Genomic DNA, 57,053 nt, shown 5'->3' with positions numbered 1-57,053 from the left:
ACATTATATCTGTTTGGTTTTTCTGAAATCTGGGAAACAGACGCACTTCAGGTATTTGATTCGCTTTTGCTAGTGATAGAAAAGTCTAACAATTATGTCATAATTTTTAACGTATATTTAAGATTTCTTCTCTGCGAGGCCTTAGCCATGAGCGAACCAGCTGTTGAGACTCCGGTGTTAGACCGCTACGAGTGTCGCGCCTGCGGTTATGTTTACGAACCTGAGAAGGGAGATGACAAGCATGATATTCCTTCCGGGGTACTCTTTGCAGAACTGCCCATAAATTGGCGCTGTCCAGTTTGTTCTGCTAAAAAGACCGCTTTTGCCAACATCGGCCCTGCCGGTACTGCATCCGGCTTTAAAGAAAATCTCGGTTATGGTTTGGGTGTTAACAACCTAACGCCAACCCAAAAGAATATCCTAATTTTTGGTGCTTTGGCTCTTGGGTTCTTGTTTTTTATCAGTCTTTACGGCTTACAATGAGAGCCTTTAAGCAATTCCAAATAACGCTCTCTACCAGAGGCTTTACACTGCGCTAACAAAATTCAAAATCAAAAAGCCAGGATTTACAGCATCCTGGCTGCCAACTCCTACAAAAATTTAGAAATAACTAAGAAATACTGATGCATTCAATTGTGAAAGGTTGGCAACGAATATTTGCCTTGTTAATAGTAGTCTTGATGTGCATAGGTTGTAGCCAAGTTCCCTCTGTTAGCTACAACCCTTGGAAAGTAATTTCTGTGCCAACAGACTCGAATTTATTGGATATTGCTTTTACTGATAACCTTGAGCATGGCTATTTAGTCGGTAGCAATGCCACCCTATTGGAAACCAATGACGGTGGTAATACCTGGAAACCAATAACACTGCAACTGGATGAGCAGAAGTATCGCTTTGACTCAGTAAGTTTTGCAGGCAAAGAAGGCTGGATTGCCGGAGAGCCTGGACTGTTACTACACACGACCGATGAAGGTGCTTCTTGGTCGCGTATCCCCCTGAGCGAAAAGTTACCAGGTAGTCCGATCGCAGTTAAGGCGCTAGCAGACAATACAGCTGAAATGGCTACTGATGTGGGGGCCATATATAAGACCACAGACGGTGGCAAAAACTGGAAAGCCCAGGTGGAATCAGCAGTGGGTGTGGTGCGTAACTTGGAACGTTCTGCTGATGGGAAATATATTGCTGTTTCTGCTAAAGGTAGCTTCTACTCGACTTGGGAACCAGGGCAAGATGCTTGGGTTCCCCATAACCGCAATAGTTCTCGGCGTTTAGAAAACATGGGTTTTACGGAGAATGGGCAATTGTGGTTACTAGCTAGAGGAGGTCAAGTTCAGTTTAGTGACCCAACTAAACCTGAAGAATGGCAAGAGGCAAAATATCCAGAGTTATCCACCAGTTGGGGTTTGCTGGATTTGGCATATCGTACACCCGATGAAATTTGGGTAGGTGGCGGTAGCGGTAATTTACTACGCAGTGGCGACGGTGGTAAAACCTGGGAAAAAGACCGTGACATAGAAGAAGTTGCGGCTAATTTGTACAAGATTGTGTTCTTAGAGCCAGAGCGGGGATTTATAATTGGCGATCGCGGCGTATTGCTAAAATATCTCCCAAATCCTGAAGCAACTTCCTCAGAAGCAGCTTAGTGAGTAAGAGGGAGTAGGGAGTGGGGAGATAAGGGAGATGAGGAAGAAATAAGCAATTCTAAATACCCAATGCCCAATGCCCCATGCCCAACGTACAATTTCTGAGAAGAACGTTGCAACTTGTAACTCTTTCTTAACTTTGTAGGATAATAAACTCTATAACATTCTTTGTGGAGGTAGGGATCTAAATGTCAGGTACCACTGGAGAACGTCCGTTTTCAGACATCATTACCAGCGTTCGTTACTGGGTAATTCACAGCATCACCATCCCGGCATTGTTTATTGCTGGTTGGCTATTTGTGCAAACTGGACTGGCTTATGATGCCTTTGGCACACCTCGTCCCAACGAGTATTTCACACCAGCACGCCAAGAAGTGCCCATTGTGAAGAACCGTTTTGAAGCGAAAAAACAAGTTGAACAATTTATTGGAAAGTAGTTTGAGATCATGACTAGCGGCAATAACATCAATCAACCAGTTACCTATCCAATTTTTACCGTTAGATGGCTGGCAGTTCACACTTTAGGTGTACCAACTGTATTCTTTTTGGGCGCGATCGCCGCAATGCAATTTATTCAACGTTAGGAGCAATTATGGTAGAAAGATCGCCCAATCCCAATAATCAGCCGGTTGAACTAAACCGGACTTCGCTATACCTGGGACTACTACTAGTTTTCGTTCTGGGGATTCTGTTTTCCAGTTACTTCTTTAACTAATTGGAACTACTGTTGTTAATCTTTGTTTATTGAACGTGTGTTGATTTGTTGTTAAGGGAGGAGAGAAGCTGTGTCTGGAAGTGGGAGAATTCCCCTGTGGGTCGTCGCTACGATCGCAGGTTTAGGTATAATTACAGTCTTGGGCATTTTCTTTTATGGTGCCTACGCCGGACTCGGTTCTTCGATTTAACATTAGTTAGTTTGAACCGAACACTATAAGTCAGAATTTTCCAGCATTTGTTGAGAAATCAACGTTAAAAAAACCGCCTGTCTCTATGAGATAGGCGGTATTAATTTTGCTTGATAGTCATTTGTCCTTTATCCTTTGTCATTTGTTTCTTGCAAATGACTAATGACTAATGACTATTGACTACATCAGCTGATATCGTCGCTTTCAATGTATAAAAATAGAAACGCGAAGGTTATAGCTGGTAAAACCCAACCAATGATGGGAACGAAGATAGAAGGCAAAAAGGAAGCTGCCATAGTAAAAGTTCCTGTTAAATAACACTACAATTCAAAATGAGCTTACTGCAAATCCTGCCAGATTTTTGAAATTCTTTCATATTTTTAACACAGCCCATGTTGAGAGTGGGGGAAATGAGGGAGCAGGGGAAGCAGGGGAAGCAGGGGAAGCAGGGGGAGAAGAAGCAATGCCCAATGCCCAATGCCCAATGCCCAATGCCCAATTCCCAATTCCCAACGCCCAATATCTAAGTTACATACCCAGGAGTTCATCTAGCTCTAAGTTTGGCAAGTCTGGAGGAATTACAGTTCGCACTATTGTAACTTTGTGACTCTCCTGCTGGGTTGTCAGATCAAGTGCGATCGCTTCCAAGCGAATTTCCAAACAGCCAAAGGGAATGTTTAATTGCGTAATTACTTCCAACCCTCCTGATGCATTAGGTAGTAAATTTGTCAATAAATGAGGCCCATCTAGTAACCAGCGAGTTTGATAATCTTCAAGCCATAACTTGACAACAACTTGCGGAGGTACTTCAGGCAGTACTACGCGCACTATGACAAACTTGCCAGCAATTAGTTCGCCTTCTGGCACATGCAACTGTGGAATTGGCAAAGGCTTATTGGTTGCTGCAATCATAGGTAAGGAAGGGGATAAATCTAATACTGCTTGCTCCTTTTCTTCAAAGAGGTAACTCCTGGTTGCATCGGCTTCTAGTTCACTATATGTATCATCTACAACGATTTCTTGCGCCAACCAAGCTGACGCTATATTTACTTTTATCGGAGGAGGGGGGGGCGGTAGTTGTGTTACCAGAGCCGATGAGAGTGTTGCTTCTTCTAATACTTTTTCTAGTTCCGTATTTACTCCTATCCCCAGATCCGCTTCCTCTGCTGTGTCTACATCTTCCCCAAAGTTCCTCAGTTCGTTAGCCAACTCTTGATCTTCTTCCCATGTTTCCTGTTCGTGCCATGTCTCAGTCAGGATAAGTTCTGAGTGACCCCAATCTTCGCTCAGATTATTCTCCGTCTTGGTATCTAGATTTAACGGCAAGTTGATATCAAGATTCGTAGTTTCTGCACTAAGAGAAACGGGTGTCTGCTGCCCTGAAACATAGTTATCGTAGTCTTGAAGTTGCAGATCATTGATGGATTCAGGCAAAGAGTATCCTTGGCTCTGCATCCACTTCCTGAGTAAAGGAGATGAGTAAAGATTGCCTGTTGTAATGAATTGTGCATTTTGCTGGGCTTCTACTTCAGCAACGGATTCTTCCTGAAATTGTGTATTTGATTGGGCTTCCACTTCAGCAACAAATTCTTCCTGGAATTGTGTATTTTGCTGGGCTTCCACTTCAGCAACAAATTCTTCCTGGAATTGTGTATTTTGCTGGGCTTCTACTTCAGCAACAGATTCTTCCTGGAATTGTGCATCACCTACTACTAATTCAGGTGTATTTTCATCTTCAGCTACAATTGCATCCAACTGTGGGAAGTCTTCAGCCGCCTTAACTTCCAAGGCATCTGCGGGGACATTGTTTTTTACTTCTTCTTCTGGATCACTTGGCAAAGCTTGTAGCCGTTTCAAGTATGGCAAAGTAGTGTCGAGTATTGGCATTCGACGTTGCCTGATGACCAACTGCCCTAAGTTGATGGCAGCTATAGTAGCATCCTTTTCTAAAAGCTCCTCCTGTATAGGGGGTTCTGCAACAACATCTGTGGGAGAGTTGGCATCAGTTTGAATAGGAGGCAGTTTCGGCAATTGAGGCGAAGTGCCTGAAGCTTTTAACTTAGATGTTGTCCGCAGGGTGGCTTCTCGCAGAACTTGCAGATTTATTTGCGGTGGTAGGGGTGTGCTTGGGGATGGATTAAGTATCTGTGGTTGGTCTGTTTTTGGAATTTTGACCAGATTGAATAGTTTCAAATCGAGCCTAACAGGTGTCTCTGGTTCTGTGAAAGCAGTAGATGAGTCTGATGGTGTTATGGGGTCATTTAAGGATGTACTAGATTTTGCTGCGGCTGTGATTGCCAGTAATTCCGTTACATCTGCTGTAATGGTGAAGGACTGACTAGCTAACTGGATAACTTCACCAGCATCGGTGAATTTACCATACAAACTAATATCTGCCAAAATTAACTTGGATTTACAGTCAGCAGGAATATCAATTGAGGTATTGATGGTGAAGGGTAATTCCTGATCTGGCAAGGATCGCCGTACCTGGGTCAAGATTTTCGACTCTAGGGGCGATCGCAGTTCAATTCCTAGTTCAATTGCTCGCAGGCTTTCTGGAGATAATGTTTCAGCCTGATCTAGATTTGTCTTTTCTTGGAGTTCTATGTGTCCATTGATTGTAAGAGCGTGTCCCCAACGAGCAATGTAAGTATCCTGATCTAAAGTTAGCTGTAATAGTGGCGGTGGTTGTGTTGCTAGAGAATCTGTAACCTTTTCATCTTGGGGCAGCAGTTCAGAGGTGGGTAAAGCTAAATCTATTAAATTTTGTAAAATCTGCTCTGCCGTCTCACCTTTGAGCCACACAGGACTCACAGGCTCATTGATAACTATATCTTCATCTTCTTCCGTTTCATCTGACAGAACAGTGGTAGAGGGGTTGCTGTATGTAGTAATTGCCAGTTCTGTAGAAACAGCGATCGCATTATCAAACGTAATTGCGGGTTCTGCTGGGGCAGTGTATTCTAAGTTCTCTTCTGGGATAACAGTGATAGTGGGGTTGCTGTGTAGTTCTGTAGAAACTGCGATCGCGTTATCGAACGTAATTGCGGGTTCTGTTGGGGCAGTGTATTCTAAGTTCCCTTGATCAGGGAGAACAGTGATAGTGGGGTTGCTGTGTAATTCTGCGGGAACAGCGATCGCGTTATCGAACGTAATTGCGGGTTCTGTTGGGGCAGTGTATTCTAAATTTTCTTCATCAGGGAGAACAGTGATAGTGGGGTTGCTGCGTAATTCTGCTGGGACAGCGATCGCGTGATCAAACTTAGTTACGGCTTCTGCTGGGGCAGTGTATTCTAAATTTTCTTCATCTGAGAGAACAGTGATAGTGGGGTTGCTGTGTAATTCTGCGGGAACAGCGATCGCGTTATCAAACGTAATTGCGGGTTCTGTTGGGGCAGTGTATTCTAAGTTCCCTTGATCAGGGAGAACAGTGATAGTGGGGTTGCTGTGTAATTCTGCGGGAACAGCGATCGCGTTATCAAACGTAATTGCGGGTTCTGTTGGGGCAGTGTATTCTAAGTTCCCTTGATCAGGGAGAACAGTGATAGTGGGGTTGCTGTGTAATTCTGCGGGAACAGCGATCGCCTTATCGAACGTAATTGCGGGTTCTGCTGGGGCAGTGTATTCTAAGTTCTCTTCTGGCAGAACAATGGTAGTCGGGTTGCTGTATTTGCTAATTGCCAGTTCTGTGGAAACAGCGATCGCGTTATCAAACGTAATTATGGGTTCTGTTGGGGCAGTGTATTCTAAGTTTTCAGAAATAGTATTTGGGTGAGCGAGTGAATTTGATTCTACATTCTTCCTCTGCTCCTCTTCCACCTGTGACAAGACTTGCACTTGGACTCTGTATTGCCAAGATTTACCGAGCAGTTCCGACATCAAATCGCCGGAACAGCGCAACTCCCAAACTCCCGCCTGGAAGTAGGTAAAAGGAATTACCGCCATTAAGCCTTCTGAGTTAGTGCGACGCGATCGCTTGAAAATTCGCCGCGTTGGTTGAACTTCCTCAGTTGAAGAGTGAGTTACCCGAACTTCCACATCTGTATTGGGAAGGTTAGAACGAACTAAAACTCTATACTGTCCTTCCAAAATTTCCAAATTTGGCGATTCTAGGATATGCCACGAGCGAGCGCCTTGTTTCTGTATCAGAAATTGCCAGTGTTCCATTGTAAGTGATGCCCAGACCGACGAGCCGCTGAGTAATATTGTGTATTAACTTGCTTGCAAGTTTACCTCAGTATTTTGGAAATGCCCCACTTAAATGGCTATCAAATTAACTCAGTTTTACTTACTTGACTTCTCTTGCTTTAACTAGCCACGTTAAGGTTACTTCAAGAGGTCGCCTTATTGCTTGTGCGTAAAGCTTTTGTTGTTTTCTGAATATTAAGTTTGACACTCTCCAGTGCTCAATTACCAGGGATACAAGAGATAGTATTAGCTATCTCTGCTCAACTTAGCGCCAATACTTTTGTATTATTTTTTACTAAATATTCAATTTACCATAGACACAACATACAATAAATTAAAATTCACTTGACAATTTTTATTAAATTGTGATTACCCACATTTTTGCTACAAAGAGGTAGGATGTGGCTCTTAAGTGTCCTCTGCGATCGCCCAGGCTGGGCGCAAAGCGGCATCATGAAGAGTGCTGAGTTCCAAGTACTGTTAGCGGTAGCGGGGCGTTTAGCACTCAGCACTGAGTGGGTAAATCACAACACTTAACCCTAGATATATCTATGGGGTCAATCCAAAATCCAAAATCTAAAATCCAAAATTGTTTGACAATGAGGATTTATAGGAGGGATTCGATGCTAGTCATTTTAATGGACGATCAAATCCTTGCCCCTGAGCAAGTTTGCCAGTCTTGTTTACTCGCTGACGGGAGGGGTCAACCTCGTTGGCGTGAGGGTCAACTGCGCTGTGGTCAAGCCATTCACAAACTTACTCAACAGCAGCCAGACCAGTATGAGTGCATGATGGGCTTTCGCATCGCCCATATAGAATAGTCGAATTTATCAGCAAGACCAAGCAACTGCGTTATCCTAAGCTCAAGTAACTATTGAAATTTAACCACAGGAGAACGCATAATGTCTTGGCGCGGGTCTACAACGGTTTCAGATCGGATTTTTGCTTCCTTGCCTTATTTGCTTCCTCTAGTTGAAGTTTTTGTATTTGGTAGATATTTGCTCTCAGAATTTCCACCACTACAACTGCTGTTTCTGCCGCTCGTGCCATTGTTAAATATTTACTACGGCGTGCGTTATGCAGGAATGATTATTTTCTTTGCTTTATTTTTGCTGGTAGTGAGAAACGAAAAAATTAGTCACTTTATTCGTTTCAACACCATGCAAGCAATCCTTTTGGACATCATTATCTTTTTGTTTAGCATCCTTACTGATGTTGTGGGGCTAGTTCCCGTTGGTGGTTTTGCAATCCAAACCCTATCCACAACCATTTTTATCGGCATAGTGGGAGCAGTTGCATATTCAGTCATCCAGTCTGTAAGCGGACGTTATGCGGAAATTCCGGCGATTTCCGATGCAGTGTATATGCAAGTGCGTTAGAAGTTAACGAGCCACTACGGTGTTTTCCAGGCGACCAATACCTTCAATTTCTACGCGGACGCGATCGCCTGGTTTCAATGCGCTTACACCCTCCGGTGTACCTGTAAGCACTAAATCACCAGGTAGTAGCGTCATCACCTGACTGATATAGGAAACTAAAACATCAGGCGAAAACACCATCTGATCGATACAGGCACATTGGACTGGATTAGCGTCGTCATTCACAAAAGTCTGCAATCTCGCTCCTGGATTTAATTCCCGCACAATCCAAGGGCCCAAGGGACAGAAAGTATCAAAACCTTTAGCTCGCGTCCATTGACCATCCCGTTTTTGTAAATCCCGCGCTGTTACGTCATTGGCAATGGTGTAGCCCCAAATTTTAGTTTGGGCTACTTCTGGTGTGCATTCAAAGGCGTAATCACCAATCACTAGTGCTAACTCTCCTTCGTAATCAACTCTTTGTGATTGGGGAGGATACTTAATTTCCCTTTCAGATGGAATAATCGACGTGGGTGGCTTGAGAAAGATTAGTGGCTCAGAAGGTACTGAAGTTCCCATTTCGGCTGCATGTTCTGCATAATTCTTACCCACTGCTACAATTTTTGAGGGAGCACAAGGAGCCAGAATTTGGTAATTTTCTGGTGTCAAAGTCAAATCAGTGGGTTGTCCTTGTAACCAGGGCGGAGCATCTAGCACCTGGACATTAAGGGATAGTTGGAGTATCCCATAATAAATCTGTCCTTCTTGATTTTGAATTCGCACATAGCGCTGCGCCATAACCTTGACGAATATCCTTTTATTTGATTTTTTGTTGCTGTGAGCGGGTAGCAATCATCAGTTAGCTTTTTAGCGAACCGATTGAACCTTGAGCATGAAAGCGATCGCTATAGATGCTCATAGGGTAAAGATACCCGTTGGCAAAGCTAATAGCTTGATCAATCTTGGTAAAGAAATATCAGGGTTACTTCCCACCTAGTTTTCATTGGGGACATCCCAAAAATCCAAACTCCGGCGATTTGGCTAATGATTCAAATTGAAAACTGGTAAGATTATAATTCCTTGTTGCTTCAGATGTTGATTAATACTGGCATTTTTAATTAAAACCAGGTATAAATTAACATCAGCAGCCACTTTTGTCCATGAGGAATCGGAAAAATATGACTACAAGTTACGAAACAATGTACATTCTTCGTCCTGATCTGGGAGAAGAACAGGTAGAGCAAGCAATTACTAAATATCAGAATTTGCTTCGCGATCAAGGCGCCGAGGATATCCAAATTCAAAATCGTGGTAAGCGTCGTCTCGCTTATGAAATCAAAAAACACCGTGATGGCATCTACATCCAGTTAAACTACGGTGCGCCTGCAACTGCGATCGCCCCCTTTGAACGCGCCATGCGCTTGAGTGAAGAAGTGATTCGCTATTTGACCGTTAAGCAGGAAATCGCCGAAGAAAAACCTCCTAAAGAGGAAAAAGAAAAGCCAACTAAAGTAGCTGCAACTGCAACAGTGTGATGAATGGGGAGTAGGGAGTAGGGTACAGGGTACAGGGTGATGACGAAAAAATCCCCAATGCCCAATGCCCAATGCCCAATGCCCAATGCCCAATGCCCAATCCCATTCAATAAAATTTTGTCTTTTTCTTTTCTCATGACTTGTTTGGGAATGCTAAATTAACAAATACTTGCCAAAGGTAGTACTCCCGCAGTTATACCTAAGAGTGGACAAGATTCTGAATGGGAGCTTTAAGCTACTGTGATCCAATCTGATACACCCAATATTCAAGTTCTCTCTACGGAAGTATCGCAGCTACGCCAAGAGTTGCAACTTCGCGATCAATTAGTACAACAACTATCTCAAGAACTCTTCCGGCTGGTAAAAGGTAATACTAGTTTTATGCCCCAGCCGGAGCTTGAGCGTGATTTCACCCAGTTACACGCTTTACAAGAACAACTCCAGGCTGTAGAGCAGCAGGTAGCGTTCTACCAAGAGCAAATTACCACTCGTGACTCCGAAATTTACCAATTGCGACAGTCAGTCCAAGAACTCACCGATCGCACTCGGATGTTGGAGCAAGTCGTGCAAGAGTTGCCTCAAATTTACCGTCGGAAGTTTGAGGAGCGGATGACGCCAGTGAGAGAAAAGGTAGCAATGCTACAACGGGAAAACCGCCAACTACAAGCAGAACTGCAAAGTGTGAGTTACCGTTTAGCTCTCAAAACTCGTAATGCTAGTCACAGCGGCATTGATTTACCAAATTTTCCTCGTCCAGCATCCGAACAAGCGAATATTTCAACTCCCCAGAATGCCTAAAATTACCATTATGGTGGAATCTTAAGAGGTAAGAAATTGGTGCGGCAAAGTATCTTGGAGACATCCAAGTAGCACATCAAGGCAAAAATAAATATAGAGTTAGAAATAACGCAAAATCTGATATTTTAGCCTTTCTTACCTCCTGCTTCCTTACACTAGCTACGTCGGATATATAACAGTTAGCTCAAATTGACTTCTCCCACGGCTAAAAGCCAATGGGATTATTTATACCCAGAGCGGTGCAGGCTGATTTAACCAGCCTATACCAACTTGTCACTAAGTACTTGTGCTTACTTACTTTTAAAGATAGAGAAAAAAGAAAATCAGCCTGCTAGCACCAGACTGTTATCTTTAGAAAATGTGAAAAAATGCAAATGTAGCTTGACTACGCCATCCTTCTATAGGTAGATTTGTTATCTAACCTGCTAGCACCAGACTGTTATCTTTAACGGTAGTAAAAATATCTTCGTAAGCGTGAAAAATTTCAAACACTGTATCTAGTTGGGTAAGTTCCAAAATTAACCTTACAGGAGTTTGGACGTTGCATAGAACCAAGCGGCAACCACTCTGACGTGCAGCTTTTAAACCTTTAACTAAAGGCACTAACCCAGAACTGTCCATGAAATTGACTTCTGATAGGTCGATAACCCAGAGCTGATGAGCTTGAGGCACTACTTCAGCCATCTGTTTACTCAGAGCCTTACCGCCTTCCAAATCTATACTTCCCTGGGGTTTAAACAAAATCACTTGAAGTTCTTGTGTAAGAGCCATAAATTTAAGAGGGTAATTGGAACACTTGACAAAAAATTGAAAAAAGACATCAATACGTATTCTCTTTCAACGGCAAAATGACTGTTTTACCCAGATATTTGGGCCATTTCAGCCATACAGTTGAGAGAGACTATTTCAGTATTCATGCCGTATAATTTGTGATAACTTTCATCAATATAGGCATAAGCGCCTAACAATTTCGGTATCAACCGTATCTTTTACAAGATTTTCACAATTTAAATGGATTTTTATAAACTTTCTATAAATTTTTTATTTTCTTCGTAATAAATATTAACTTGTGGTATCAAATTCGAAAAAATGTATAGTTAATAGTCAATAATTAATCGCTACCATAGATTAGAAGCTATGGATTATTCAGAATTACACTAATGACTTAATGACTCTATGTATTAGTTTGATTGACACCCCACCCAAAAACAAGCAAAGATATAGTAAAAGTAAAAATTTGTAAAGACGGCGGTGCGGAATGTCTTTAGAGGTGATTTCCCTAGAAAATATCCAGGAAGTTGCTCACAGTTACGGGTATTGGGCAATTTTTTTGGGAATTTTGCTAGAAAATTTAGGCATTCCCCTTCCTGGTGAAACCGTAACCTTAGTGGGTGGGTTTCTAGCTGGCAGCGATGAACTAAATTTCTGGCTGGTTCTCGGTGACGCAATCATGGGTGCTGTCATTGGTGGTACTTGTGGCTATTGGATTGGTAGGGTTAGCGGTTGGCCTTTCCTGGTAAAAGTTGGTAGCATTTTTCGGATTTCGGAAGTGCGATTACTGACGATTAAAGATCAATTTAGTCAAAATGCTGCTAAGGCGGTATTTTTTGGACGTTTTCTGGCATTATTACGAGTTTTTGCTGCACCACTAGCTGGTATAGCTGAAATGCCCTTTGGAAAATTCTTTTTATACAACTTTTTAGGAGCAGTTGCTTGGGCTAGTTTGATGGTGACATTAGCTTTCTTTGCTGGCAAAATTGTCTCCCTAGAACAATTGGTTGCTTGGGTGGGTCAATTTGCGATCGCAGCTTTACTGATCCTCACTGCTTTAATTGTTGTGCCCCTGTGGCTCGAATCTCGTCAAGTCAAGGGTGCAGCAGAAGAGTAAATAGTCGAAGTGGGGAGATGAGGGAGAAAATTTTTCCTTGTCTTCTCATCCCCCTTATCTTCCTAACCTCTAACTTGCTGTGACCAAATGCGAGTTGGTAGTCCCCAAACATAGATAAAGCCTTCAGCGGCTTTGTGGTCAAATTGGTCTTCGGCTCCGTAAGTTGCCAAATCAGGAGTATAGAGGGAATTATCGCTCGAACGCCCAACTATTGTAGAGTTGCCCTTGAACAACTTCACTCGCACAGTTCCAGAGACTCGCTCTTGTGTCTTTTGAATAAAGGCATCTAGTGCAACTTTTAGCGGACTATACCACAAACCGTTATAAACGATTTGGCTGTAAGTTTCTTCAATCCCACGCTTGTAATGGGTGACATCTGCCGTCAAAGTCAAGCTTTCTAAATCCCTATGTGCTTGAATTAGCACCAACATCGCGGGAGATTCGTAGATTTCCCGCGATTTAATACCTACCAGACGGTTTTCAATCATATCAATCCGGCCGATACCGTGATTTCCTATCACCTGATTGAGTTCTTCAATTAGTTCAACTGGCTTTTTAGCTATACCGTTGATGGTTGTGGGAATACCACGGTGGAAACCAATTTCGATGTACTCTGGCTGGTTCGGAGTATCAGCGATCGCTTTGGTCATCTCATAAATTTCTTCTGGTGGCTCAAATGAAGGATCTTCGAGTAAACCAGCTTCAATGCTACGACCGAGCAAATTCTTATCAATACTGTAGGGAGAAGATTTTTTGACTGGTGAGGGGATACCAAACTTCTCACCATAAGCGATCGTTTCCTCACGGCTCATTCCCCATTCTCTAGCTGGTGCGAGAATCTTTATGTTGGGGTTGAGCGCAGTTACAGAGACATCAAAGCGAACCTGATCGTTACCTTTACCGGTGCAACCGTGAGCGATCGCATCAGCACCATATTTTTCAGCTGTTTCTACTAATATCTTAGCAATCAGTGGACGAGCAAGAGCGGTTCCGAGAGGATAACGATTTTCATAGAGGGCATTGGCTTGAATCGCTCCAAAGGCGTAATCTTTAACGAAGCTGTCTTTGACATCCGCCACAAGTGATTCACTTGCACCCGATTTCAGAGCTTTTTCTCGAACTGGCTCTAATTCATCTCCCTGACCTAAATCTGCTGCTAGGGTAATCACCTCTTCCACACCCCACTCCTGCTTGAGGTAAGGGATGCAAACAGAAGTATCCACTCCACCAGAATATGCCAGGACAACCTTTTTGGCGCGACCCATTAATTTCTCCACTTAGGACAACAAAGAATGAGTCATTATTATATCTAAACTAATCCATGTATATTTTCTTCATGCAACTGAATAATAAAAATCCCGACTTCTTAGAAAAGTCGGGAATCTGAGCCTTGCAATTTTCTTGAAGAAGAATTCAGGAGTCAGAATTCAGGAGTCAGAATGAATCAGTGGATTCATCCACTATGAAGTTAAAAATACCCAACAGAATTCTGGCTCCTGACTCCTGAATTATGTTTCGATAAATTAAATAAGATTGTGATCGTTTCTAGATAAAACTTTTTTTATATGGCTTTGTATCAGTTTTCACCAGACTAAATAAATATTAAAAATCTACAGGGTGGATAATCCCACCCTGTTTTAGATAGATGCAAATCAATCACCTAACAGAAGTTGATTCTTGATAATCTGGTTTAAGCTTTTGTGCTTGATGGTTTAGAAGATACTGTCTTTTTACCCAAGAATAAACCCAACCCGAACACAGACAATCCAAGCATCAAACTTGGTTCTGGAACGCTAGTGCTTGTGTAAGTAACGGTCTGAACACCTGCGTCAGTTGAATCATTCAAATTGATAAAACTTTCGCGGAAGACGTTAAAAGTGCCAGGTGTAAAATACAACCCTAACCCCGCTTCGTTCAAAATTGTTCCCGAAAAATCGGTGAAAACTGAGGCTAAAGGATCATCAGCTTCAGTGTATAACTGTCCACCAAAGGTAGCAGAAATCTTTAAACCTTCGGCGATCGTTACTTCTTGATCGTCTGCTGCTGCTGCTTGGTCGAATGAAAAAGTGCCTATGAGAGTTTTATCGTCATTAGAAAAATTATAAGTTAGGGCTGCTGCTTGGGCGGGGATAGCCTCGCCTAACGAAAAAATCAAAGCAGTTCTTACCGTTGCAGCTGCTAACTTCTGGAAGATGGAGTCAGTCATTTTTTTTCCTTGATAAAAGAACTGGAGCAAAAATACCGCAATAGTTTTGTGAAACAGAGATGTGTGTTATCACATCTCTGCAACACAAAGTTTTTCAGTTAGTGTTTAGTGAAGCGGTGTATTTAATTCACGGACTTGCGATCGCCGAAGGCGGGGCTTCTCTCCGAGAGGCTTTGCCAACGCCCATCGCAGTTTTCATAGCCTGGAAGATATGACTTTGGTCAACCACACCCCGAACACCAGGTACAGTGTAAGTACCAGAGCTATCTGTAATCTGGAAGCCTTGTCCTAGCGATCGCGTCAGAGCTGATGCGTAAGCGCCCTGATAGTAAACAGGTACAACCCGACGGCTATGGCTACCCCAAAGATATTTGTAATTTGGATCAGACCCCCAGAAATGACCAGCATCAGTAGGATTGTGCTTGACGAAAGTGATGTCCTTGGCGTTATACTTCAAGCCTTTAGCCTTATTTGGGTCAGGATTAGGAGTCAATTTAGAGGCAAAGTCATTATTCAAAGTTAGATAGTGATCATGGTCAGCAGTAACTAGTAGTAGATTCTTACTCCAACCACCATGATTTTCTACCCAAGTAATGACCTCCTGAACTGACTTATCAAAATCATTCATGGTACCAATCAGGTTATCCATGTTGTTGTCATGAGCAGCCCAGTCTACATCACCTCCCTCAACCATCAGCCAGAAGCCATCTTTGTCTTTACCTAAAACGGTTAAAGCTGCTTTGGTCAGATCAGCCAAAGTTGGATTTTCGTTAATTTCTTTAGTGATAAAGCTAGCGTCGGTTTCACCAGGAGCCAAAGGACGAACAGTATCGGGTGCAGGAGCATTAGGAGCGATGGGATTACCAGCTGCATCGATGACAGGAACACAATCCCCAGCAGTACCAGTAATTATCTTACCGGATGGGCAGGTTGCTGGAGTTCCACCGCCTCTAACAACAGAGCTATAGAGGGTGAAGGTGTCTAGGCCTGTTAAGCTGTAATCTCCCTTAGAAGAACTAGCAGGAAGGTTGCCGTTTTGTCCACGGGCACCATACAGACCAAATAATTTCTCTCCCTTATTTGGGTCGATTTTAGCAGCCGTGTTTAGCAGTGTCGCAGTTGCATTTGGGCCACGTTCCAAAAAGGTATAACCGTAACGATTTGACGTAGGGTTATTCTTCAAATGTTGGTAAGTGTCTTCTGTAATGTACGTATATTTCAAGACGCCATCAGCAGTACTTGCAATATCTCTATTTTCAAGGTCTTTAGGATGACCGCCACCCAACAACACATTAGGCTGAAAGTTCAGCAATGTCTGTTGCAAAATGCTGTCTTGGTTACTCTTGCTAGGGTCGTAAACACTATCGTATTTGCTACGACGATTTACGAAAGAAGCAGCAGCACCAGGCGTTGCGTGGCTAATAGGTACAGAAGTTACCAAGCCTGTAGACTTACTATTTTCCTTAGCAATTTCCAGGATAGTTTTCAATCTCTTCTCGTAAATGTCTACCCCCATCGCGTTGTTGAAGCTCTTTACTCCCGTGTAAAGAGTTGTAGCGGTATTAGCAGAGTCAGGATAACTGTACTTAATGTAATCTTTGTCATAAGTACCAGGATTTGCAGGGGTCAGAGGAACCCAAGGAAGAGGGCCACCTTTACTGATGTCATAACCCGCCAGATTTCCACTCGCTAAACTATTGCCATCAACTCTATTACCAGGATTAAAAGGAGTCGGCTGGAATGAGAAGTTGGGACGAACAGGACTTGCACCTGTGAGTGGATTAGAGTTATCTAGAGCAGAGTTACCTGTTAGATGAGGCTGATCTGTTGGATTGGCTGGTGTATTTCCCTGAATTGTTGTGCCGTAAGTAGTTACCAATCCATATCCAGTTAGCTTTTGGAAACTAAGACCAGAGCCTTTACCACTAGTGTAAAAAGGCGCACCTTTGGCGACGGCTGCGGCTCGTGCCATCTCCCAACCCATACCATCGCCAATCATGATAATTACGTTAACTCCATTACCAGCAGCCAGGGTGGGCTGAAAAACAGAATTACCAAATATCAGCAGAGCAGTACAGAGCAAGCCAGCCATAGTTAAGGCTAGAAATCGCTTGTACTTTTGCAAAAATGAAATCATTGCAGTGTGCCTTAAAGTTAATTGAGCAAGTGTTAGCCGTTAATACTGATAAAAATTTGGTTCTAGATGACTAGCACCAAAGTCTGAGTATGTTGCAGTCACATCTACCTGATTAGGGGCTGCGGCATAACTTGGATTAGAGGCGGTTGCTGGTTGTTGATTTGATGTTCCTAAAAACAATAAAACTGCCAAAACCAGACCAGACATGAACCAAGCCAAGGTGCGCTTGTACTGTTTAAGTAATGAAATCATTGGGGATTGTTGAATGAAACTCATCATCAGGAAACCTCCTAGTAAATAGCCGATCGCTATGCTTTGACAATTAAAATGAATGTCAATAAGCATTATTTCTAAAGGTTAATTTAATTAATTTCGGTATAAAATTGAGAGAATATATTCTGGTTCTAATGTGTTTTGTTAGCAGACAACATTAAAACTAAATCTTGATTAAATAAAGGATGTTTTGGTAGTATTGAAGGATTTTTATAGCTGGTTAGCTGCAAAGTTATCTCAGCAATTTGAAAAGTTTTTCGGATGTGATTTTCCAACTTATTGAGTAAGCGATCGCGTTCTTGGATAGTTGTACATTCAACTGTCAAATTGGCACAAAGCATTACCTTATTTAAGCTAAGTGTCCAGATGTGGAGTTTTTCTACTTGCACAACACCAGGAAAAGATTGGAGAGATATTTCCACCTCAACAGGGTCGATTGATTCCGGTGCATACTCCAAAAAAATCTTTAAACTTTCTTGTACTAAAGGGAAAGCACTTAGACCCGTAAAAGTTGCAACTACTAAACTAATAGCAACATCTGCCCACCACCAATCCCAAAGATGAACTGCTAAAGCAGCTATAATTACGCCAACAGAACTAGCAGTATCAGCAATGACATGAAGCAAAGCTCCGCGCAGATTTAAATCGTTGTGAGTGTGGGGATGAAGCAAAGTAATATTGAGCAAATTGACGATTAAACCTAAGACGGCAATCCCTAACATTGGTAAGCCCAAAATTGTTGCTGGATGTTGCCAGCGTTGAATTGCTTCCTGTATGATAAAAGTTGCGATCGCAAGTAAACCTAATCCATTCAACAAAGCTGCTAAAACTTCGATCCGCTGATTTCCAAAGGTTGCTTTTTTCTTAGCTGGTTGCTGTGCTAAAAAACTAGCAAGTAGCGATATTGCCAAGGCTGTAATATCCGATAGAATATGCCCTGCATCCGCTTGTAATGATAAACTTTTACTCCATAAGCCCACACTCCACTCAGCAATAAAAAAAACAGCAAGTAAACCTACTGTTATCCACAAAACTTTGGCTTTTTGCTGATTATTAAATATTTTTACCGAATCATCTTCACATCCACACCATTGAAGTGAAAGCATTACTAAAAAAACCTTTTTACAGTATAGTAAGCTGTTACGCAGCTAAATTTAATAAACAGCATTACCTTTATTTTTAATTTTGCGTTCCCATTTAATAATAAGACCTCCTTCATTTAACAATTTATTTAACAACTCTTCTAGCTGTGATACTGACTCGAACAATCTATGAGCTATATATTCTTTTGCTGAATGCCAAACCAATTCAATCAAATTATAATCTGGACTATAAGGTGGTAGAAATTCCAGGATAATATTTGGCATTTCTGCCTTGATACGAACTAAAATATCTTTTCTTTTATGGAAGCTGGCATTATCTAAGATAATCACTATTTTCGCAGAACATTTATTGAAAGTCTCAATTCTATTTCCTTGCTCTATCCATTCTTGCAATAGAAAATTATTCAAAGATTGAAGCTGCTCATAAAATACATCGGCATTTCCTTTTTTAATCACAAAATTCATTCTCTTCTTGTCGTGATAACGTAACCCTCCCATAATATTTACTCTTCCTCTTCTTCTTTGACCTGTGATTTGTTTCCTTGTACCTTTCTTACCCCAGTTTTTTCTTCTTATCACTCTTAAACTAAATCCACTCTCATCCCAAAACCATACCTGTAAACGCTCTGGGGCTTCCTTTGTTATTCTTAAGTATTCTGACAATTTTTCTTTAAATGCCTTACGCATTTCAGGATTCTGTTTGTCCTCTAGGCTGTATTTTGCCCAAAGGTAAACGTACTTTTTTCGCTCTAATATTCTCCCAACTTGTGAACCACTTAACTTAATTCCTGTTATCTTTTCGAGGTATGTAGCTAGTCTTGCTGCTGTCCAACGACCAAATTCATACCCATACTCTAGTGGCTCTTTTTCAATTATTTCTAATAATAAATCCTCATATTCTTTGGTAACTTTGCGGAAGTTCCCTTCTCTTCTTCCATCTAAAAAACTTTCTAGGTTATCTGGATCGCCGTGAACTGCCCAATATGCTACTGTTGGATATGCAATATCTAAAAACTTACTAATCTCTTGATAAGTTTTTCCATCATTCATTAATAATAAAATCAGAATCTTTTCTCTTACGTAGGGATTTTCATGCTCTTTTAGCGTTTTTAGTAGCCTTTCCTTCTGCTCTTGGGAAAGATGATTTTTTGCTGGCATAGATGGCTGATACTAAATTAATTACTTAATCTAATATTATACAATCTAGCTGCGTAACAGCTTATTCGCTCAATTAGTATGACGTTTAAACTCACAAATATGTGAATACCAGAAAAAATATGAATCTATGAAAAAGTTATCTTACTTAATTTAAGAAATGGTAATGCTTGTGTTAAAAGTTGTAAATTAAAGCAGAATGATCCGTGCAGTTTCAAGAACAGCAAGCAGCAAATATCCTATTAGTAATTTCTTGCTGATTGCACAATAACTTTATTTGTAGTCAAAACTTACAATCATCTTTTCAAGCAGAGTAGATGATGATAACCATTATCTTTTTAGCTTCTACTGATACAAGTAATAAACACCTTTTTGATGCGCGAAGATACGTTATCTAAATATATATTGATAATAATAATCCTTTTCACTAATTTTCAAAAATATTTGAAGATTATGAGCTTACAATTTTCATATTCACTGACTATCAATCAAATTTGGTGAATTATTTTCATCGGATTTTATGAGAATTTGACGAGAAAAATTTTTGGAATGACAAAGACTGACTAAAGTCAGGGGCTTGAAACCTTTTTATATTGAGTGGATAAGTAGAATTATCACTTCACAGTAAATTTATATATCTCTGACAATCTTAAAGATTTTACGATAATAATCTTTTGTTTGATATTTCTTAACCTGTACGCAGTGGTTAAAAGCTTATGTAAGTGAAATTACAGGACTATTGATTTTTTAACTCTGGAGTATATTCTGATGAAATTAGCTAAAAATCTTGGTATCGCGACCGTTGCAGCTGCCATGTCTATTGCTGCTATGGGTGCTAAACCGGTGCAAGCTGCCTTGGTTAATTACGGTTTCACTGTGAATGCCACATCTGGCGACAATCCCGGTCAGTATTTCGGCTCTTTTCAATACGATGACTCGACCTTAACCAATACAGGTCTTGAGACATTGGGAGTTGAGAATGGATTAGCAGTTGCATTCAACTACTTAGGTACTAACTATACAGAAGCAGATGATATTGATTTCGACAGTTTTCCTATAGCCAGCTTTAACAATGGCGAAGTTCTAGGACTAAGCTATTTTGTTGCAGACCAGTTTGTGATCGGAAGTGATCCAAATACTCCAGATGTCGGAGGAAACAACTTTTATCTGATTGATCAATCAGTAAATACAACACAAGTAGGTACTGTAAGCTACACTAAAGTACCCGAACCGTTAGCTGTTGGTGGTACAGCTATTGCTACTGTTATGGGATTGTGGATGCAACGTAAGAAGAGAGCAACAAAATTTGTGGGTTAATACTTGACTGTTTCCCAGCCTAAAAACTGGGAAACCATTATTGGAGGCTCGGCCTCCAATGGCTTGACCAGAGGAAGCAGCCCTCTTGGAATACATTCCCTGTAAGTAAATCACCTTAATCCTTGCCCGTGTTTAGGGTCAAGAATTAAGGTGATTTAAAACTATTTAAGATACAGCCCTTGCTCTGAATGGTTCCCAGCCTGGAGGCTGGAAACCCATTCTGTGAGGCTCCGCCTCCAGTAGCTTGACAAGAGGCAGAGCCTCTTTTAGATACATTCCCAGCCTCCAGGCTGGGAACGAGATGACACAAGCCTTTAGGCTTTTCTTAGTGCCATTTATTCCTATCGTCTTTATAGACCACCAATAACACCACCGTCATTACGAGTAATTACTACCGTTGATGAACGTGGGCGACCTGATGGGCCATAACCTTGACTGTTAGGCCAATTGCTCACTAACGTGGGATTCGAGGTAGTCCCACCATCACCTGGGTGCTGGATGTTAACAAACATCGCTTTGCCATCGGGTGTAGTGATCACACCAGTTACCTCACAATCTGTAGGGCTTGTTAGGAAGCGTCTAACTTGTTTGGTGTTGGGGTCAGCACATGACATAGTGTTGCTACCAATGTTTGTCAAGTCACCGCGACCATCGCCTGCATGGTCAGTCTGAACCCAGAGGCGGCCAAAGTCGTCAAACCATAGACCATCTGGTGAACTTAAGTCGTCACCTTTAATGTTGCCCTGAAGATTTGGTTCAGGTCTGGTTTTGTCGCCAGCTTCAAAGAAAATATCCCATTTGAAGGTAGTTGCTGTAACGCTGCGTCCATCTTCGCGCCAGCGAATGATATGACCGTAACGGTTGTCAGGACGTGGGTTGGAAGCATTTACGGCAGGACGCGCACCGCCTGCTGCTGTTGTGCCATCTGGCTGGTTGGAGGAAACTGGAGTTGTGCCACGACGAGTATTATTAGTCAGTGTGCAATAGACTTCAATCTCTTTATATCCACCAATCCGAGGACGTACAGCTACCCATTCTGGGCGATCCATCATGGTTGCACCGACTCTATCACCAGCTTGTCTTGTTTTAATGAGTACTTCCGCTTGGCTTCTGAAACCATTCTCTGGTGTCAAACCATTCTGACCATAGATCAAAGGAATCCACTTACCAGTACCGTTGTCATTGAATTTAGCAACGTACAGAACACCGTTGTCGAGCAAATCGCGGTTAGCAGCAGGATTTCCGGGATTTAAAGGTTGGGCACAAACGAACTTGTAGATATATTCGTTGCGCTCGTCATCACCCTGATAGAAAGCAACACGGTTATTGTCGTCAACAACAACTTGAGCGCTCTCGTGCTTGAACCGACCAAGGGCAGTACGCTTGACTGGTTTGCTTTGCGGATTGTAGGGATCAATCTCAACTACCCAGCCGAATAAATGGGGTTCGAGTGGGTTGGTGCTGGCATCGAAGCGTGGATCAACTTCCGGCCAGCGATAGCTAGATGATGTTGAAACGCCGTAGCGATTCTGTCCTGCCAGGATATCAGACTTTTCGATGCCTGGAATTGCAGCTACATCCCCTGTAGGGTTAGCAAAGTAGCCGTTCCAGTTCTCCTCACAGGTCAAGTAAGTGCCCCAAGGTGTGTAGCCGTTGGCGCAGTTGTTGAGTGTGCCATAAGCGGTATAGCCATCGTTGAGTGTGCCAGTGTCAACAGAACCAGTTGGCGTAATGTTAAACTTTTTCGACTTCAACAATGCATTGCCAGCCGCAGGCCCCGATACTCGCATCTCGGTGTTGCCGGTAATGCGGCGACCATAAGACGAATTGCGATTAAAAGTCCACTCATTGCCGTTTTTGGAAATTTCTACAACAGACACGCCATGAGCAGCCTGAGACTTCCGTACCTTGGCAATTGTGACTACATCCAAACCATCGGGATGCAAAATTGATTCCTGGGTGTACTCATGGTTGACGCACAGCAGACCAGTATTGATGGGCTGATTTAAAAAGCCTCTTAATGATCTTGCTTGTGAACTTACTGTCCGACCAACAACATTCCCTGGCTGTAAAGGGAAGTAGTGCATCCCATCATTGTGCATACCAAACTGCTTTTCTTGAGCAGCGGCATCTTGGGAGGCATCTGGTAGCCAAGTTGGGCCACCAGGTGCGATCGGATCTCCCCAAGCAATCAGCACTTTAGCTGTATAACCTTCAGGAACACTGACAAGATCCTTTTCCAGAAATCCTGTAGCTGGGTTGAGTAGATTCGGTGGAATGCTCTTGAAGCCTATGCCAGCAAATCCAGTTCCCTTGGGAATCGGCGCTGCATCAACACTTTGAAGAAAGCCACCGATGGAAACATCACCCAGAACAGTTAGCACTGATGTACCCACAGCCGTCATGATGAACCGCCGCCGACTCAAACTAACGCGGTCAATCACATCACGAATTGACTCGTTACCGGATGGGTTGAGGGTCAAATTGTTTTTAGGGTGAAAGCGTCCTTTCATTCTTTGTTCTCCATTTAAGGCTTACGAGATTGCTATTCAGTTCATCTCTCAATAAGATGAGTAATTTGGTAAAGAAAAACTCTACATACTTACATCAATTACCTAGATATTTATTGAGATTTGACACATTTTTAACAGCCAATAAATAGCAGTGAATAACAAATCAAGACTGGCTGATACTGCTTACGCAGACTAAAATAATCATGTTTTCTTTAACTTAAGTACTAAGTATTAACGTCAGGTTATATATTGATTAATTTAAATTTATCAACAACTTTTTTTGATGAAAAACATATTTTTCACTAAAAAATCACGATTTTGTGATCAATAATCGTCAAGCTACGAAAATAGAGTTATTAAAAATAGTGCAAGATGTCAGGTGAAACAAATTTGCCGCGATAATTTTTCGCAGAGGACGTTTAAAACATCCTCCGACATACCACACGCACTCTTCAACATGGTTTAAATTAGTCCGATGAAAGACAAAGTTTTTCCGCCCATAATGGACGGGATATGTACCAAAATCTAGCGACCAATGACTAATTAACTCTGAATTACTTGGTTTTTATGAATAAATATAATTAATTGATTGGTTAGCTTAGTTCATAATAATTAAGCTGAGATTATATGTTGATTAACTAAAAATTATCAGCCCCTTGCTATTTCCTTAACTCAAATCAGCTAAGGAACAGTGTCAGCGCCCCATCTGTCCTATCCTGGAGATGGATAAATAGTGTTGTGGGTGAGACTGTGTTTTTCAGCGTTGTGATACCGACTTATAATCGCCAACCGATTTTAGAAAAGTGCCTCCGCGCCTTAGAGGTGCAGGAGTTGAGTAAGCCAAGTTCGGTTACTGATTACGAGATTGTTTTGGTAGATGATGGTTCTACTGATGGCACATTGGAGTGGTTGGCTGCACACAAAGAGGAGTTTCCTCATGTGCGCTGGTTTCAACAAGATCATGCTGGCCCAGCTGCGGCCCGGAATTTGGGAGTAGAACAGGCACTGGGAGACACAATTATCTTTATTGATAGTGATTTAGTGGTGCTGAAGAATTTCCTGCAAGCTCATGGTAACGCGCTAGTGGAGGGGAAAGAGAAATTAGGGAGCGATCGCTTTTTCACTTACGGTGCAGTTATTAATACTTGCAATTTCAACAATCCAACGGCTGAACCCTACAAAGTCACAGATTTTTCAGCAGCCTTTTTTGCTACGGGAAATGTAGCGATTCCTAAGTATTGGTTAGAGAATGCCGGACTTTTTGATACCACCTTTCAACTCTATGGCTGGGAAGATTTAGAATTAGGTGTGCGGCTGAAAAAATTAGGTTTGACACTAATTAAATGTCCAGAAGCCGTCGGCTATCACTGGCATCCAGCATTTAACTTAGAGCAAATTCCCCGATTGATTGACCAAGAAATTCAACGCGGACGCATGGGAGTTTTATTTTATCAAAAACATCCCACATGGGAAGTAAGAATGATGATTCAAATGACTTGGCTGCATCGCTTACTTTGGGGAATTTTGTCACTTAATGGTGCGTTAAATGAACGGACAATGGCTCCGTTGTTGCAATGGCTAATTAATTTAGGTAAACCGCAATTAGCTTTAGAAATTGCTCGAATTTTCCTCAACTGGTACAACGTGAAGGGTGTTTATGAAGCCTATGCTCAAATGCAGCAAGCATCGTGAGTTTGGGCTTCATTTAGACATAATTTTTATTGAAGTCCCACTAAGAGGTTGTTTGAAAAGGGTTAGGGTGGGGTAAAAAATATTTGATACATCAATCATGACTTTTCAAACATCCTTTAAGACTGGATTACAGATATTCAGATTTTTGATTGGACTACTTAGAGAAAGCGTAGGCAAAGCCCGTCGTAGACATCGCACCCAATCTGAGATAATTTGAGTGCAATGTCCAAAATGCTCAGTAAAATTTCTTAGGAATCGGAATCGCTGTCTCTACCGTTGTATCTATATTTGTGGGACAATTTAATCTAAATATTTAAAGTAATATGTCAGAAATACCCCAAGACGACGGCATTTGGATTGTTACCGATGAAGTGCCGCAAATATCGATTCCTGACGGTGCTAAAGGCGGGAGTACTAATACACGCAGTTGGGGAGAGGAAACTATCAGGGAAAGCACTGGTAGCAAAGGGGTAGGAGATGCCGTTAAGGTTAGTGCTCAAACATTAGAGCAAAATATGACTCACTTTCTCAAACTCGTGGGAAGTTTATTTAGTCAAGCCGAACAGCAAGCAAAAGTCAACTCCAAGATGCAGCTAGATGAAATTGAGCTATCGGTAGAAATTAGTGCAGATGGGGAAGTTAAATTAATTGGCAGTGGTGTCAAAGCTGGGAGTAAAGGAGCGATTAAGCTGAAGTTCAAGCGCCAAGAACCAGGGTGAGATGGCAAAAAATTGGGCGATCGCGATCGGAATTAACCAGTATGATTATCTGCAACCGCTAAACTATGCCAAGCGGGATGCACTGTTAATGCAAGAGTTTCTGGGCAATGAGGCAGGATTTGAGCGGATATTCTTCTTTTCCGATGACTCTCCGAATGTTGGCGGAAAATCAACTCGCCCAAATCGGGCAAATTTGCGTCAAGTCTTCCTGGAATTATTCAACAAACCCTTCATGGAAGCAGGGGATAACTTTTGGTTCTTCTTCAGTGGTCATGGGATAAGACACGCTGACCGTGATTATCTCATGCCCTGTGATGGCAATCCAGCAGACATTGAAGAAACGGCAATTCCGATTAACTTCATTGCTGAACGCCTACGTCGCTGCGGCGCTGATAATGTTGTCTTGATTCTGGATGCTTGTCGTAGTCTAGGTACTCGTGCTGGCGAAGGAATTGGGCGACAAACGGCAGAAGAAGCACGTCAACAAGGAGTTATCAGCATATTTTCCTGTAGTCCACAGCAGTATTCTTATGAAATTGAGGCTTTACAACAAGGTGCTTTTACTACTGCATTACTAGAAGGGTTAGGAATTCAAGGTAAATGCGCTACTGTTGAACGATTGGATCAGTATCTCAAGTTTCGTGTGCCTGAACTGGTTCGCCAGCATAAAAATACAAAACAAACGCCTTATGTTATTGCTGAACCTGTGGATAAATCCCACCTAATACTTGTGCCACGATATGCAACTCTAGCAGATATCGCCACGCTGAAAAATGATGCTTACCAAGCGGAAGCCGACAGGAATTTAGATTTAGCAGAGCAATTATGGATTCGGGTATTAGCTGCGGCTTCAGGGCAAGATACGGTTGCAATCAAAGCAATTCAAAGAATTGAAAGATTGCGGTGGGAACGTCAAGAACCATCTTCACCACAAATTCGTCCTATTATTGAAAATTCCACTAAGGGAATATCTATAGTTGAAAAAAATCCTTTAAAAACCTTTCAATTTGAAGTAGTTACGGTAGATGCACAAGGTAATATCAGCAACCGCCGTAATCAGGAAGCGAAATATTTTGAAGAAAATTTAGGAAATGGTGTCACCCTCGAAATGGTGCAGATACCAGGGGGAACCTTTACGATGGGTTCGCCGGAAGGAGAAGCGGAACGACGAGATAATGAAAGTCCACTGCATCAAGTAACAGTTCCTAAGTTCTTCATGGGTAAATATGCAGTTACCCAGGCACAGTATCAAGCCATTATGGGCAGTAATCCTTCTAGGTTCAAAGGTGAGAAACGACCTGTAGAACAAGTTACTTGGGATGAGGCAGTAGAGTTTTGTGAAAAGTTGAGTCAGAAGATAGGAAAAACCTACAGGCTACCCAGTGAAGCGGAATGGGAATATGCTTGCCGCGCGGGAACAACTACACCGTTTTATTTTGGTGAAACGATTACCACAGATTTAGTTAACTACAATGGTAAATATCCTTACGGCTCTGCACCAAAGGGCGAATATCGTCAACAAACAATAGATGTAGGAAAATTTCCGCCTAATTCTTTCGGTTTATACGATATGCATGGTAATGTATATGAATGGTGTGAAGATGTGTATAATGGTAATTACATAGACGCACCAACAGATGGTAAACCGTGGTTAGTTGGTAGCGATAATAACGCAAAGCTGCTGCGTAGCGGTAGTTGGATCTACACTGCCTGGACTTGCCGTTCTGCCTATCGCGATTGCTTCGCGCGCCCGCATCGTGGCAACGCTGTTGGTTTTCGCGTGGTGGCGGTGGCTCTGGCGTGAGTACTCCCCAAAGTCAGAGTCGGTAAGTGGGAATTTATAGAGCGTACATCAGGGAGTCCAGACCTGAACCAGCGAGGAAAGCGACAACCTCCGAATATAAAACCGAGTCGGATAGCTTAGTAGGTTGCAAAACCGAACAGTTGTTCGACTCAATTAATTTTGCAAGATTTCCAACTTTTTGAAAAAATAATTCTTAGGTTGGGCTGAAGAACGAAACCCAACATTACCCATCACCATTGGTGTTAACTTAACGTCAAAGCAAATCTATAAATAGCTTTTAGATTGCCTCGTTCCCAGTCGGAGACTGGGAATGCTCGTTGTTGGGGCTGCCGCCTCCCTTACTGGCGGCAGAGCCGCAATTGAAGTGCATTTCCAGCCAGAGGCTGAAAACGAGATTTGAAAAGGGTTTTAGCTTCAGTTGACACTAATGAACCATCACAATACCTAACGCTGATGTTGAGCTTCATTTTAAAGCAAAGGGCTAGCATGGAGGGGGCAGAGGTGCGTTCATGTAGTAGCAAATTGTATTAGCCCCACACTTTTCAAACATCCTCTAAGATATTAAGTCAAAATCGCACCACCCATCAACCGCTCATACCGATACTTCAACTCTTGTTTCATCAAATACCAGCGCTCTAAAGTTGCATCCATCTCGATTATTTTTTCCGCTGCTTGCCGTGCTAAAAGTAAAACTTCCTCATCCTCAACCAAACTCGCTAGGGTAAAATCTGGCACTCCAGATTGACGAGTTCCCAGTACTTGCCCTGGGCCACGAAAACGCATATCCATCTCGGAAATGAAAAAACCATCCTGAGATTGTTCCAACACCTTCAATCGTTGTTGAGCATCAGGACTTCTGGAACTACTCATCAACAAACAATAGGACTGAGCCGCGCCACGACCGACACGCCCCCGTAGTTGGTGCAGTTGTGATAAGCCAAATCGCTCCGCATTTTCAATGAGCATCACTGTAGCGTTAGGTACGTCGACTCCTACCTCAACAACGGTAGTAGAAACTAAAACCTGTGTTTGGTTATCGCGGAATTTAGTAATCGCTTCATCCTTATCGGCTGAACTCATGCGACCGTGCAGCAACCCCACTTGAAAATCGGGAAAAACGCTTTCTTGTAGCTTTTGATGCTCATCAGTGGCCGATCGCAAATCTAATTTTTCTGACTCTTCTACCAAGGGCAAAACCACATAAACCTGTCTACCTTGGACAATTTCTCGGCGGATGAGGTCGTAAGCATGGTTGCGTTGCTGACCTGATAGCACTGTTGTTTGAATCTTTTGTCGTCCCGGTGGTAACTCATCAATTTGGCTTACATCCAAATCCCCGTGTATCGTCAGTGCTAAGGTTCGGGGAATCGGGGTTGCTGTCATAGTTAACACATGGGGTTGTTCGCCTTTTTGCTGCAAACGTGCCCGTTGTTCTACCCCGAAGCGATGCTGTTCATCAATTACCACTAAACCCAATTGCTGAAAGTTTACAGGGTCTTGAATCAAGGCATGGGTTCCCACTAACAGAGGTAATTCACCAGTGCTTAACTGAGAATGTATTTGTCTTCGTTTAGCAGTTTTAGTGGAACCTGTCAGTAATTCCACTGGTAAATGCAAGAGGTTAAACCAACCAACTAACTTGCGATAATGTTGTTCTGCCAAAACTTCTGTGGGAGCCATCAGCGCCGCTTGGTAGCCAGATTGAATTGCTGCGAGGATAGCTAGCACAGCGACAACAGTTTTTCCAGAACCGACATCACCTTGCACTAAACGATTCATTGGTACAGGTTTTTGCAAGTCGTTGAGAATATCATTGAGAACTCGTTGCTGTGCGCCAGTGAGTTGAAAAGGCAGTATTTCGTGGAATTTTTCTACAAGTTGACCGCGTGGAACCAGGATGGCGCTGGTTTGAATCGCTCTTGCTTGCTGCTGACGTTGCAGTAACCCAAGTTGTAGGTAGAAAAATTCGTCAAAGACTAGGCGACGACGGGCAACTTTTAAAGCGTCACTATCACTGGGAAAATGGATATTAGCGATCGCATCTTTCAATTCCATCAAACCATATTTCTGCCGTAAACCACTTGGCAAAGGGTCTTTCAGGTTAGCCGCAGCAGGCAAAGCAGCAATTACCGCCTGTCGCACTGTATTCGCCACCACGCCTTCAGTTAGTCCATAAATTGGCACTACTCGCCCAATATTCAGCGACTCAATCGAATCTCCTGGATTTGCCAAAACTTCTATTTCTGGATTATCCAGTGTTAAGCCATATTTACTTTCTTTCACCAAGCCACACGCCGCCAGAATACTACCTACTGCATAACGGCGTTTTAAACTTTCTTGCCAAGCGCGACTGCTAAAGCGTGTACCTGCGTAAAAACGACCAATTTTGATTTGACCGCTGTTATCTTTGACTACGAGTTCTAAAATTGATAATTTCTGATTTTTAGGGCTAGTAAAACAGTTGCAACGTTTCACTGTAGCGACTATTGTTACCGTCTCACCCGCCTGTAACTCGCGGATATTCACCTGACGCGCGTAATCAATGTGGTCACGAGGATAATAAAAAAGCAAGTCGCGGACGGTATGTAAACCAAGCCGTGCCAAATTATCAGCTTTTTTGAAGCCTATTTCTGGTAAATCACTGAGTTTTTGCTCAATGTTCGGCGCAAGCCTCCGACTCACCTCAGAGATGATTTTAGATTTTGGGTCGCGCGCAACTTGGATTTTGGATTTATAAGTTTTCCCTTGCTCCCCTGCTCCCCTGCTCCCTTGCTTCCCCTGCTCCCCCTGCTCCCCCTGCTCCTCTTGCTGTAGTTGGGAAAGATATCTACGAGTCTCTGCTACTAAATGTTGTCTTTCTTCCAGTGCTAGATGTGGATAACTAGCAAATTGCACCGCTAATCCTTGCCAACGGCGGCGTTCAGTTTGGGGCAAGCCTGTTGGGAATTTACCCAAAGTTAGGCTCAGAAATTCACTGAAGCGGTATTGTTTGCCTACCAAGTCTGTAAAGCCACGTTCGGCTTCTATTGCCAAGGCTTTATGCAATCGTATCCAATCTGGTTTTTCATTAGTCATTGGTCATTAGTCATTAGTCATTGGTCATTAGTCATTGGTCATTGGTCATTTGACTCTGGACAAAGGACAAAGGACAAATGACTAATCCTCAAACCAACTAGCACGCCATGCAGCTTCCGCTTCAGCGATCGCCATTTCTCTATGTTTCTTTTGATACTCTCGTCCGAGCTTGTTTAGCTGAACTAAAATACTGCGGATTTGCCTGCGCTCAGAGGAGAGTGTCACATCAGCAAATTCAATTTCCCCTAGCCGCAGGTTAATAGCCATAATTTGTGTCAGACCAGAATCTTCTGACTGCTGCTCATTTTCAATTTCAATTACTAAGTTTAATAAGTTGGGTGGCCCTGGCATTACCTCCGCTGATGCTTCTGATGCAGCGGCTGCCGCTGCTGCTAAAATCGGTTCTGGTAATTTTTTGGGTAATACCCCGGCTTTTTGTAATAAAAGATTAGCATCATGGGAAATTTTTTTCAGTATTTCTTGTGTAACCTCTTCTAAGTTCTGTTGCCATTTTGCCAGTTCTATAGGATTCGAGGTATCTGGAGACAAGGGGGACAAGGAGGAATTTTGTTCATCTCCCTCATCTCCCACATCTCCCTCATCTCCCACTGCTTCTTCACTTTTAATATAAGTGAGCAATTGTTCAGCTGTCAGTTGACCCAAGCTGCGGATGGCTTGTTGCAATTGTTGCCGCTGATTCAATGACAAATGCAAAAAGTTTTCGGGATACCCTTGGGTACAGAGGTGGTAACTCGCGAGAATCAACTGTTTTCGTACAGCTAGTCCCAAAGTGGCTAGATAACTAGCATAGGCGGTTTGTAGTTCTACTGCGATCGCCCGAATCGCTTCTTTCAGTGTTGCAATATCCCGTTCAATTCGCTCGATTGCTCTTGCCATATCTTTTCGTTCTTGCCCATCTGAACCATTACATAGTACAAATGTACAAATTTATTTTAGGATAACTTTCCAGAGAATTTTAGATTTTAAATTAAATGCGATATTTCGCGTCTTTACTAAATAAAATACAGGTCAGCCTATTTGCTTGACCTGTATTTTAAAGAGTCATTAGTCATTAGTCCTTGGTAAAGACTAATGACTAATATTACTTGCTGCCAATTTGTGCAGCGACTTCATCAGCAAAGCTCATTTCTTGCTTTTCAATGCCTTCGCCCAGTATATAGCGGACAAAGCGGGTCACTTGAATTTCTTCGCCTACCTGCGCCTTCACTTGCTTTACCAAGTCTTCCACGGAAATACTCTGGTCGCGAATGTAAGGTTGATCGAGCAAAGCCAATTCTTTTAGGCGTTTTTCAATCCGTCCCTGAACAATCTTTTCTTTGATATTATCTGGCTTGTTCGCCAAATCATCCTTGCCCATTTCAATGTCTTTTTCTTTTTGAGCAATTTCGGTAGGGATTTGGTCTACGCTGACATACTCGACATTTGGGCAAGCCGCAACTTGCATTGCAGCGTTTCGTGCCAAGGCTTGGAACTCTGAGTTAGAGGCCACGGACTCCGTTTGGGAACCGAGTTCTACCAACACACCAACTCGACCGCCAGTGTGAATGTAGCTGTCTACTACACCTTGCGTGCCCTCTGCTAAGGGAAAGTTGACAAAGCGACGCACTTGGATATTTTCACCAAGGGTGGCAATGGTTTGCTTGATAAATTCTTCTACAGTCACGCTTTCATTTTCAATATAATGTTGAGCCAACAAAGACTCGACACTATCAGCGGTCGCTGCTTGCTTTGCTAGGTTCTTAACTAAAGCTTTAAAAGCCTCATTACGAGCAACAAAGTCAGTTTGGCAGTTAACTTCTATGAGTACACCCACTCGACCTCCGGGCTGAATGTAAGTGTCTATTAGACCTTCTGCCGCAATGCGATCGCTTTTCTTCCCCGCCGAAGCGATGCCCTTTTTCCGTAGCCAGTCTATGGCTTCTTCTATGTTGCCATCAGTCTCTTTCAGCGCCTTTTTGCAGTCCATCATGCCAGCACCAGTTTTTTGGCGTAGCTCTTGGACGAGTTTTGCAGATATTTCCGCCATGTTGCCTCAATTCCTAACTTGACCTCGAGTTGTAATCACTCACCTAATTTAGTACTGAGTGCTGAGTTTTGAGTGCTGAGTTTTGAGTGTTCAGTTATCAATTTTATTCTTCATTGACAAATCACAACTTCAAAAATCAAGACTCAGCACTATCCAATTTGCTGAGTCTTTCTATCTTACTCAGCACTCAGCACTCTTCACTCAGGACTATTCCTCTGTTTCCTCGTCGGGAATTACCGCGTCAGTATATTCGGTTTCTTCGTAGTCGTCGTCATACTCACCACCGTCGTAATCTTCGTCATACTCTTCAGCATCCAGCTGACCGTGACGACCTTCATAAATGGCATCTGCCAATTTTCCAACTATCAGCTTGATTGACCTGATAGCATCGTCGTTTGCCGGGATGGGGATATCTACTACATCTGGGTCACAGTTTGTATCCAACATGGACACAATAGGAATATTCAGCTTTTGGCATTCTTGAACTGCGTTATATTCCCGCCGTTGGTCTACAATCACCACGATATCGGGTACTTTCCGCATTGTTTTAATGCCGCCCAAGTATTTCTGAAGCTTCGTCATTTCCCGACGTAGCATTGATGCTTCTTTTTTGGGTAATAGATCTAGTGCGCCAGTTTCCTCACGGCGTTCTAAATCTTTCAGACGGTCTACCCGTGTTTTGATGGTTGCCCAGTTGGTCAACATTCCACCCAACCAGCGTTGGTTAATGTAGTGGGAACCACAACGGCTGGCTTCTTGGGCAATAATTCCAGCTGCTTGGCGTTTAGTGCCAACGAAAAGAAACTTCTTCCCTTGTTCTGCGTGCGATCGCATGTAGTTGTAAGCATTATCCATCAACTGGGCAGTTTGCACCAAGTCGATAATATGCACACCATTGCGGGAAGTATAAATGTAAGGAGACATTTTTGGGTTCCAACGCCGGGTCTGATGCCCAAAGTGAACCCCTGACTCCATCATTTGAGCCAATGAAACTACTGGCATATATTTTTTAACTCCGATTCGGGTTAAACCTCCATCCAAGTGCATTTCCCAACTGGGAAACACCCGAATTCTTAGATGTGCGAGATTAGTTAACCATACTAGGTTAGCATATTTGGAAGAGTTGTAGTTGCTTGACCGAGTGAGGGCGAAAAAATAGCGCTACCCACTCAACAATTGGGAAGCGCTATGTTGTATTAAGCCCAAAATACCTATCTACTCGCGATCTTCTTGATCTTTGGGTTTGGGTTTTTGCCGCCGTTGTTCTACCTGCTCGTCGATAGTTTCTCTCATTTTCCGATCAGCAGCGTCCATCGCAGAATACTTAAAGCGGTTGATTATACCACTGAACAAGTTGCCAAAAAATCTTTCAATTTCTTGCATAATTTGATACCTCAGTATTTAAAGGTAAATTCTTGACTTTACATTGGTCTTGGACTTTCTAGTAGAAGTAGGAAATAAAACGCTAACCTGTCTTAGATGTATTTTTTTGTCTCTTAGCGTCTCTGGGTGCTTAAAAGGCTGGCGGTTTATTTATCCTTTGATTCAGTGTTGCTTGCGAATGACTGTATAAAACAGTCTGATCAATTAAATCAGTATTGTTGAGACTTACTAGGTTGAAACGCGCTAGAGATTCATCTATTGTATTCTCTCTAAGGTAATAAATATAGCAAAGATGCAGGTAACAAATTGTTTACTTGGCATTGGGTTGAGATATAACCAAAAACCTGCAAGATGATCTTGAAAGGCTTGATTTTCTGTTGTGAAAAATTCAGATATAGCAAGTTTTCAAACCCAGAGAGGATAAAGTTTTTCAGATCGTCTTGCAGAAAACTACACATAAGGTTTTATTTATGGTCTAAAATACTACTCATTTCTTGCTGATAACGCTTGGGAGTTGTGCGTAGCATTCGTTGAAACACAGATGTCATGTGACTTTGGTTGCCAAATCCCGCTTCTGCGGCTACCTGTGCTAGCGATCGCTTTTGGTTTTGTAAGAGTTGTTGGGCAAGTTCCAGCCGACACCGGAGGACATATTGATAAGGCGATAGTCCAGTTGTTACCTTAAATGCTCGTGCGAAATGGTAGGGGCTGAATCCTACCGTAGCAGCAATCTGGTTCAGGTTAAGTTCCTCGGATAGATGCGCTCTAATGTATTCCAAGGCAGACTTTAACAAATTTGGGTCTAAAAACTCTGGTGGACGTTTGAGCCGTCCAGATAGATTTGAACGTCGGTGAATAATCTGTGCTAACACCGCCGTTGCAACCGATTCTAAGTAAAATGCACCACCAATTTGTCCATTATAAAAAAACTCTTGCATAGCGATCGCAGCACTCAAGCCCCAATGAGTCTTGGGAATTTGCCCTGGCTGTAATTCAATTTTCTGTCCCTCTGCTTCCACTTTGACTATCCGCTCTAGAAAAGATTGGGAATATCCAAACACCACAAAACAAGAAGCATCTTCCACCGAAGTATAAGTACTGTCTTGAGGCACAATATCAAAACCTCCTGGTAGTGCTTGGTAAGGTTGCAGTCGATCAGCATTGAAGGCAGCAATCCCACGAGTTTCCCCAAAACTTGTTACCACCAGGTTAAGTGGTGAGCGAATATTGACTTCTAAATGTCCTGGCGGAATGATTGCTACCATCAACTCTGGTGTTTCTAGCCAGTGTCCCCACTGCGGTAGAGCTTCTAGTGGGGGCTGATCAAGAGGAATTTTACATTCTGGGGGATTGAATAAAAACTCTTTTAGCAGATTCATGGGCAGAGGCAATCAAGTATTAACAGCAATTTGAAGAAGAATGCAAAATCCAGAATCAATTTGGTGGGGGACTTAAACCCCTTTATTCATAAGCCACTCACACAGAATTAAATTCTGTTAGCGGTAGCGGGGCGTTTAGCCCATTCTGGCTCCTGACTCCTGAATTCTGTTTGTTAAATACTTCAACCCGATTGTCTCAAAAAGTAGATTTTGATATTCCGCAAGAATTGAAAAGACAGTAACAATTGCAGGCAAGTATTTTCAAAGTTAGGATTTTGATTCGAGTGATTGTCAATGCCTGTTCTGATTCCTATTTCAACCTTCTTTATCGGCTGTCATGGGCTACTTGCTCTGGGTTTATCCTATCGAGTGGCAATGGAGCGCACCCGTACTCGGATTTGGCATGGCGCATCTTTATCTGAGGTTGCCTCACAGCCCAATTACCTAGATCAACCGAATGCTTGGGCAGAGTTTGTGGAAAAAATGACACAACAATCTATTGTCACGAAAAACATGGAAGATGGGGTGTTGCAGCGTACTATCCGAGCGCATGGTAACTTCACAGAATACGTACCCCTTAGCCTCATATTCCTAATTGCCTTAGAGTGGATGCAGTCTGGGAAGGGACTGTTGTGGATGCTAGGTACTCTATTGACAGTAGCTCGGATTGCCCATGCCTGGGGATTAATACAGACTTATGGCCCATCACCGGGCAGGGCGATCGGTTTTTTCGGAACTTGGCTAGTTTATATCGTCGGCAGTCTGGCTTGTCTTTACTACAGCGTGCAGCAATTTTTATAGTCCAGCGACGGTTCTAACTCAAAAATTATAATGCTTAAAGCAATTGATACTGACCTTTGGGTTGCTGAACAACCCCTAAAATATTTTGGCTTGGAAGTAGGGACGAGGATGACTGTGATTCGTCTAACCAGTGGCAAATTAATGGTGATCTCACCTATTGGCATGGATGACGCAACTATCAATGAGCTAAATCAATTGGGAGAAGTTATTTACATTGTCGCCCCCAACTTGTATCATCATCTATTTGTTGCTGACTTCAAGCTGTGCTATCCTCGTGCCAAACTATGGGTAGTATCTGGTCTAGAGCGCAAACGACCAGATTTGCAAATCGACCAGATTATTAGCGATCGCAACATTCACCTAATTGATGGAGTTGAATATTTATTAGTAGAAGGATTCAACACATTGGATACTAGTGGATGTTCACCGCTCAATGAATGCGTCTTTTTTCATGTCAAAAGCCGAACTTTGATTGTCACTGACACAGTTTTCCATTTTGATGCTCAATGTTCGCCAAGCACAAGGTTAATAGCCAAACTTATAGGTGGTTACAACCAACTTCGTCCATCGTTATTGGAGAAATTTGCAACTCAGGATAAAGTCAAAGTTAAATCGTCAATTAAACAGCTTCTCACTTGGGATTTTGAACGAGTAATCATGGCGCATGGCAGCATAATTGAACAAGATGGTAAATCTCAGTTGAAAGCAGGTTATGAGTGGTTTTTAGAAATCTCTTTGTAGCAATACTTAACAAATAAGTTAAGTCGGCACGATAAAATCCATGTCTAATTACACCCTGCGTGTTACTGAATAGTATCGGGATCTATATTGAGCGATCGCAGCCTCGCCTTTAATTGTTCTATTTGCAATTCTGCCTGTTCTGCTCGTTGACGTTCCTGTTCGGCTCGTTGACGTTCCTGTTCTACCAGTTCTTCTGCTTGCTGTCTTGCTAAAACTTCCTGTCGTAAAGCTTCTGCCAGTTCATTGGGGATGAGTAATTTTTCCCCGTTATTTTCTCGATAAAACCCAATTAGTCTTCCCTCAACCAGCAAACGTAGTTGTAACGGTTCACTGCGTCCATCCTCTATAGGTTCGTAGATTTCTCCCCGCAAGCGATAGCCACGTAACTGTTGTTCTACCCACTCGCCTTTAGGGTCAAATAGCCAGTATTCCTTGACACCTAGCTGCTCATAGAGGGTCTTTTTGAAGATTTCGTCTTGTCCCTTGGTTCCAAAGGATGTCATCTCAAAAATAACTGTGGGTACTTGACCCTCTTCCCAGATTTTATAGTTGTCCCGACCGCCGGGTGTAACATCAAAAATCACCATCACATCTGGGGCTACCCGCAACTTCGGAAAACCTTGTGCATAGTAAAGAAATTGATTTCCTAATACTGTTGCCTGACGATTTGCCAAATACTGTTTCAGAACTTCTAAGGTAGTTAGTAAGGCATAAAGGTGGTCGTAGGTTTCTGCCACTGGTTGACCATCAGCACTGGGGTAGAAGATTTCTGATTCGACACTAGCAGGTAAAGTAGCCGTCATGGTTGTAAAATCAGCGCTACGAGATTATTGTAAAACAACTCTAGTTCTTCCTAACTTGAGATGTGCAAGCTTTTCAAAATATAACTAGATAACTCACAAAAACCTTCCCCTTCAGCAGCGTTAGTAATATAAGCAGGCTGATATTTTAACTGATTCACATATTCCAGCACGTTTGCCACGCCTACAGAAACAGGAAAATAACGCCGATCAAATAAACTTTCATCATTGGGACTATCACCCACAGTAACAATTTCTTCTGATGAGTACTGGGGCAAATATTCGCGCAATACCTGCAACAATCCCACAGCTTTATCTTGTCCTTGGGGTTTAATGTGACACTGCACGTTGCTATAGGTAAATCCCCAACCCATTTGTTGACAGAGATTATCTAGGGTTTGTAGTTCATCTTGAAGCAAACCAGCTACATCAAAAGTCCAGTCGGTGATGCGAAAGCGATTATCAGCGGATTCTTGGATTTGGGGAAATTTAGTTTGTAAATTCTCAAAAGTTGTAGCTAACTGCTGGCGATGTTTAACTAAATCGGGAATGGGTGTTAAGACTACTGGTTTATGGTTCCCAGGTGGAAAGTACAAACCGCCATTTTCTGCCATAGCACCTGCTACTGGCATCAAGCTACTCAATCCACTCACCCAGCCAGCAGAACGTCCTGTAACAATCAGCACCTTAATGTCATCTGCCGCTAAATCCTCTAAAGCTTGTAACAGTGCGGGAGTAAATTTTCCTCGTCTAGTTAGCGTGCCATCCATATCTGTGGCTATCAGACGAATATTGCTAAAGCTTGTAGATGAAATTTCAGACAGGGCAGGGACGCTCTGGTGTCTGGACATACGCAGTTTGTAAAAAGCTGTTAAAAATATTAATGATACAGCAAGATGACCTTGAAGATTTGGGCATCCTAAACATCAGGAGTCAAGTTTTTCAGTTTCCAACCATGTCCACTTCAATGTTTCTTGCCCAATCCTCCGGGACAAAGGCTAAAAAGGCATCCCAGGAAGTGCCAGCAAGTAATCCTCAAATACCACCATTATTGTTGGTAACTTCTGGAGGACTGGCTTTAGCGGTGATTGCTTTGATTGTGTATAGTAAGCTCCAGATGGATAAGCTGGAGAAAAAACTTAAGTTTGAACAATTCCGCGCCAGAGAACTAGAGAAAAAGTTTAAGCTGGCGCTGGAAACAATTCGCAAGATGGAAACTAATCCCGATTTGGTCAATTCACGGGACTTTAACCTGGATTATCTGCGAATGCGGATGTCAGAGGAGGTGTTTCATTTTGCAATCCTTAATCAAATAAAGATTCAGATCAAAGAAAAAATTTCTCAAGCTCTACGTCCAAATCAAGCCCAACAAGGATCAGTCGGAATTGCTAATAGCGCTGGACGGCAAGTAGATGAAATTTTTGATGTCGAGTATGAAACTGGTAGTCCAGGGAATTCTGCTAAACGGGTGCTGTTTCGGATTCAAATCCGGTTAATGAAATTACCGACGCAAGCAACTTCTGCGACTATTAGTCAAATTATTGATTGCATAGAAACTTACCTAAGCCCCATAGAAGACGAAGATAGTTGGCAACCCATAATTCAAGGTCGGATTGCTACTATGCATTGGGATCAAAAAGCTAAACCTACGCCTCTATTGGTGCTGGAGCAATCGAATGAAGGCGTGAATGTAACTTTTCGTACTAGTCGCCAACCAAATACTCCAACTCAGCCAAAGTCATCTGGAATTAAAAAATCAGGCTCGGCTAGATCATAAATTATGGCTGTCATTTGTCATTTGTCATTGGTCATTCACAAAGGACAAATGACTAAAATCATTACTGAATAACTGTATTTGGGGAATTACGGGTTAAAAGACCATCTTCCATTTCTACGATGCGATCGGCTATGTCTAAAATGCGGTTGTCGTGTGTCACTAATAAGATAGTAGTTCCCTGATTTTTGGCTAGACTCTGCATTATTTCTACGACATCGCGTCCTGATTGTTTATCTAATGCGGCTGTTGGTTCGTCTGCTAGCACTAGTGGGGGACGATTTACTAGGGCGCGAGCGATCGCAATTCTTTGTTTTTGTCCACCAGAAAGATTGTCTGGGTAGTAATCAACTCGTTCTTCTAGACCAACAGAACCCAGCATGGCTTTTGATTTAGCCACTGCTTCTGTTTGAGAAATATTATCATTCAACTCTACTGCCATTTGCACATTTTGCTTCGCAGTTAAGAAACCTAGCAAATTGTGAGCTTGGAAAATATAACCAATGTTGCGTCGCATTTGTACCAATTTGTTTTGACTGACGCCAACGAGTTCTTCACCTAAAAATTTTAAACTTCCCTCTTGTACAGACCGTAAACCACCAATTAAGCTGAGTAATGTGGTTTTACCTGAACCTGATGGGCCAGTCATAATGACAATTTCACCTGGATAAATTTCTAGGTTAATGTCAAACAATATCTGTTTTCTCAGTGCGCCTTTGCCATAGTAGTGGTTGAGATTTTTTATGGCGATTACAGGTTCTTTTTCCATCATATTTTTGTTAGTTCTAAGTTAGATTTTTCAAGAATTAACTGTAGCGAATGTAAGGAGTTAAATTTGTTTGATTGCCATCATAAATATGGCGATAACCAATATTAATTATTCATTGAATTTGAAATTAATTAAAAGATATCTGCTGGATCGGCAGAACGTAATTTTCGGACTGCGATCGCACCGGAAATTACACACATTAGTATAGTCAAAATCAATACCATTACTGCTCTATCAAAACTCATAAAAACTGGTAAAAGTGTTGCTTTTCTAGCACTATCATACATAAACAAAGTAAATATTATTCCAGGGACATATCCTAAAACTGCTAATAGCAAAGCTTCCTGAAGAATGACTGTTAATAAATAGTTTTGTGTATAGCCTATTGCCTTGAGAGTAGCGTATTCAGATAAGTGATCTGCAACTTCCGTATAAAGAATTTGATAAACAATCACAGTCCCCACAATGAAACCCATGACAGTTCCTAATGTGAAAATAAATCCAATAGCTGTACTATTTGCCCAATAATTCCGCTCAAAATCAATAAATTCTTGCTTAGTTAAAACATTGACCTCGTTAGGTAAATACTTTCGTAATTCTTGGGCGACAACTGTAGCATTCGCTCCCGGTTTTAATCTAATTAAACCAATATCAATCAATCCTTGTTGACGATTGTTGAATATTCGCAGAAAGTTGATATCACTTGTAATTAAATTACCATCTGCGCCAAAGGATGCACCTAATGTAAATAATCCTTCTACTTTAATTCGCCGCCTTCGTACTTCTGATGTTACAGTCTTTCCTTGATCATAATTAGCAGCAATTGGGCCATACTCCACCCTAGAAGAACGGTCAAATAGAACTACATCAGGTAGTTTAAGTTTATCTAAATTTTCCTGAACTCCAGGTAAGTTAACTAGATTATTTTCTGGGTTCATTCCAAATATCAGGATACTCCGAGGACGGCCTGTTACAGGATTTTTCCAGATTGTAAAGTCCAAATATATTGGATGTACTGATTGGACTGCGGGTAACTCTAAAGCTTTATATAAGCGTCGTTGAGAAAAGCTTCTCATCGCCAGGACAGCGCTAGATTGACTGTTAATTAAAACAATATCGCCTTGCAAGCTATTATGAAATCGAACGTTACTATAATACAGAGCATCCCGGAAGCCGAGTTGCATAAACATTAAAATATCAGCAAAAGAAATTCCTGCTAAAGCCACTGCTAGGCGAGTTTTTTCCCTTGTCAGTTGTAGCCACGACAGAGGTATTTTCTGATTCATTTTATAGGCATCCAAGCACAGTTAAATAATTCGCAATTCGTAATTGACTGTTGCTATTGATTTAAACTACCGACATTAGTTAAAAGTTGAAATTTTCCACTAGATTCTGGCAAGGCTAATGTCGGCTTTATAGAATGTTTAAAATTAGATAAACATACTATTGAGAGATATTCACAATCAAAAATATCAAATTAGAAATTGATATTGCTGCTCATCCATAACTTAATTAGTTATTAATTTCGACAACAACTTTGGCGTAAGTCAAACCAGAAACTTTCTCACTATCTTCTGGAGGTAGAGCAATTTTAACTTCTACGACTCTGGCATCCACATCTGCTGCTGGATCTGTATTCAGCACATCTTTTTTACCAATTTTTCTACCAATTTCAGTGACAGTTCCTTTTAATTCGCCGCTAAATGCTCCATTGTCGCTGCTGATAGTGGCGTTTTGACCAATACGCACTTTACCAATACTGTCTTCGGCGACTTCAGCAATCACAAACATTTGGCTGGTTTGTCCAATTTCAGCAATGCCATTGGCACCAATCGCTTCGCCTGACTTGCTGTAAACCTTTAGAATCTCTCCGGCTATTGGTGCTTGAACGTAGCTCAATCTCAGTTCTGCTTCGGCTTTTCTAACATTTGCGAGGGCATTACTAACTTGGGCTTGCGCTACTTGCACATCGGTAGGACTAACGTCCACAATTCTGCTCAGTTTGGCCTTTTCTTCATCGATTTGTCTTTGCAAAGTTGCTACAGTTTTATCGCGGTTAACTTTGGCTTCGATGAGCTGCTGTTGCAAAACTGCTAAATTTTGTATTTGGTTAGCTCTAGCCTCAGCAAGTTGCTGTCGCAGGGTTGCCAATGTCTGCTTGAGCGTAGCTTGGCTTTCAACAACCTGCTGATTAGCTGTTACTGCACTCAAGCGTCTTCTGTCCCGCTCTTGTTGAGAAATAGCACCTTCTCTGTATAAAAAATCATAGCGTCCAGCATCAACTTGGGCATTGCGCTGTTCGGCTTGGATACGTGTAATAGTCGCTCTTAGAGCATCTCTTTGCCCACTAAGTTCAGCTTCTAGGCGATTCACGGTTGCTTGTTGGACAAGTTTATCACCACTTAACTGAGCTGCAATCCGGGCGATCGCAGCTTGTTGAGCATTCCTTTCGCCAATTAACTGCGCTTGTAGGCGAGCAATAACTGCTCTTTGGGCTTGAATATCTCTTGGAGATCCAGCCCTAACTTGCGCTAAATTCGCACGGGCTTCTTGCACTTTGGCTTTTGCTTCTTCTAGTCCGGCTATTTGGGTATCACGGTTATCCAAAATTGCCAAAATTTGACCTTGCTTTACCTGTTCACCCTCTCTCACCAAAAGTTGCTGAATTCGTGACGATGGTGCTAATCCTGATGATGGGGCGGACAATTTAACAACTTCACCTCGCGGTTCCAAACGCCCTACAGCACTAATGCTATTGGTAGATGGCATTACAGGGGCAGATGTAGTTAGTTTTCTCAGCTGCTCGATTTTAGCTGTACCTAGTATCCCAGCGGCGATTACTATAGGCACAGCTACAGCGATGCCCCACCAAATCTTAGGTTGTTCTTGGTTAAGTGCCTGCTCACTTGGCTTTGGCTTTTCAGTCACCCTTGACATAATATGTTGCCCATTTACCTGAATTGTGCTGATGGAAGTAAAAATAAAAAGGTTTTTAATCAACAGCCAGCCGCTTAGGACAAACAACAGTGGTTTAAAGCTGGGTATGGCTTAAAAATCCATTGCGTGATGAACGCTCAACACTATGGCTTTGTAAAATGGTGTTTTCTATAAGCGATGTCTACGACGGGCTACGCCTACGCTAGTTTGTATGCAATACATTGACCTCACTTCCATTCCTCTCTCCTTTTAGGCACACAAGTCTGAAATAGCTGAAAAACCCAAGGTTTTACCCCACCCTAACCCTCCCCGATGCATTGGGGAGGGAACTAGATTTCTTGTTTCCCCCCTTGACAAGGGGGGATTAAGGGGGGTAGTTAGACTTGTGTGTACACCGTAGCTCCTTTTAGGAGAGAGGCTTTGAAGCTTACTTACTCCCCAAAGCTAGTAGGGAAGGGGCTGGGGGTTAGGTCTGTATTGAAACTGAGAAACGCTATAGTAGCTGGCTATTCAATAACTCTGAGTATTATTGAGACATGAGTGCAATGAAAGTTAGCAGAATTCACAAGCAGTATGAATCTAGATGCAGAGACGCGATATATCGCGTCTCTACACAAAATCCCAAAATGGTATGATGCGGTACTTTACTGCTACATTGACTACGGCTACAGTTAGTTACAAAATTGAAAAGAAACGTCAAAAATAGACTGTTGCCTTTGCTGGATACAATCTTGCTACAAAAGTTAGTCTTCCTTAAGTGAATCAACGATTAACTGACTAAAAAATATCTGTCAACTTGAGCATTCCTAACATCAGAGTTTCCTTAACTTTCTGGTCAATGAGTTAGCTGTCCTGTCTCTAGTTCTTGCGCCTACCAAGACAACAAACCATTTTGTGATATTCGCTTCAAAGACCTTACTATTCTCCCTGTTGCTGTTTTGGGACTCCATTAAACTCTCGTTGAATGAATTCTACATTTATCCGTTATCTGAAAACGTAACAGAGCCTACAGATGAGGGAGATGGGGGAGATGAAGGAGATAACTAACTAAGTTTTGGGGGTTTAAGTTGCATAGCAACTAGCAGAAGCAAGTTTTGTGGCTCTTGTCTTATAAGAGTTACAAAACTTAATGACATTAGCGAGTCCGTGAGCGTCATTACGAATTACGAATTACGAATTACGAATTACGAATTACGAATTACGAATTACGAATTATTTTAAGTTGGGAGGTCGAATAAAACTGTGGTCATGTAATTTTCTGCCCAAGCTGGGCCAAAGGCTTTTTCTAGTACACGACGGGTTTTATCGTTTTGTTGCTGTTTGGTGCAATAGTTGTGTTGTCCGGCAAGATTTTGGGTGACTTGTTCAACTGAAACAGGATGTGAGGCGATCGCTTGGGTACAATGAATGTCTAAAAATTCTCGCACCCGCGACAGAAACATTGCTTCTTCTTCAGGAGAACTGGGGCGCACAAAAATGCAAAAATCCGAAAAAATATTTCCCCATTCTGGTAATTCACGGGGTTGGGAAAAGTTAAGCACCGTTAGCTGTGTCAGTGCAGAAGTATACGATTCTGGTAAGGTACGCTCTAATTGAATCGGAGAAAGGTCTGCGATCGCTGCACTAATTTGACCTCTACCCCCAACTAAATCACAACCAAACATCGGCAGGTTGTATTCTGGACGGGGAAACATGACGCAGTGCAAAATATCCAGCATATTTCCAATTTTTGCCAGTTCCAAATGCATTTTCCGAAACTGGGGCGTTTGATAGCAGCGGTTTTCAATCGTCAGTTTTTCGCCTTCTAGTCTACCTTCCACATACCCCAACTCATCAGGCAAATGGTAGGGCGATAAATCCAGGTGCTGATGCCAAGCTGCCTCAATACAATCAGCTAGCTGACGAATTAGGGGATGTTGTTGCTCACGCAGCGAGGGCATAGAAGTAAATGACATATTCTAGTTGGGAATGCGATCTAATGGCCAGTCTACAACCAGTCGTGTCATACCTGTTGTGGTCTGCAATATAAGCAAACACTTGCACCCAGCCAACGTAAATTTATAAGACAGATACTTTTCACAAGGATTATTTATTTTGTAGTCTAGGTTACAGAAATAATTTTAGATTAGCCCATTTATGAAGGCTAATATAAGGCTATGAAATTAGATTCTCATAGACCAGATTTTGCTGTGCAAGCAAGAAGGCAGAATCTGGAAGGTTTAAATTGGGTAAACCTCTTGCGACTTCCCAACCCTTTTAGTTTTGACGAAGCACTTTTATTGTGTCCGGTTTCAGCAGATGAGTGGCTAGTCTGGATTCCAGATCATGGCGAAGCAATACTCAATATCAGGCAATTTAGTTATTAGTCATTTGTCATTTGTCATTTGTCATTGGTTAATAACTTTAGACAAGGGACTATTGCCAGAAATCAGTGACATCGTATTCCAATTCACTTAGCATCTGCCGCAGCAGGGGTAAACTGAGTCCAATGACATTGGTGTGACAGCCTTCAATTTTTTCTACGAAGAAACTACCAAAACCTTCAATTGCAAAGGCCCCAGCACACTTGAGGGGTTCACCTGTAGCAACATAAGCTTCAATGGCGCGATCGCTCATTTGAGCAAAGTAAACTCTTGTGACTTGAGACTTGACTAAAGTATGGTTTTGTCCAGGGTCAATTAAGGCGTGACCTGTGTACAAGTCGCCAAAGTTACCTTGCATTATCTGCCAACGGGCGATCGCTTCAGAAGCATCTGCTGGTTTGCCGTAAATTTCACCATTCATGGACAAAACTGAATCACAACCCATAATCAAAGCCGATTCAAACTGCGGTACTACAGTTTCCGCTTTGTACTGGGCAAGAGTTTTGACCAATTCTGCTGGTTCACTGAGTTCAATTTGCGACTCATCAAAGTCACTAGGTTGAACTATCGGTTCAATACCAACAGTTTGCAGCAAGCGGCGTCGGGCTGGGGAAGCTGAAGCAAGTACAAAAGGTGGAATTTTCATGAGATTTTAGAAAAATTTGTTAATTGGGCATCGGGTATTGGGCATTGGGTATTGGGCATTGGGTATTACCTTTATTTTTGATATTTCCTGTTCCCTATTCCCTATTCCCTACTCCCCAATTAATAGACAGAAAAAGAATTGACAACCTCATCAATCATCCGTTTAACTTTCTGCCAGCGTTTTTCAGGAATTGAGGCATTGAAGGTAAAAAGTTTACCACGGCTCACAGCAACACTGGCGATGTTGTGTCGTTGCTGTTGATTGGGGAGTTTAACTTCATACTCTAAAAGGTAATATGTTTTACCGTCTACTTCTCGCTCTGCGGCATTGACTAATTCAGCCGAACGACCAGAGTCAGGAGGCGCGAGAGCCGCTTTTCCTAATTTGTATCCTACTTCTGTTGGGGTTCCCAATTCTGACAAAGTTTTGCCTTCTGGAACTGGGCTAATTACAACCGAAACATTTTCAGACACCTCAATCAAATCGTGGAAAACCACATCTGGCCCATTGGCAACTTTAACTGGCAGCCAGCCGTTAGGATATAAAAACTGATAGCCATCACTACTGTCTACAAAGCTTTTGAGTCCAGATGCAACCGCTACATCAGAATTACTCAGACTGAAGCTCAACACCAATAGCAAAATTAATACAATTCGTTTCAACATTTCTACAAATTCCTTTGGGCTGGAGACAACACTAGCCAGTTTGTCCAGAAAGCGGGGAGCGGTATAATAACCCATGAGCTTGTCTTATGAATAATTAACACTTCTGAAGTTAATGTTAAGTTTTTTTGAGTACCGCGATCGCTTTTTTTCACACAAGACACAGTTTAGCGGTGTGAACAGCTGCAATCAACCAAAATATTATAGAGGAATGTTATGGGGAAACCAATTTAGCCAAGCGCCCCAATTTTCTACAATTTGGGCAAATTCTGCATATCCGCCTGCTTGCGGATGAACACCATCATTAGCTTTTGCTTCATTTATCCAGATGTTTGATTTTTCTAATATCAGAAAAACATCTAAATAAGGTACATTTAATTCCCTACAAATTAAAGCAAACTGTTTAGATAAATCAGTAGTTCTCTGCTTTCTTACTGGGTCTTCTCGTTCTTCGTATGGTGCTAATCCAACCATCAAAATAGGATACAAGGATTTTGCTTCACTTAAAATTTCACGGGTATTTTTGATAGAATCTGTAAAATCTACACGAGTTTTACCGTTTTCTACTGTTGTGTCATTTAATCCAAAGGAAAATATAACTCTGCCATCATATTCTTTGGGTAAGCGAAGTGATACTTCCTGTAACCAACGCTTTGCGATATCGGTACTGGTATCTCGCCTAATTCCTAAATTATAGTAGGTAATGTCATAACCTTTTTTATTAGCATTAGCGCATATTCTACCTGTCCAACCAAGACATTCAGGATCGCCAGTACCATTAACAAAAGAGTCACCAACAAAACAAATTCTTACTTCTTTTAGCATTATCAGTGTCTTAATAAACGTATAGGTACATAGAGAATAACTCCGCGTCCCTTTGTGTTCCTCTACGTTTCAAAACAAATTTAGTAAATAGGAGAGGTAGATAATTCTACCTCTCCTATGGGGATAAACTAATTACTTAAAGCTATTGAGCTTTTAGTATCTGTTTGGTTTGTGAACAAGAAAGCTGAGAACTTGGCACTGCTTGATGTTGTCAAAACCTACAACACGGATATAGCTGTTGTTGAATTGAGAACGGCATCCTTGAACTTCGCTCAATACTTCTTGAGTGGATTTAGCACCGAACAAAGGCAACTTCCACATTGTCCAATATAATTCTGTTGGCTCAGAAGTTTCGTTAAACTCGATCGCAGGAATGTAACCTTGATTCAAGATGTACTGGACTTGTTTAGCGATTTGAGCATCAGACAGAGGGGGAAGATAAGAAAGGGTTTCGTAACGACGCTCTTTTGGTAAAGTTTGCATAGCTTTTGATAATGGGTTGCGATTTTTACTACTAGGTTGACCGAACTAATTGGATAAGTTATCCAAATTCTGATCTGAAGTTGTTTGCTGTTCTGGTTGCAGACTGGGGTTAGATGTGTCTACTACTTGTGTGATGCGTTCTAAATGCTGGCGACGCTGCTCCATATTGGCTTGTTGAATGCCAGTGCGAACCATTTCCGGTAAAAATTCTGCAATTTCTTCCACAATGTGTTCTCTGACAGTCATGATTCGCAAAGCTAAATCTGGTTTTTCTCGCAGCAGTTGCTCAAGGAATGACTCACCATTTTGAATTTTGCCAGACGAAAAGTTATGCAACCAAAGTTCTAATGGCGGATTAGTTTCGCCTAGCTGTGCCAATACTGTCCTTAGAGCCTGATAAGTCAGATAGCTTTGGAGAGTTTTGGCTGTGTCCTTCGCAATTTGCTTAAGATTCATGCTTGACCCCAGCCCTGAAGAGTTATGAGTTATGAGTTATGAGTTATGAATTAATGCAAATCCTAACTCTTAACTCTTAACTCTTAACTGTTAACCCAGATCAGACGGTATCCATTGCTTCAAACTCGAACTTGATTTCTTTCCATAGTTCGCAAGCAACAGCTAGTTCAGGAGACCACTTGGCAGCTTCGCGGATGATATCGTTACCTTCACGAGCCAAGTTGCGGCCTTCGTTACGAGCTTGAACAACAGCTTCTAAGGCGACGCGGTTAGCGGTTGCACCAGGAGCGTTACCCCAAGGGTGTCCCAGAGTACCACCACCGAATTGTAGTACGGAGTCATCACCAAAGATTTCTACTAGCGCGGGCATGTGCCATACGTGGATACCACCAGAAGCAACTGCCATTACACCAGGTAGAGAAGCCCAGTCTTGGGTAAAGTAAATACCACGAGACTTGTCTTGCTCAATGTAGTTTTCACGCAACAGGTCAACGAAGCCCATTGTGATGCCGCGCTCACCTTCCAACTTACCAACTACTGTACCGGTGTGGATGTGATCACCACCAGACAAACGTAGGGCTTTAGCCAATACACGGAAGTGGATACCGTGGTTCTTTTGACGGTCAATTACAGCGTGCATAGCACGGTGAATGTGTAGCAAGATACCGTTGTCGCGGCACCAACGAGCCAATGTGGTGTTGGCGGTGAAACCTGCGGTGAGGTAGTCATGCATGATGATGGGCTGCTTGAGTTCTTTAGCGTACTCAGCCCGTTGCAACATTTGTTCACAGGTGGGGGCGGTGACGTTGAGGTAGTGACCTTTGATTTCACCGGTTTCTGCTTGAGCTTTGCTGATAGCTTCAGCTACGAACAAGAAGCGATCGCGCCATCTTTGGAATGGTGCGGAGTTGATGTTTTCGTCGTCTTTGGTGAAGTCCAAACCACCGCGTAAGCACTCGTATACAGCGCGTCCGTAGTTCTTAGCGGAAAGACCCAATTTGGGCTTAATGGTACAACCCAGTAAAGGACGACCGTATTTGTTTAACTTGTCGCGCTCAACTTGGATACCGTGAGGAGGCCCTTGGAAGGTCTTGATGTAAGCTACTGGGAAACGGATGTCTTCTAGACGTAGTGCCCGTAGAGCTTTGAAACCAAATACGTTACCTACAATTGAGGTCAATACGTTGGTTACAGAACCTTCTTCAAACAAGTCCAAAGGATAGGCAACGTAACAAATGTACTGGTTGTCTTCGCCGGGAACTGGTTCGATGTCATAGCAACGACCTTTGTAGCGATCGAGGTCGGTGAGCAAATCTGTCCACACAGTTGTCCAAGTACCTGTGGAAGATTCAGCCGCAACAGCCGCACCTGCTTCTTCGGGAGGAACACCAGGCTGAGGTGTCATGCGGAACGCAGCTAGAAGATCGGTATCTTTTGGTGTGTAATCGGGTGTGTAATAAGTTAGTCTGTAATCTTTAACCCCGGCTTGATACCCAGACTTGCTCTGAGTCTTCGTTTGAGCGTAAGACATATTTTATCCTTCCCTGAAATCACTCTTAATTAATTATCAAATCACGTTTTGTGCAACTTCCCCTCACCCCGGCTCTTTCCCGCCTAGATGGGGGAGAAGATTAGGAAAATTTTTGTTAAGGGTTGCCTTTGGCAGAGGTTAGCAGTTTTTTTGCGGCGGACACTTTGGTAGCGGTGGTAGCCCTCCTCACCAGTGTTCTCCCCTTCTAGGGGTACACGACCTAGCGCTTCTACTGTTCCCTCTTGCTAAAAATCAAAATTCTTTTTTACTTCTTCTTCGCACCCAACTAAACCTTCTCAATTTCACCAAAACTTCCGCGTTTTTGCGGGTAGCATTCAGATAATTCCCCCATAAATTGGGATATTCAGGGGATTGGGCTGGCTGGCACACATTCCCGGCTTTACACTCCCTATATCTTTCCCCTTGATGGAAAAGATACCAGAAAAGAATTTACTTGACAGAGATTTAGCGGAGTGGTGAGCGAAAGATAAAAGAATTGCACACCACGTAATTTGTAACTTGTTTCACAATATATCAAGAATTCGATAAGTTATTCTTTGAAAGTTTTTAACTTATCTATTTAATTTTGTTATTACATAAAGATTTAAACTTTTTGTTACAAATGCTTTACAAAGTGTCATCAATGGTATTTGAGCATTGGGTATTGGGTATTGGGTATTGGGTATTGGGTATTGGGCATTGGGCATTGGGCATTGGGCATTGGGCATTGGGCATTGGGCATTGGGAGTGTGGAAAGGGTGCGAAGCTTTTTTATAATCTCACCACTCATCCCCCATGCACCATGCCCCATGCCCCATGCCCAATACCTAATGTTTAAAAAATCCCAGCTAGGGGAACACTGGAATTAACCCAAAGCCAGTTTAGGTAACGGCTATGGGCACTGTCTCCAAAGGGAATGTCACCGTGGTATTGTTTTGCAAGCGTAATAGTTTATTGATTACTTCTATCCTCCTGGGGTTGATAGCTTTGCCAAGTATGGGATGGGCACAAAAAACTCCTGATGTTAATTCATCTGATTTAACCCCTGCTTACCCAGCTTCCCCACCGCCACCGCGAGTTGAACCCTTACCCGATGAGCGGGGAGTGCAAGAAAATTCGCCAGAAACTGATTATCGTGTTGGTAACTTACTGGGAGATATTACAGGCAATCTTTGGGTAGGTTCTTGGCGGGGACTATCGCGGATTGATCCTAAAACAGGCAAGATTATTTCTCGTGTTAGCCTACCGAATATTGCTATTGGTGCTTTAGCTCAAGACAAAGTAGGACGTTTGTGGGTAGGAAGTTATGGCGGACTGATGCGAGTAGACCCCCGCACTAGCAAAATTACCGCGCAGAATTTATTTTTGCCTTCTAAACGGATATTGTCGCTATTACTTGACAAGCGGGGTTATTTGTGGACTGGAACCGATAGTGGTTTAGCTCTAATTAGTCCCGACCAAGGCTTGATTATGACAACATTAAAAAATCTGCCTGGTGTCAGCGCCAACACCCTGACTTTAGATGCTGAAGGTCAACTGTGGGTTGGCACTCTTGATGGATTAGTCCGGGTAAATACTGCTAGTGCTGCGGTTATGAAGCGGATTGCCAATTTACCAGGGACGACTGTACAAGCTTTAGCTATTAGTCCAGAAGGATTAATTTGGGCCGGAATGCCAAATAATTTGCTAGTTATTAACCCAAAAACTGGTGCAGTTTTGCGGTCTGTGACTCGGCTGCGTGGGCGTGATGTAACAGCAGTACGTTTTGCTAAGGATGGTAGTGTCTGGGTCGGGACTAACAATGGTTTGTTACGATTAAATCCAAATACAGGAGCTGTCTTAGATGCAGAAGTTGCTGGACTTCCTTCTAGTCGGGTTCTTGCCCTTGCACCTGACATCGGCAATAAATTATGGATTGGCACTAGTGAAGGTCTAGCTTGGTTAATGCCCAAAACAGACAGTGCAAAACCCCATATTGCTTTCAGTCGCGCTGTTAAGTAGGGATTAGGGGACAGGTTACAGGGTACAGGGGACTGAATTCTTTTAGCCGATCACCTATACCTATCACTTATCCCCTATCACCTATCACCTATCCCCTAATTAAAAATGGCAATCACTACCCAGCAATTAATTCAATGGAAACAACAGGGACGTTCAATTGTGGCGTTGACCGCCTGGGATTATGCGATCGCTCAACTCCTCGATGCAGCTGGTGTAGACTTAATCCTCGTGGGTGACTCTATGGCAGTAGTTCTAGGGTATGAAACAACACTCCCAATAACTTTGGATGAAATCATATATCACGCAAAATCTGTGCGCCGTGGTGTTAAACGCGCATTAGTAGTAGTAGATTTACCATTTTTGACGTATCAAGAAAGTCTTCAACAAGCGATGCATTCAGCTGGGCGGGTACTGAAGGAAACGGGCGCTCAAGCGGTAAAGTTAGAAGGTGGCTATCCAGCGATCGCAGAAACAGTGGCTCGTTTAGTACAAGCCGGAATTCCGGTCATGGGTCATGTGGGTTTGACACCACAATCAGTACATCAACTGGGTTTGCGACAACAAGGTAAGACGCAAGAAGCAAGTGAGAGAATTTTACAAGAAGCGATCGCTCTCGAACAAGCGGGTGTATTTTCTCTAGTGTTAGAGCATATACCCGCGGATTTGGCAATGCAGATTTCACAAAAATTGAGTATTCCCACAATTGGTATCGGTGCGGGAATTCACTGCGATGGACAAGTTTTAGTTACCTCTGATGTCCTTGGACTTGCAGAGAAACATCCACCATTCGCCAAAGTTTACACAAATTTGCGCGAGACGATTACCAAAGCTGTGCAAGATTATGCCGTGGAAGTGCGAGAGCGCAAGTTTCCTTGACTTCATCATTAACTATGGGTGAAACTGAAGCAACAAATTTCTTAAGAGTTCTACTTCAACAAGATGCAGAGCAAGTACAAACTTGGTTGAGAATGGTTTGGGCAAAGCAACAGCAAGTACCAGAAAAATTTAACTGGCTTGGTTTAGCTGAAGTCTCTACTTCCAGAGCGCAAGAACTAGCCAATGAAGAATCTAATGAATCTCATTCAGAAAGCCTTGCTTGGGCAGAGATAGCAAGTTCAGTTTACGAATTTTTAGCTGAAAATAATCCTAGCTTTTCTGAGAGATATCTAGATTCTTTAATGACATTACGAGCTTACATGATCCTAAAATTTGGTGCTATTCCAGAAAATCCAGTTCTCGATATATATCTGATTATTAATTGGTTTTTCGATAATTTACATATTTCCTACCAAGAAGCATTAATTAAAGCAGCAGATTGGAGAGAAGCTTTAGCAGCCAATAATCCAGAAGAAACTCAAAAAAAGTTTGATAGCGAACTTGAAGATTTCAGAAAACTAAGGTTGATTAAGAATCGGTTATCAATCATTAAATATTTATCTAAGAGTAAAGATTTTCTTCCAAACGAGGAACTCAATATTTGGATTTCACTTTGGGAGAAATTGCCCTGAGTTATACTGCTGAAGTATTTTTAAGTCCTTGAATGTAGTACCGCAACCTAAATAATTAAATCAACAATAACTATTAAATAAAAGTTAAATAAAGGGCTAATCGAGAACACAAAAAACCCCGACTTAATAGCCGAGGTAGATGGGAGAAGTCCAAATGTCGATGGGATATTGCAATACCGAAGTCTGTTTTTCTTAGTTAACACCCAATGTAACTAAAATTACATAAGTAGTAGATAAGGTGCAATTTTAGTTATGCAGCTTATTTTCAGGCTTTCCTAAGTTATGTAAATAAATATAACAATAATATTACAAATGGTCAACTAAACTTGACAAATAAAGGCTGACAGTAGTCATAAGCAACACTTATCAAAGCAGCATGAGCGGAAAATAAAACGGGTTACTCGCTAAAATAATGGGGTGAAAATGAGAATCGCTCTTTTGGGGAGTAGAAAAAATAAGAGATTAGTTGCACAAATCAGGGTTGTCGGAATTAAGCCAGAGATTTGAGAAAGAGGCAAGGGAGCAGGGAGCAGGGGGAATGGTTCAGATGGGAATTCGACCCCATCTGAACGAGAACCACTTAGTAGAAGTGGGAGATTCAGACCTATGTTCCGCTACTCTACACAGCAGCAAGAAGGGGTGATTTCCCCCTGCTCCCTGCCCCGTTCCCCCTGCCTCTTCGTTGAGAAGCTAGCTACTAGATCGCGAAAGTCTTTACAATTCCCTTGTTGACTCAAAAAGTATTTCTCGACCTATGACGAATCAAGCTCCTATCCCGGTTATTGTCAACGGCGCTGCTGGCAAAATGGGCCGTGAAGTGATTAAGGCGGTGGCGCAAGCGCCTGACTTAAACCTAGTGGGTGCAATTGACCACAGTTTGGAACATCAAGATAAAGATGCTGGAGAATTGGCGGGTTTAAGCGAACCGCTGGAAGTGCCAATTACTAATCAATTAGAACCAATGTTGGGGTATGTAGCTGGCGACAGACAGTCTCCTCCAGGGGTGATTGTAGACTTTACTCATCCCGATTCAGTTTATGACAATATTCGCAGTGCGATCGCTTACGGTATTCGTCCTGTAGTTGGCACTACTGGGTTAAGTCCAGAACAAATTCAAGACTTGGCAGACTTTGCCGACAAAGCTAGCACTGGTTGCCTAATTATTCCTAATTTTTCCATTGGGATGGTACTGTTGCAACAAGCTGCGATCGCAGCCTCAAAGTATTTTGACCATGTAGAAATTATCGAACTGCATCACAACCAAAAAGCTGATGCTCCCAGTGGTACTGCCATTCAAACGGCGCAGTTATTAGGAGAATTGGGTAAAACTTTCAACCCTGCTCTTGTAGAAGAAACGGAGAAATTACCAGGAGCTAGGGGCAGTGTAGCAGACGAAGGGATTAGAATTCATAGCGTGCGCTTGCCGGGATTGATTGCCCACCAGGAAGTTATTTTTGGCGCAGCAGGACAGATTTATACTTTACGACATGATACGAGCGATCGCGCTTGCTATATGCCAGGAGTGCTACTAGCGATTCGCAAAGTCTTAGCGCTAAAGTCGTTAGTATATGGATTAGAAAAGATACTTTAAACTTTAAATACATTATTCAGCATTCATTACTCAGCACTCATGTTAGTACCACTGACTCGCCAGAAATTTGAACAAGTTGTCCCCCTAATTGCCACTGGTTTGCAGTACAAGTACTACTGGGGGAAGTTCTCAAATTTTTTGCAACGGCTGTTAATTTCTGTAGTTGCGGTAGTTGTTATTTTGCTTGTAACAGTCGTTTTCAAGCTTGAGTTTGCTTCAATAGTATTTGTGCTAGGGATAATTAGCGCATTTTTTTGGCTGTGGTATCCAGTGTTTCAAGCAAGTATGCGGAATTTACAATGCCGCCGTTATAAGTATGGCGGCTTTTTCCGTGGTCGAGTCTTAGATTGGTGGATTACAGACCAGTTGATGGGTAAAACCGAAACAGTCAACAACAAAGGCGAATTGGTAATTATAGAAAACCGAGAAAAACAAATAAATTTAGAGATAGGAGATGACACAGGATTTAGCGTTGAGTTTGTAGCACCATTACGTTCTGCTCACAAAGTTATTACTCGTGGTCAAATTGCAGAAATGGTAGTAATGTCAAATCGCCCAGATTTAAGCAGCATTGAAGAATTCAGCGATATATACTTTCCCAATAGTAACTTGTGGGTAAGCGATTATCCTTATCTGCGGCGGGATTTCTTTAACGAAGTCGGTCGGCGCTTGCGTGAAGACAAACAACAAAAGCCGCGTCGGCGGCGTCGTAGAGTAGAGGATTAATGAAGCATAGGCTTCTCTTGCAGACACGCGCAAGAAACATACCTACACTAATTAACCAGCTGCCTATTGTAGGCCTTTTAGTAGTTTGTTCTTAACTACAAGTCTCCCTTGGAAAGGAGGGAAACAATAAATCCAATTCCCTCCCCTTTGCAACTACGGTGTACACACAAGTCCTAAAAACCTAGCTTGATAAGCATTTCCTCGTTCCCAGTCTCCGACTGGGAATGCATTCATTGAGTCTCTGACTCAATATTTGACTAGAGGCAGAGCCTCTAAACAGGCATTCCTATGCTCTGCATAGGAACGAGATAAAACGAGATAAACGAAAGAACAATGAGAAATTGATCTTTTTTCAACTTGTGTGTACACCGTAGCCCCTTTGCAAGGGGAGGGTTAGGGTGGGATAAAACCTTCGTTAATCAGCTATTTCAGACTTGTGTACATACCGTAGCCTTTTTAAGGGGGGTTGTGAGAATTAATAAGTGCCTAAAATTACAGCCAACCACTTTAAAACATCCTCTGAAACTCGTTTCATCAAGACTGGCTGATTACTAACGAGAACATCCCACTTTTATCAGTTTCCCTTGCAAGCGATAAGTCACTGTCCCACAGACAAAACCTGCCGACTGAGGTTCTACATAAGTCCGCTTTGGTGGATTTTGTTTATCTAGCCGCAACTTCCAATCGCCAGAGATTTTTTCTAGAGTAGGATACTTACTTAAAAATTGTGAGTCTGCAACAATATCACGAGGGCCCTTAACACTTACCTTAGAACTATTGATGTAGATATTATAATCATAAACAACATTTGTATTTTTAGTATTATTATTAACCTGTTTTCCTGGAAAAGCATAGAGAATGTTCCTAAGAATTCTGACATCAGATGACGTATGAGCAAATATTTGCCCGCCATTAATTTCTGGACTTTGATTATTTAAAACAGCTGTGTTATTGACAATATCAACATGCTCACTCAAAAATGCATGAATACCTGATCCACCATTATTAAATGTAAGATTGTTTTGAACTAAAGTGTATCCTTTATATGCACCCAATTTTGAGTTATTCTGATCATTTCTTGTACTATCGATAATAATGCCATTACCGTCTGTGATCTTTCCAACTGCAATCCAAGGGATATACATACGATTGTTGTAAGACTTGTTGTTGGTAACAAACATCTTGTATCCCCGGTTGTTGTCAGAATTCCAATTGTTCAACATCGAAATGCCACTGCAACCATAAACGCTGTACCAGGCATTATCGAACACTACATTATTATCTATTGTTACGTAGTCCGATTCAATCGCTGAAATGCCTG

Annotated in this window: 56 protein-coding genes (1 of these 56 cut by a window edge); 26 read left to right on the top strand and 30 right to left on the bottom strand. The window is 42.2% G+C overall.

Going from position 1 to position 57,053, the window contains the following annotated elements; translation table 11 throughout:
• The first annotated feature begins 147 nt into the window (after positions 1 to 147).
• From HUN01_RS08935 to HUN01_RS08910, 6 genes are all read left to right on the top strand, one after another.
• A complete protein-coding gene (locus HUN01_RS08935) occupies positions 148 to 483 on the top strand; it encodes a rubredoxin (RefSeq protein WP_181930964.1) in 336 nt (111 codons plus the stop codon).
• Positions 484 to 623: 140 nt separating this feature from the next.
• Positions 624 to 1,643, top strand: coding sequence for a photosynthesis system II assembly factor Ycf48 (locus tag HUN01_RS08930; RefSeq protein ID WP_181930963.1), 1,020 nt, complete (start codon positions 624 to 626; stop codon positions 1,641 to 1,643).
• A gap of 188 nt (positions 1,644 to 1,831) precedes the next feature.
• Positions 1,832 to 2,080: a cytochrome b559 subunit alpha gene (psbE, locus tag HUN01_RS08925; RefSeq protein ID WP_069071322.1), complete on the top strand. Its 249-nt coding sequence runs from the start codon at positions 1,832 to 1,834 to the stop codon at positions 2,078 to 2,080.
• Positions 2,081 to 2,089: 9 nt separating this feature from the next.
• Positions 2,090 to 2,227 carry a cytochrome b559 subunit beta gene (gene psbF / locus HUN01_RS08920; RefSeq protein ID WP_015115279.1) on the top strand — a complete coding sequence of 46 codons (138 nt, stop codon included), beginning with the start codon at positions 2,090 to 2,092 and terminating at the stop codon, positions 2,225 to 2,227.
• Positions 2,228 to 2,235: 8 nt separating this feature from the next.
• A complete protein-coding gene (locus tag HUN01_RS08915; RefSeq protein ID WP_012411802.1) occupies positions 2,236 to 2,358 on the top strand; it encodes a photosystem II reaction center protein PsbL in 123 nt (40 codons plus the stop codon).
• Positions 2,359 to 2,428: 70 nt separating this feature from the next.
• Positions 2,429 to 2,548 carry a photosystem II reaction center protein J gene (locus HUN01_RS08910; RefSeq protein WP_012411803.1) on the top strand — a complete coding sequence of 40 codons (120 nt, stop codon included), beginning with the start codon at positions 2,429 to 2,431 and terminating at the stop codon, positions 2,546 to 2,548.
• A 185-nt stretch (positions 2,549 to 2,733) separates the two neighbouring features.
• Here HUN01_RS08910 and HUN01_RS08905 read toward each other — a convergent pair whose 3' ends face one another.
• Both HUN01_RS08905 and HUN01_RS35250 read right to left on the bottom strand, forming a co-directional pair.
• On the bottom strand, positions 2,734 to 2,844 hold the full coding sequence (locus tag HUN01_RS08905; protein WP_084227157.1) for a photosystem I reaction center subunit VIII: 111 nt from the start codon (positions 2,842 to 2,844) through the stop codon (positions 2,734 to 2,736).
• Positions 2,845 to 3,076: 232 nt separating this feature from the next.
• A complete protein-coding gene (locus tag HUN01_RS35250) occupies positions 3,077 to 6,715 on the bottom strand; it encodes a hypothetical protein (protein WP_238846097.1) in 3,639 nt (1,212 codons plus the stop codon).
• A gap of 420 nt (positions 6,716 to 7,135) precedes the next feature.
• Here HUN01_RS35250 and HUN01_RS08895 point away from each other — a divergent pair, with 420 nt between their 5' ends.
• From HUN01_RS08895 to HUN01_RS08885, 3 genes are all read left to right on the top strand, one after another.
• Positions 7,136 to 7,273, top strand: coding sequence for a hypothetical protein (locus HUN01_RS08895; RefSeq protein WP_181930962.1), 138 nt, complete (start codon positions 7,136 to 7,138; stop codon positions 7,271 to 7,273).
• Positions 7,274 to 7,359: 86 nt separating this feature from the next.
• Positions 7,360 to 7,557, top strand: coding sequence for a hypothetical protein (locus tag HUN01_RS08890; protein ID WP_181930961.1), 198 nt, complete (start codon positions 7,360 to 7,362; stop codon positions 7,555 to 7,557).
• A gap of 81 nt (positions 7,558 to 7,638) precedes the next feature.
• Complete coding sequence (locus HUN01_RS08885) at positions 7,639 to 8,115, top strand: Tic20 family protein (protein WP_069072913.1); 477 nt, start codon at positions 7,639 to 7,641, stop codon at positions 8,113 to 8,115.
• A 3-nt stretch (positions 8,116 to 8,118) separates the two neighbouring features.
• Here HUN01_RS08885 and HUN01_RS08880 read toward each other — a convergent pair whose 3' ends face one another.
• Entirely contained in the window at positions 8,119 to 8,892 is a 774-nt protein-coding gene (locus tag HUN01_RS08880) for a fumarylacetoacetate hydrolase family protein (protein WP_181930960.1), read from the bottom strand.
• Between the two features lie 380 nt (positions 8,893 to 9,272).
• Between HUN01_RS08880 and rpsF the strand changes: the two genes are divergently transcribed.
• Positions 9,273 to 9,629, top strand: coding sequence for a 30S ribosomal protein S6 (gene rpsF / locus HUN01_RS08875; RefSeq protein ID WP_181930959.1), 357 nt, complete (start codon positions 9,273 to 9,275; stop codon positions 9,627 to 9,629).
• Between the two features lie 240 nt (positions 9,630 to 9,869).
• Positions 9,870 to 10,427 carry an Npun_F5560 family protein gene (locus HUN01_RS08870; RefSeq protein ID WP_181930958.1) on the top strand — a complete coding sequence of 186 codons (558 nt, stop codon included), beginning with the start codon at positions 9,870 to 9,872 and terminating at the stop codon, positions 10,425 to 10,427.
• A 417-nt stretch (positions 10,428 to 10,844) separates the two neighbouring features.
• Here HUN01_RS08870 and HUN01_RS08865 read toward each other — a convergent pair whose 3' ends face one another.
• On the bottom strand, positions 10,845 to 11,198 hold the full coding sequence (locus tag HUN01_RS08865) for an STAS domain-containing protein (protein WP_181930957.1): 354 nt from the start codon (positions 11,196 to 11,198) through the stop codon (positions 10,845 to 10,847).
• 487 nt (positions 11,199 to 11,685) lie between these two features.
• Between HUN01_RS08865 and HUN01_RS08860 the strand changes: the two genes are divergently transcribed.
• The gene (locus HUN01_RS08860; RefSeq protein ID WP_181930956.1) at positions 11,686 to 12,315 is read left to right on the top strand and encodes a DedA family protein; all 630 of its coding nucleotides are present in this window, start codon (positions 11,686 to 11,688) and stop codon (positions 12,313 to 12,315) included.
• 62 nt (positions 12,316 to 12,377) lie between these two features.
• On the opposite strand, the gene HUN01_RS08855 is transcribed toward HUN01_RS08860, so the two are convergent.
• The 6 genes from HUN01_RS08855 to HUN01_RS08830 all read right to left on the bottom strand — a co-directional run bounded on the left by HUN01_RS08855 (position 12,378) and on the right by HUN01_RS08830 (position 19,192).
• On the bottom strand, positions 12,378 to 13,580 hold the full coding sequence (locus HUN01_RS08855; protein WP_181930955.1) for an argininosuccinate synthase: 1,203 nt from the start codon (positions 13,578 to 13,580) through the stop codon (positions 12,378 to 12,380).
• A 425-nt stretch (positions 13,581 to 14,005) separates the two neighbouring features.
• Entirely contained in the window at positions 14,006 to 14,521 is a 516-nt protein-coding gene (locus HUN01_RS08850) for a PEP-CTERM sorting domain-containing protein (RefSeq protein WP_181930954.1), read from the bottom strand.
• A gap of 127 nt (positions 14,522 to 14,648) precedes the next feature.
• Entirely contained in the window at positions 14,649 to 16,658 is a 2,010-nt protein-coding gene (locus tag HUN01_RS08845) for an alkaline phosphatase (RefSeq protein WP_181930953.1), read from the bottom strand.
• Positions 16,659 to 16,697: 39 nt separating this feature from the next.
• Positions 16,698 to 17,003 (bottom strand): hypothetical protein, encoded by a 306-nt coding sequence (locus HUN01_RS08840; protein WP_238846095.1) that lies wholly within the window; start codon positions 17,001 to 17,003, stop codon positions 16,698 to 16,700.
• 59 nt (positions 17,004 to 17,062) lie between these two features.
• On the bottom strand, positions 17,063 to 18,037 hold the full coding sequence (locus HUN01_RS08835; protein WP_181930952.1) for a cation diffusion facilitator family transporter: 975 nt from the start codon (positions 18,035 to 18,037) through the stop codon (positions 17,063 to 17,065).
• Between the two features lie 48 nt (positions 18,038 to 18,085).
• Complete coding sequence (locus HUN01_RS08830) at positions 18,086 to 19,192, bottom strand: IS630 family transposase (protein ID WP_181929500.1); 1,107 nt, start codon at positions 19,190 to 19,192, stop codon at positions 18,086 to 18,088.
• 765 nt (positions 19,193 to 19,957) lie between these two features.
• Between HUN01_RS08830 and HUN01_RS08825 the strand changes: the two genes are divergently transcribed.
• Positions 19,958 to 20,506 carry a PEP-CTERM sorting domain-containing protein gene (locus HUN01_RS08825; RefSeq protein WP_181930951.1) on the top strand — a complete coding sequence of 183 codons (549 nt, stop codon included), beginning with the start codon at positions 19,958 to 19,960 and terminating at the stop codon, positions 20,504 to 20,506.
• 350 nt (positions 20,507 to 20,856) lie between these two features.
• On the opposite strand, the gene HUN01_RS08820 is transcribed toward HUN01_RS08825, so the two are convergent.
• Positions 20,857 to 23,019: a PhoX family protein gene (locus tag HUN01_RS08820; protein ID WP_181930950.1), complete on the bottom strand. Its 2,163-nt coding sequence runs from the start codon at positions 23,017 to 23,019 to the stop codon at positions 20,857 to 20,859.
• Positions 23,020 to 23,757: 738 nt separating this feature from the next.
• On the opposite strand from HUN01_RS08820, the gene HUN01_RS08815 reads away from it, so the two are divergent.
• The 3 genes from HUN01_RS08815 (at position 23,758) to HUN01_RS08805 (ending at position 27,234) form a co-directional block, all read left to right on the top strand.
• On the top strand, positions 23,758 to 24,711 hold the full coding sequence (locus tag HUN01_RS08815) for a glycosyltransferase family 2 protein (protein WP_181930949.1): 954 nt from the start codon (positions 23,758 to 23,760) through the stop codon (positions 24,709 to 24,711).
• Between the two features lie 323 nt (positions 24,712 to 25,034).
• Positions 25,035 to 25,430, top strand: a complete 396-nt coding sequence (locus tag HUN01_RS08810; RefSeq protein WP_181930948.1) for a Pepco domain-containing protein — start codon at positions 25,035 to 25,037, stop codon at positions 25,428 to 25,430.
• 1 nt (position 25,431) lies between these two features.
• Entirely contained in the window at positions 25,432 to 27,234 is a 1,803-nt protein-coding gene (locus HUN01_RS08805) for an SUMF1/EgtB/PvdO family nonheme iron enzyme (protein WP_181930947.1), read from the top strand.
• Between the two features lie 561 nt (positions 27,235 to 27,795).
• Here the strand turns inward: HUN01_RS08805 and recG are convergent.
• The 6 genes from recG to HUN01_RS08775 form a co-directional block, all read right to left on the bottom strand.
• A complete protein-coding gene (gene recG / locus HUN01_RS08800) occupies positions 27,796 to 30,309 on the bottom strand; it encodes an ATP-dependent DNA helicase RecG (protein WP_181930946.1) in 2,514 nt (837 codons plus the stop codon).
• Between the two features lie 81 nt (positions 30,310 to 30,390).
• Positions 30,391 to 31,206: a hypothetical protein gene (locus HUN01_RS08795; RefSeq protein ID WP_181930945.1), complete on the bottom strand. Its 816-nt coding sequence runs from the start codon at positions 31,204 to 31,206 to the stop codon at positions 30,391 to 30,393.
• Positions 31,207 to 31,411: 205 nt separating this feature from the next.
• Positions 31,412 to 32,356, bottom strand: coding sequence for a translation elongation factor Ts (tsf, locus tag HUN01_RS08790; RefSeq protein ID WP_181930944.1), 945 nt, complete (start codon positions 32,354 to 32,356; stop codon positions 31,412 to 31,414).
• A gap of 207 nt (positions 32,357 to 32,563) precedes the next feature.
• Entirely contained in the window at positions 32,564 to 33,358 is a 795-nt protein-coding gene (gene rpsB, locus HUN01_RS08785; RefSeq protein WP_069072917.1) for a 30S ribosomal protein S2, read from the bottom strand.
• Between the two features lie 213 nt (positions 33,359 to 33,571).
• On the bottom strand, positions 33,572 to 33,739 hold the full coding sequence (locus HUN01_RS08780) for a hypothetical protein (protein ID WP_181930943.1): 168 nt from the start codon (positions 33,737 to 33,739) through the stop codon (positions 33,572 to 33,574).
• Positions 33,740 to 34,203: 464 nt separating this feature from the next.
• Positions 34,204 to 35,118, bottom strand: a complete 915-nt coding sequence (locus HUN01_RS08775) for a helix-turn-helix domain-containing protein (protein WP_181930942.1) — start codon at positions 35,116 to 35,118, stop codon at positions 34,204 to 34,206.
• A 294-nt stretch (positions 35,119 to 35,412) separates the two neighbouring features.
• Here HUN01_RS08775 and HUN01_RS08770 point away from each other — a divergent pair, with 294 nt between their 5' ends.
• Positions 35,413 to 35,919, top strand: coding sequence for an MAPEG family protein (locus HUN01_RS08770; protein WP_181930941.1), 507 nt, complete (start codon positions 35,413 to 35,415; stop codon positions 35,917 to 35,919).
• Between the two features lie 30 nt (positions 35,920 to 35,949).
• Complete coding sequence (locus HUN01_RS08765; protein WP_181930940.1) at positions 35,950 to 36,660, top strand: DUF4336 domain-containing protein; 711 nt, start codon at positions 35,950 to 35,952, stop codon at positions 36,658 to 36,660.
• A 62-nt stretch (positions 36,661 to 36,722) separates the two neighbouring features.
• Here the strand turns inward: HUN01_RS08765 and HUN01_RS08760 are convergent, their stop codons facing one another.
• The gene (locus HUN01_RS08760) at positions 36,723 to 37,463 is read right to left on the bottom strand and encodes a Uma2 family endonuclease (RefSeq protein ID WP_181930939.1); all 741 of its coding nucleotides are present in this window, start codon (positions 37,461 to 37,463) and stop codon (positions 36,723 to 36,725) included.
• Positions 37,464 to 37,513: 50 nt separating this feature from the next.
• On the bottom strand, positions 37,514 to 38,311 hold the full coding sequence (locus tag HUN01_RS08755) for an HAD family hydrolase (RefSeq protein WP_181930938.1): 798 nt from the start codon (positions 38,309 to 38,311) through the stop codon (positions 37,514 to 37,516).
• A gap of 104 nt (positions 38,312 to 38,415) precedes the next feature.
• Between HUN01_RS08755 and HUN01_RS08750 the strand changes: the two genes are divergently transcribed.
• The gene (locus HUN01_RS08750) at positions 38,416 to 39,237 is read left to right on the top strand and encodes a hypothetical protein (protein ID WP_181932620.1); all 822 of its coding nucleotides are present in this window, start codon (positions 38,416 to 38,418) and stop codon (positions 39,235 to 39,237) included.
• Positions 39,238 to 39,298: 61 nt separating this feature from the next.
• Here the strand turns inward: HUN01_RS08750 and HUN01_RS08745 are convergent, their stop codons facing one another.
• The 4 genes from HUN01_RS08745 to HUN01_RS08730 form a co-directional block, all read right to left on the bottom strand.
• A complete protein-coding gene (locus HUN01_RS08745) occupies positions 39,299 to 40,003 on the bottom strand; it encodes a DevA family ABC transporter ATP-binding protein (RefSeq protein ID WP_181932619.1) in 705 nt (234 codons plus the stop codon).
• A gap of 131 nt (positions 40,004 to 40,134) precedes the next feature.
• Entirely contained in the window at positions 40,135 to 41,289 is a 1,155-nt protein-coding gene (devC, locus tag HUN01_RS08740; RefSeq protein ID WP_181930937.1) for an ABC transporter permease DevC, read from the bottom strand.
• Between the two features lie 226 nt (positions 41,290 to 41,515).
• Positions 41,516 to 42,940 carry an HlyD family efflux transporter periplasmic adaptor subunit gene (locus HUN01_RS08735; protein ID WP_181930936.1) on the bottom strand — a complete coding sequence of 475 codons (1,425 nt, stop codon included), beginning with the start codon at positions 42,938 to 42,940 and terminating at the stop codon, positions 41,516 to 41,518.
• Positions 42,941 to 44,157: 1,217 nt separating this feature from the next.
• Positions 44,158 to 44,895 (bottom strand): phycocyanobilin:ferredoxin oxidoreductase, encoded by a 738-nt coding sequence (locus HUN01_RS08730; RefSeq protein WP_181930935.1) that lies wholly within the window; start codon positions 44,893 to 44,895, stop codon positions 44,158 to 44,160.
• A 201-nt stretch (positions 44,896 to 45,096) separates the two neighbouring features.
• On the opposite strand from HUN01_RS08730, the gene HUN01_RS08725 reads away from it, so the two are divergent.
• Positions 45,097 to 45,306 carry a hypothetical protein gene (locus tag HUN01_RS08725; RefSeq protein ID WP_181930934.1) on the top strand — a complete coding sequence of 70 codons (210 nt, stop codon included), beginning with the start codon at positions 45,097 to 45,099 and terminating at the stop codon, positions 45,304 to 45,306.
• A gap of 49 nt (positions 45,307 to 45,355) precedes the next feature.
• Here the strand turns inward: HUN01_RS08725 and HUN01_RS08720 are convergent, their stop codons facing one another.
• The 6 genes from HUN01_RS08720 to HUN01_RS08695 all read right to left on the bottom strand — a co-directional run bounded on the left by HUN01_RS08720 (position 45,356) and on the right by HUN01_RS08695 (position 49,906).
• On the bottom strand, positions 45,356 to 45,949 hold the full coding sequence (locus tag HUN01_RS08720) for a Maf family protein (RefSeq protein WP_181930933.1): 594 nt from the start codon (positions 45,947 to 45,949) through the stop codon (positions 45,356 to 45,358).
• Between the two features lie 119 nt (positions 45,950 to 46,068).
• Positions 46,069 to 46,614, bottom strand: a complete 546-nt coding sequence (gene psbP / locus HUN01_RS08715) for a photosystem II reaction center PsbP (RefSeq protein WP_181932618.1) — start codon at positions 46,612 to 46,614, stop codon at positions 46,069 to 46,071.
• Positions 46,615 to 46,812: 198 nt separating this feature from the next.
• Positions 46,813 to 47,436 carry a GDSL-type esterase/lipase family protein gene (locus tag HUN01_RS08710; RefSeq protein ID WP_181930932.1) on the bottom strand — a complete coding sequence of 208 codons (624 nt, stop codon included), beginning with the start codon at positions 47,434 to 47,436 and terminating at the stop codon, positions 46,813 to 46,815.
• 153 nt (positions 47,437 to 47,589) lie between these two features.
• The gene (locus tag HUN01_RS08705; RefSeq protein ID WP_069072884.1) at positions 47,590 to 47,919 is read right to left on the bottom strand and encodes a ribulose bisphosphate carboxylase small subunit; all 330 of its coding nucleotides are present in this window, start codon (positions 47,917 to 47,919) and stop codon (positions 47,590 to 47,592) included.
• Between the two features lie 45 nt (positions 47,920 to 47,964).
• Positions 47,965 to 48,375, bottom strand: a complete 411-nt coding sequence (rcbX, locus tag HUN01_RS08700) for a RuBisCO chaperone RbcX (RefSeq protein WP_181930931.1) — start codon at positions 48,373 to 48,375, stop codon at positions 47,965 to 47,967.
• Positions 48,376 to 48,475: 100 nt separating this feature from the next.
• A complete protein-coding gene (locus HUN01_RS08695; protein ID WP_181930930.1) occupies positions 48,476 to 49,906 on the bottom strand; it encodes a form I ribulose bisphosphate carboxylase large subunit in 1,431 nt (476 codons plus the stop codon).
• Between the two features lie 622 nt (positions 49,907 to 50,528).
• Between HUN01_RS08695 and HUN01_RS08690 the strand changes: the two genes are divergently transcribed.
• The 6 genes from HUN01_RS08690 to HUN01_RS08665 all read left to right on the top strand — a co-directional run bounded on the left by HUN01_RS08690 (position 50,529) and on the right by HUN01_RS08665 (position 55,732).
• Positions 50,529 to 50,744, top strand: coding sequence for a hypothetical protein (locus tag HUN01_RS08690; protein ID WP_181932968.1), 216 nt, complete (start codon positions 50,529 to 50,531; stop codon positions 50,742 to 50,744).
• Positions 50,745 to 50,800: 56 nt separating this feature from the next.
• Positions 50,801 to 51,907, top strand: a complete 1,107-nt coding sequence (locus HUN01_RS08685; protein ID WP_181930929.1) for a ligand-binding sensor domain-containing protein — start codon at positions 50,801 to 50,803, stop codon at positions 51,905 to 51,907.
• A gap of 105 nt (positions 51,908 to 52,012) precedes the next feature.
• Positions 52,013 to 52,783, top strand: a complete 771-nt coding sequence (gene panB, locus HUN01_RS08680) for a 3-methyl-2-oxobutanoate hydroxymethyltransferase (RefSeq protein ID WP_181930928.1) — start codon at positions 52,013 to 52,015, stop codon at positions 52,781 to 52,783.
• 14 nt (positions 52,784 to 52,797) lie between these two features.
• The gene (locus HUN01_RS08675; RefSeq protein WP_181930927.1) at positions 52,798 to 53,415 is read left to right on the top strand and encodes a hypothetical protein; all 618 of its coding nucleotides are present in this window, start codon (positions 52,798 to 52,800) and stop codon (positions 53,413 to 53,415) included.
• A 754-nt stretch (positions 53,416 to 54,169) separates the two neighbouring features.
• On the top strand, positions 54,170 to 55,006 hold the full coding sequence (dapB, locus tag HUN01_RS08670; protein ID WP_069072878.1) for a 4-hydroxy-tetrahydrodipicolinate reductase: 837 nt from the start codon (positions 54,170 to 54,172) through the stop codon (positions 55,004 to 55,006).
• A 39-nt stretch (positions 55,007 to 55,045) separates the two neighbouring features.
• Positions 55,046 to 55,732: a phosphate ABC transporter permease gene (locus tag HUN01_RS08665; RefSeq protein ID WP_181930926.1), complete on the top strand. Its 687-nt coding sequence runs from the start codon at positions 55,046 to 55,048 to the stop codon at positions 55,730 to 55,732.
• Positions 55,733 to 56,283: 551 nt separating this feature from the next.
• Here HUN01_RS08665 and HUN01_RS08660 read toward each other — a convergent pair.
• Positions 56,284 to 57,053, bottom strand: the 3' portion of a protein-coding gene (locus HUN01_RS08660) for a right-handed parallel beta-helix repeat-containing protein (RefSeq protein WP_181930925.1). Its footprint extends 646 nt past the window's final position; the window shows 770 of its 1,416 coding nt (coding positions 647–1,416); the start codon falls outside the window, past its right edge; its stop codon occupies positions 56,284 to 56,286.

The organism is Nostoc edaphicum CCNP1411, assembly GCF_014023275.1.
Taxonomy (GTDB): Bacteria; Cyanobacteriota; Cyanobacteriia; order Cyanobacteriales; family Nostocaceae; genus Nostoc; species Nostoc edaphicum_A.
The sequence above is the reverse complement of the archived record's forward strand: the minus strand, read 5'-3'. Positions and strand labels throughout refer to the sequence as shown.

Bases quoted from the DNA above. Each gene is read 5' to 3' on its own strand.
- HUN01_RS08755 (WP_181930938.1), bottom strand. From the start codon at position 38,311: ATGTCCAGACACCAGAGCGTCCCTGCCCTGTCTGAAATTTCATCTACA.
- HUN01_RS08720 (WP_181930933.1), bottom strand. From the start codon at position 45,949: ATGAAAATTCCACCTTTTGTACTTGCTTCAGCTTCCCCAGCCCGACGC.
- HUN01_RS08710 (WP_181930932.1), bottom strand. From the start codon at position 47,436: ATGCTAAAAGAAGTAAGAATTTGTTTTGTTGGTGACTCTTTTGTTAAT.
- HUN01_RS08835 (WP_181930952.1), bottom strand. From the start codon at position 18,037: ATGCTTTCACTTCAATGGTGTGGATGTGAAGATGATTCGGTAAAAATA.
- HUN01_RS08855 (WP_181930955.1), bottom strand. From the start codon at position 13,580: ATGGGTCGCGCCAAAAAGGTTGTCCTGGCATATTCTGGTGGAGTGGAT.
- HUN01_RS08685 (WP_181930929.1), top strand. From the start codon at position 50,801: ATGGGCACTGTCTCCAAAGGGAATGTCACCGTGGTATTGTTTTGCAAG.
- panB (WP_181930928.1), top strand. From the start codon at position 52,013: ATGGCAATCACTACCCAGCAATTAATTCAATGGAAACAACAGGGACGT.
- HUN01_RS08775 (WP_181930942.1), bottom strand. From the start codon at position 35,118: ATGAATCTGCTAAAAGAGTTTTTATTCAATCCCCCAGAATGTAAAATT.
- psbE (WP_069071322.1), top strand. From the start codon at position 1,832: ATGTCAGGTACCACTGGAGAACGTCCGTTTTCAGACATCATTACCAGC.
- HUN01_RS08930 (WP_181930963.1), top strand. From the start codon at position 624: ATGCATTCAATTGTGAAAGGTTGGCAACGAATATTTGCCTTGTTAATA.
- psbP (WP_181932618.1), bottom strand. From the start codon at position 46,614: ATGTTGAAACGAATTGTATTAATTTTGCTATTGGTGTTGAGCTTCAGT.
- HUN01_RS08860 (WP_181930956.1), top strand. From the start codon at position 11,686: ATGTCTTTAGAGGTGATTTCCCTAGAAAATATCCAGGAAGTTGCTCAC.
- HUN01_RS08850 (WP_181930954.1), bottom strand. From the start codon at position 14,521: ATGACTGACTCCATCTTCCAGAAGTTAGCAGCTGCAACGGTAAGAACT.
- rpsB (WP_069072917.1), bottom strand. From the start codon at position 33,358: ATGCCAGTAGTTTCATTGGCTCAAATGATGGAGTCAGGGGTTCACTTT.
- rcbX (WP_181930931.1), bottom strand. From the start codon at position 48,375: ATGAATCTTAAGCAAATTGCGAAGGACACAGCCAAAACTCTCCAAAGC.
- HUN01_RS08825 (WP_181930951.1), top strand. From the start codon at position 19,958: ATGAAATTAGCTAAAAATCTTGGTATCGCGACCGTTGCAGCTGCCATG.
- HUN01_RS08735 (WP_181930936.1), bottom strand. From the start codon at position 42,940: ATGTCAAGGGTGACTGAAAAGCCAAAGCCAAGTGAGCAGGCACTTAAC.
- HUN01_RS08840 (WP_238846095.1), bottom strand. From the start codon at position 17,003: ATGCTTATTGACATTCATTTTAATTGTCAAAGCATAGCGATCGGCTAT.
- recG (WP_181930946.1), bottom strand. From the start codon at position 30,309: ATGACTAATGAAAAACCAGATTGGATACGATTGCATAAAGCCTTGGCA.
- HUN01_RS35250 (WP_238846097.1), bottom strand. From the start codon at position 6,715: ATGGAACACTGGCAATTTCTGATACAGAAACAAGGCGCTCGCTCGTGG.
- HUN01_RS08845 (WP_181930953.1), bottom strand. From the start codon at position 16,658: ATGATTTCATTTTTGCAAAAGTACAAGCGATTTCTAGCCTTAACTATG.
- HUN01_RS08805 (WP_181930947.1), top strand. From the start codon at position 25,432: ATGGCAAAAAATTGGGCGATCGCGATCGGAATTAACCAGTATGATTAT.
- HUN01_RS08695 (WP_181930930.1), bottom strand. From the start codon at position 49,906: ATGTCTTACGCTCAAACGAAGACTCAGAGCAAGTCTGGGTATCAAGCC.
- HUN01_RS08780 (WP_181930943.1), bottom strand. From the start codon at position 33,739: ATGCAAGAAATTGAAAGATTTTTTGGCAACTTGTTCAGTGGTATAATC.
- psbF (WP_015115279.1), top strand. From the start codon at position 2,090: ATGACTAGCGGCAATAACATCAATCAACCAGTTACCTATCCAATTTTT.
- HUN01_RS08705 (WP_069072884.1), bottom strand. From the start codon at position 47,919: ATGCAAACTTTACCAAAAGAGCGTCGTTACGAAACCCTTTCTTATCTT.
- HUN01_RS08750 (WP_181932620.1), top strand. From the start codon at position 38,416: ATGTCCACTTCAATGTTTCTTGCCCAATCCTCCGGGACAAAGGCTAAA.
- tsf (WP_181930944.1), bottom strand. From the start codon at position 32,356: ATGGCGGAAATATCTGCAAAACTCGTCCAAGAGCTACGCCAAAAAACT.
- HUN01_RS08905 (WP_084227157.1), bottom strand. From the start codon at position 2,844: ATGGCAGCTTCCTTTTTGCCTTCTATCTTCGTTCCCATCATTGGTTGG.
- HUN01_RS08725 (WP_181930934.1), top strand. From the start codon at position 45,097: ATGAAATTAGATTCTCATAGACCAGATTTTGCTGTGCAAGCAAGAAGG.
- HUN01_RS08765 (WP_181930940.1), top strand. From the start codon at position 35,950: ATGCTTAAAGCAATTGATACTGACCTTTGGGTTGCTGAACAACCCCTA.
- HUN01_RS08880 (WP_181930960.1), bottom strand. From the start codon at position 8,892: ATGGCGCAGCGCTATGTGCGAATTCAAAATCAAGAAGGACAGATTTAT.
- HUN01_RS08820 (WP_181930950.1), bottom strand. From the start codon at position 23,019: ATGAAAGGACGCTTTCACCCTAAAAACAATTTGACCCTCAACCCATCC.
- HUN01_RS08795 (WP_181930945.1), bottom strand. From the start codon at position 31,206: ATGGCAAGAGCAATCGAGCGAATTGAACGGGATATTGCAACACTGAAA.
- HUN01_RS08830 (WP_181929500.1), bottom strand. From the start codon at position 19,192: ATGCCAGCAAAAAATCATCTTTCCCAAGAGCAGAAGGAAAGGCTACTA.
- HUN01_RS08810 (WP_181930948.1), top strand. From the start codon at position 25,035: ATGTCAGAAATACCCCAAGACGACGGCATTTGGATTGTTACCGATGAA.
- HUN01_RS08760 (WP_181930939.1), bottom strand. From the start codon at position 37,463: ATGACGGCTACTTTACCTGCTAGTGTCGAATCAGAAATCTTCTACCCC.
- dapB (WP_069072878.1), top strand. From the start codon at position 54,170: ATGACGAATCAAGCTCCTATCCCGGTTATTGTCAACGGCGCTGCTGGC.
- HUN01_RS08730 (WP_181930935.1), bottom strand. From the start codon at position 44,895: ATGTCATTTACTTCTATGCCCTCGCTGCGTGAGCAACAACATCCCCTA.
- HUN01_RS08665 (WP_181930926.1), top strand. From the start codon at position 55,046: ATGTTAGTACCACTGACTCGCCAGAAATTTGAACAAGTTGTCCCCCTA.
- HUN01_RS08675 (WP_181930927.1), top strand. From the start codon at position 52,798: ATGGGTGAAACTGAAGCAACAAATTTCTTAAGAGTTCTACTTCAACAA.
- devC (WP_181930937.1), bottom strand. From the start codon at position 41,289: ATGAATCAGAAAATACCTCTGTCGTGGCTACAACTGACAAGGGAAAAA.
- HUN01_RS08895 (WP_181930962.1), top strand. From the start codon at position 7,136: ATGTGGCTCTTAAGTGTCCTCTGCGATCGCCCAGGCTGGGCGCAAAGC.
- HUN01_RS08885 (WP_069072913.1), top strand. From the start codon at position 7,639: ATGTCTTGGCGCGGGTCTACAACGGTTTCAGATCGGATTTTTGCTTCC.
- HUN01_RS08745 (WP_181932619.1), bottom strand. From the start codon at position 40,003: ATGGAAAAAGAACCTGTAATCGCCATAAAAAATCTCAACCACTACTAT.
- HUN01_RS08915 (WP_012411802.1), top strand. From the start codon at position 2,236: ATGGTAGAAAGATCGCCCAATCCCAATAATCAGCCGGTTGAACTAAAC.
- HUN01_RS08865 (WP_181930957.1), bottom strand. From the start codon at position 11,198: ATGGCTCTTACACAAGAACTTCAAGTGATTTTGTTTAAACCCCAGGGA.
- HUN01_RS08935 (WP_181930964.1), top strand. From the start codon at position 148: ATGAGCGAACCAGCTGTTGAGACTCCGGTGTTAGACCGCTACGAGTGT.
- HUN01_RS08770 (WP_181930941.1), top strand. From the start codon at position 35,413: ATGCCTGTTCTGATTCCTATTTCAACCTTCTTTATCGGCTGTCATGGG.
- HUN01_RS08890 (WP_181930961.1), top strand. From the start codon at position 7,360: ATGCTAGTCATTTTAATGGACGATCAAATCCTTGCCCCTGAGCAAGTT.
- HUN01_RS08690 (WP_181932968.1), top strand. From the start codon at position 50,529: ATGCTTTACAAAGTGTCATCAATGGTATTTGAGCATTGGGTATTGGGT.
- rpsF (WP_181930959.1), top strand. From the start codon at position 9,273: ATGACTACAAGTTACGAAACAATGTACATTCTTCGTCCTGATCTGGGA.